Consider the following 54,470-nt stretch of genomic DNA (forward strand, 5'->3'; position numbering starts at 1 on the left):
TTTTCAGGACGTTATCGCAATCGCAGGCAGAGATTTGGTTTGCGCTTAAACCTAATTGCTGGCTTGCTGAACTACGAACTGGCACATGCCTCCTGATTCATGCAGGAGGTCTATTGGTTTGACAAATGCAAGATGTAATCCTAATTTCCCTTGATGATGCTACACATTTGATCCGCTCAACTGGGAAGGAAGACGAAGCAGTAAGTCTAGCAGCACAAAAGTGAAATGGTATAAGTAGCAACAGCAAAAGCTAACCCAACCTCAGGATTTGGTGGGTTGGGACAGAAAACATAACCGACCCTAATGTGAGACTTTTATTCCTAGCTAACTTTAGGATATTTGTTAATCAACGAACCATCTGGAGTATAGAGTTCAAGAGGAATACGGGCGTTATCGCTAATCGCTTCCAGTGCATCTCCTAGCGTTCGCAAATGAGCGGCTATACCAGCTTGAGCATTAGAATCTCCCCTCAATTGTGCGGCGTTTACGGTTTGCGTCACCATCTGCATATAAGCGGGTGTCAACTGAACTCTGATTAGCTGACTGGTGACAGTATATTCGCAGACTTTCGGCGTTCCAGCGCAGGTTTTAATAAGATCGGTACTCGCTTTTTGGAGCAGGCTGGCATACCCTAGTTGGATTTCTGCTTGCCTGAGTTCGGCTTTATAAGAACTCATTAGGGAATCGCCTTGATTGTAGAAAAAAGTACCTCTGGGAATTTTTTGAATGTTAACGATTGCATTGCGCCAGTTCAGCACCGCTAATGTCCATTGGTTGCGCTGTTCGTAATTTTTGGCATTACGTGCGAGGGTTTGAGCAAAATTGTAGGCGTTAGCGGCAATTTGTTCTTTGTTTTTGCGATCGCGTGCTGCTGACAATTTGGGCAGATTCGTCGCCAGCAGTTGCTGCGCCTCCGGACGGGAAGTCGTGCCGACAGGAATCGCCTTGAGCCGATTGATTGCCATCTCCCAGTTCATTTCAGCCAGTCGCCAAGTGGCGATCGAATTAGCCACTCCTTCACGGGCTTCTGCTACCTGAAGCCCTTCTTTTGCAGCGTCGAGGTTTTTAAGCGCCTGTCGTTCGGCATTCACTCGCCCGTTAATCGCGGCTAAATTTATTCGATAGTCCTTAATTTTCTGCTGAGCCAGTTGATAGACCGTGCTATTTTTGGGCACGGGTTCCAAAAGCGCGATCGCTTCTCGCCATAGCTTCTGAATTTCTAACCATTCTGTCGCTGAATGGGGAGGATTTTGGCTCTGTCTAGCCGCCGCCGAACCTTTACTCAAAGCCATTACCAGCTGATCGAGCAATTCCGCTTGCTGCGAATTGTCGTTCAATTGCTTCTGAGCTTCGGAATAAGAACCAGACCAGAATGGAATCAGCTTCAAAAGGCGGATTGCCTCTTGTTGTTTCTCTCTTGCTTCTAGTATTTCTTGCCCAGATTTTGGTCGCTGAAGGGTTGCAAATGCCTCCTGGCTCAACTCTTGTGCCGTGAGTAGTGGCGTACAGGTTCCGATGACGCAGGGACGTGTCAAGGCGTAGAGAGTGAGCAGAAACGTCAATAAACTTACCCCCGCGCTTGCCAACAGTACCGGCAATGGCAATCGCTGGAGTTTACCAGCCAGTGAAGTCGGTGGTGCCTCGCTTTTAACCTCCCCCGGCGAATCATCCGGCGGCGACTCATCCGGCTCTAAACTGAGTTCATCGGCGGGAAGGGAGGAAGATTCATCAATTGTCGGTGCTGAGCCGATTTCTGCCGAATCGGTATCCACTCCAATGCTGTCATCTGCCGCTGCTGGTGTCTCGCTGGGGAGATTTTCCGGAATTGTCTCCTTGCGCCTCAATTTTTTGGGCGGATTTTTGACTTCTGTCGAATTTGGGATTGTCTCCTCGATAACAGATGTCTCATCAGCGAGAGCAGTCGTTAACGTTGACACAGTTGACGTTGACACAACAGGCGGATCGACACTGAAGGCATGGAAAGCATAGGGTTGCTTTTGCCCGACTACTCTTAGATACAGCTGGACTTGACGGGCAAATTCCGGTTGCAGACTTTTGAGAGTTTGCTCTAACGTTCTAAAGGTTCGTTGCGGGTCAGGCAGAAAATCCGCTGGGTGTTGCGTCAAAATAATTAACGCTTCCTGCGGTAAGGCACACCGAACTTGAAAGGGAACCTTCTCCGGTAATGCCGAGTAAAGGCGATTTTGTAGAATTCGCCCCAGTACCTCTAATTCGCTTTCGCGGGCTACTGTTTCCATCCAGCAACACCCTCCGTTTCACTTTCTTCCATTTTGAGGCAGGACCGCTAAAAAGCTTGCTCAATTTTCTACTTTCAAGCAGAGGAATCGCATCAGTAGTGCTTGCAATAATTAAAAAATCTAATCAAAAATCTAAAAATTTGTCTTGGCTACAGCGAATTGGCTATTGCTTGCAATGCTAGGGCTTACCATTAACAACTGTACGGGCACGCGGCTAAGGTGTTAGCCTACTGAACTCAAGTTATGAAGATCGATACTCCACCGCTATCTGAACAAGTCATCCTAATTACAGGAGCTTCTACTGGGATTGGCGCTGCTCTGGCGCAAGTTTTAGCGACTCAGTCGTTGGGAATCCGGCTCGTTTTAGCAGCTCGAAACCAGGAAAAATTGGAGGAAGTCGCAACTTTCTGCCGCAAAGCGGGTGCTGATGTGCTGGTTGTTCCCACCGATATCTCTCAAGTTGAGCAGGCTAAAGCTTTGGCAACTAAAACGATCGACCATTTTGGGCGCGTGGATGCCTTGGTCAATAATGCCGGATATGGACAGATGGGACCAGTAGAGTTGATTCCATTTGAGGCGGTGCAGCGGCAGTTTCAGGTCAATTTACTCGGCCCGCTTGCCTTAATTCAAGCTTTAATTCCAGGAATGCGGGACCAAGGGGGTGGACGGATCGTTAATATTAGTTCTCTAGGCGGACGGCTTGCGTTTCCCTTTGGAGGGTTATATAGTTCCTCTAAATTTGCTTTGGAAGGAATTAGCGATGCACTTCGGATGGAACTGGCTCCATTCAATATCAAAGTCAGCGTGATTGAACCAGGGCCAGTCAGTACGGAGTTTTTCGCGGTAGCAGCGCAACGGGTTGAGCAAGCGATATCAACTCCACAAGATACACCTTACCGGGCTGCTTTTGAGCGGCTAGAAGGGCTAGAGGAACGAACCAGTAGTCGAGCTTGGACTTCCGAACGGGTTGCTAAAGTGGTTGTGCGATCGCTCACCGACCGTCACCCTCGTCCCCGCTACGTGGCTGCTACTGGGGGAGATATTCTACTGTTTTTAATGAACAAAGTGTTGCCTACCAGGGCGGTTGATGCCTTTTGGCAGCGTTTCTATGGAATTGATAAAGTCGCCAAAGACTGGCAAAGTCGTCAGAAACAGGGGTAATCGGGATTGGGTACTTGTCACTCGTCATTATCGTTAGCCATTCGTCTTTGGTTTGCTGCGACTGCCGAATAACGAATCCCTTTTTTCTCAATTACCATTCCCCATTCCCCATCCCTCATCCTTAAATTTCCATTCATGGATTTACTAGAATATCAAGCTAAAGAATTATTTCGGGAGATGGGCATCCCCGTTTTGCCTTCTCAACGAATTGATAATTCCAGAGACCTCAAAGGTTTGCAAATTCCCTACCCGGTTGTCCTAAAATCGCAGGTGCGTGCTGGTGGACGGGGTAGAGCGGGTGGAATTCGATTTGCAGAAAATACGATCGATGCGATCGCGGCAGCACGGACGATTTTTAATTTGCCGATTCTGGGTGAATATCCCCAAGTGCTTCTAGCAGAAGCAAAATACGATGCTACTCGTGAATTTTATCTAGCCGTCACCCTAGACTACGACCTTCGTCGCCCGGTGCTGCTAGGTTCCTCACAAGGAGGCATGAACTTGGAAGCGGTGATGGAGCTTCTTCAGCAAGTAGTTGTTGACCAAGAATTTTCCTCTTTTTATGCCCGCCATCTGACTCTGAAAATGGGACTCCAAGGTTCCTTGATCCAGTCAGTTAGCACCGTTATCGAAAAGATGTACCATCTGTTTGTCCAAAACGATTTAGATGGAGTAGAAATCAATCCCCTAGGTGTAAGTCCTACAGGCGAATTGATGGCTTTAGATGGCAAAATTACAGTCAATGATGCTGCTCTTAGACGTCATCCCGCTTTGGCTTCTCTAGCGGCAAAAATGCCTCAGTCCGATATCGCGAAGGAAACGCCTACAGACATCGATCCCGGTAAGTTTCTACCCATTCAGAACTGGCTGAATCGAGATGGTAATATTGGGATTCTCTGTAACGGCACCAGCTTGGCGATGGCAATGGTAGATTTGGTTTACAGCGCTGGCGGTAAGCCGAGACTTTGCCTAATTGTGGGTGAGGAGGCGAGTGGAAATTTGACACCCGCATCTTGGAGAGAACAGCTCGAACAAGCGCTGGAGCGTCTCACTCAAAATAAAAATATTAAAGTATTGCTGGTTAATATTTTGGGCAATACCGCAGCGAGTCAGGAAGTCGTTGCAGTGATTGATTCATATCTGCAACGAAAAGTTAATGAAATGACAGAGCATCCGCAGCGAATGACTCGACGGGTTAGTACACCCAGCCCCAAGGACTCTCGCACCCGGATCGGCGATCGCAGACCAGAATTTCTCACCCTGCTTCCCCAATTTGTTGTCCGCTTAGCAGGTGGCGAACTCGACAAAAGCCAAGAGCCTCTAGCCACGATGCCCGTACACTGGAGCGATAATCTGGATGACGCTGTTGAGCAAGCGATTTCCCTAGCCAAAGCAGCAGCTAAAAGTAGATCCGGGACTCCCAGCACCAAATCGTGAGGCAAGGTTGTTTTAGCGGTCGAGCTTTCATGCTGCTTTGCTTGGCATTAAAGTTACATTCAAGACGTTGGCTTGCTCCTGTCAACCTGACTCGCTCATCTCAACCTGATATAGATGTATGGGAGATGTTAGATACCGACATTTGTTATTAGACCTCATGTGCTGTTCGCGCACGAACGTTGCATGGAAAATAGACTTTGGTAAAGGATCATGAAGTTAACGCCAGACAGTAAAATCCTGATACAAGGCATCGCAGAACCACTTGCGTCAACCTACACTGCCCGAATGATAGCTTACGGCACGAAGGTAGTAGCTGGGGTCAGTGCCGGTCAGGGAGGGCAAACGCTGGATGGCATTCCGGTGTTCGACCTGGTAGAGCAGGCGATACAGTCGGTCGGAGCGGTTGACATTAGCATTATCTTTGTACGACCTTACGCGGCGCTTGATGCTGCGCTAGAAGCAATCGCAGCAGGTATCCGACAAATTATTCTGATTACGGGTGGGATACCTCCCCTGGATATGGTTCGGCTGCTCAGAAAGGCAGAGGCGACTCAAACTCTCATCGTCGGTCCCAGCAGTGCTGGGATTATTGTTCCAGGCAAGGTTTTACTAGGCACTCATGAACCTGAATTTTATAGTCCTGGATCGGTGGGGCTGCTCAGCCGCAGCGGCAATCTCACCTACGAAGTAGCCGGAGAAATGACACGAGCCGGTTATGGTCAGTCGATTGCCGTCAGTATTGGCAGCGAGCCGTTTGTCGGATCTTCTGTCGTACAATGGCTGGAAATTTTGGCAGCAGATAAAAACACGAAGGTCATTGTTTTAGTCAGCCATATCAGCCATACCAGTTCTAGTGATGAACAGGCGGCAGCAGAATACATCGTTGCTACACTTGATAAGCCAGTAATTGTATATTTTGTCGGTCGCTTGCTTCCACAAGAAAAACTTTTAGGCCCAGGGAATGCACTTGGTTTTTGGCGTCAGGAAGCGATGCTCGCTTCTCCACAGGCTGAACTTGCGGCCGAACAGACACCTGAAAACCGAAAAATTGCCGCTTTCAAGCAAGCGAAAATTCCAATAGCAGAGCGCCCTTCCCAAATTCCAGATTTGGTGAAAAAGGCGCTCAAAAAGTCGGGTTGAAAATTGAGTTAGAGCGGGAAGAGAGGGAGAAGCAGTCGCGATATTTCTCCCTCTCTGAAGTGTTCTAGCGGGCGGGCGCTGATGGACGATTGGCAAAGATTGCTTTGGAGGAAGATGCGCCTGCTAATCGCATCTGCCGCGTCAATTGTAAGCTTAACAATGTCGTAACGCTCCACTGTCCCAAGATTGTCAGAAAAATGGGAATTGCGGAGGCTTCTTTTACCCCTATCCACGGAAAGGCGGTAAGCAGCCACACACCAGAGCTTTGATAAAATGGCATCGACAGCACGCTGAAAAAGATTGGGGGAAATGCAATCAAGGCTATTACAGTTATGCCAGCCCAGAGCGATCGCTTTGCTGTTTTCATAAATAGCAGCGTCTGAGCGATACCCGCCAATATCAGGAGCCAGTTTAGACTCAAGATCAAACCTAAAATAGCTGAAATCTTGGCACTGTTTTGAGGCCAAAACAGAATCCAAGCACCCCAAATTACGGTTTTAATGCCCAAATTTACTGCTACTGCCACCAGTGATGGGCTTTTTTCACCCCACAGCAAATCCTGCATTAAGCCGCTTTTCCAAAAACTTTTACGGTTAGAAACCTTTTCGCGGCGGTAACGCGCCCAATCCTGTAATGCCTGACGGTGAGGGGATAAAGCAGCAATTAAACCCAAGAACCATAGCAGATTTACGGTTTCCATAAAGACCAACAATCCCCACAGAAATCCAGATTCAGCAAATTGTGCCGGATTTAAGTGGTTCTTTTGTAGACAAAAACCTAGAAGCAGGAATTCAAAATAAGCGACCATCCAGTAACTTTGTTTTTTGCTGATAAGCGTGGCGTTGGCATTAGCAAAACGCCGATTTAAGGCTTGCCAAATCCAGTAAGTCCACAAACTAAAAGTTAGAATTGCAAAGGTCTCAGCTAACAAAAAGTTACTACCGAGCGGTATATAAAACCATTGCCAATAGTATAGTACTGAATCGCTCCAATCATAATTGGTCTGTGTAACCAGGGACACAGACCAATTAATTACATTTAGCCAAGGCAAAGCAAATACAAAGGTTAAAAAACTGGCTGACGAAGCTTGAAATTCGCTCAAAAATCCATAAAGTAAGGCAGCGCTATAGAAGAAATAGTAACTAGCACCTGAGAGCAAATAAAAACTCACCAGAAAGTAAAAAGGTACACCGGCACTAATCGCAGACCAGCAATGCAATGGTAGTGCTAGGGCCACACCCAGATAAAGTAAAATAGGCACTCCCAGGATTTTCCCCGTCAAAATGCTTTGACTTGATTGGGGACTCAATCGAATGAAATTCAGGGTGCCTCGACGCTCTTCTTTACCAAGGTCGCTGAGAATCATATAGACCCCAGCGAGTAATAAGATAAGAGGCAAAGTCCAATTCAAAATGCTGAATAGGGTTTGCCACCACTGCTGCCAGTCAATGACAATCTCACCGGCAGCATCCAACCGGCAGTTGTAGTTACTGGTTCTTACACAAAAGCTGCTGTAGGTTCCATCAAGATTTAGTTGTTCGTAAAAATATAAGACCAGTAAAAACTGACTAATCAAAGAGACACCGATAGCGATCGCTAACTTGCGAGTTTTCAGTTGTCCTTTGAGTTCGCGCAGAAACTGAGGGTTCCAATCGCCCAATCGCTCCATCCAAAGTAGGTTCATCTCTGTTTTCCTTGATCGCAAGTTTTGAGAAGAAACCCGTTTTCGAGGCAGAAAACGGGTTTTTCTAGATTTAGTTTTTCTGTGTCTGCATCGATTCGAGCGATCGCTTCTCTACAAGCCGTTAGCAGGCAAAGAGGGACGATTGGACATCAGCGATTTCGACGCGGACTCGCCCGCTTGTCGCAACTGTCGTGCTGTCTGAATACTCAACAAGCTGAACATTAGCCACTGACCCAGCACTGCCAGACCTAGGCTAGTCGCAGCAGCATCTTTGACAGCACCCCAGGCGAAGACGGAAAACAGCCATACACCAGGGATTTTAGCGGGAGAGATTGATAGTAAGCCGAACACAATCGGCGGCAATATAATCAATCCAGCCACTGTACTTGCTGCCCAGAGCGATCGCTTCGGCGTCTTCATGAACAGCATTAGCTGAGCAACACCTGCGTAAATCAAGATTAAATTGACACTCAGCAGGATGGTCGCCAGCGCTGATGCTTTATACGCACTTGCAGGCCAAAGGAGTATCCAAGGCACCATGATAGTTGAAGCAATCAGTAAATTCAGTGCCACTGCTCCCACTGAAGGGCTTTTTTCCCCCCAAACCAAATCCTGCACCAAGTTTTTCACGCGAGAAGATGTTTTCTCCCGTCGGTAACGCGCCCAATCCTGCAAAACTTGGCGGTGAGGCGACAACGCCGCCATCAGACACAAGAACAGCGGCAAATTTAACAACAGCAAACCACCAAAATTATCAAACAGTCCGCCTGGTATAGATTCTGGATTATCTGCGCGCCATTTGGGTAGGGTTAGGGCAAATCCCAGAACAGCCACTTCAAAGCAAGCCGTCATTATATAACTCTGCCGTTTGCTGAGGAGAGTCGTACTGGGATTGTGAAAGCAACGCTTCATCCCTTGCCAAAACCATAAAGTTCCCACCGCATAGTTCAGCACGCTAAAGCCGATGACATTCCAGATGCTGGTACCTAGAGGTAAGTAAAACCATTTCCAGGCTTCCAGTTGCGCCATTCCCATTGACGTTGAATAGGCACTTCCTTGAGAACTGGCATTAATGAGGTATGCCAGCACAATTGAAGGAGAAAATAGATGCAGCCAATCTAGGGGGGAATTATGGATGATTGTGCTGCTGTTAAGGCTCAAGCCAGTCATGAGGGTCAGAAACATCAGCACGATGCCACTGCCAATCCAAGACTGAAATCCACCGAGTCCACCAGCGACCAATCCATAAAGTAAGGCGGCGCTGTAGATGCAAGCGGCGCTGGCAACCACGACACCATAAAAGCCCAGAATGAGGACTAAAGGAATTTCAGCCGACAGACCCGCAAACAAATGCAAAGGAATCGCCAGACCGGCTAGGAGATAAAGTAAAATCGGCACTCCCAGCAGCTTGCCGCTGAAAATACTGGTTGTTGACTGGGGGCTGAGGCGAATGAAATTCAGCGTGCCGCGATTTTCTTCCCGCGATAGGTCGCTAATTAGCATATAGGTGCCAGCCACCAAGACGGTCAGGAAGCCAATAACACTCAGCCAGACGAACACATCTAGCCACCACAATTGCCAGTTAATAACAATATTGCCAAGGGGGTCTAGAAGGCATTTCTGCCCATAACCAGGGCGATAGTCTAGGCAATATCTACTGTAGATATCGCCCGTACCCGTATCAACCGGCAGTTGAGTCGCGAAACTCATCAGCAGTAGCATTTGACCCATCAGCGCGATCGCTACTGCAATTAATACATTTCGGGGTTTAAGACGCCCTTTAATTTCTCGTAACAGCTGGGGATTCCAATCTCCCAGCCGGTCGCTCCAATTAATTTTCATCACTAAAAAATCTCCAGAATTAAATTCAGTGCTGAGTGAAGAGTAAGCATTGTTAATAACTCAGTCCAAAGCCTTCAGTCCTCAGCCCTCAGTCCTCAATCTTGTCTTATGATGCTTGCTGGTGTCCCAGCTTCAGGAAAATGGTTTCCAAGTCTTCCTGAGTGCAATGAAATTCGGTCAGAGGGATGTCAGATTCAACAAGCGATCGCAACAACTTAGCACAATCTTCCTGACCCCCAGAAAAGTAAAGGCGCACTCGCTCTTGTCCCGCCATCACCTCCAATTCTTCGACTAAAGGATGGTTTCTCAGCTTTGATACAAGTGACTCTAGCTTACCCAACGTAGACAAGAAAATTTGCTGGCGGCTGAGGCGGCGGCGAAGTTCCTTGAGTGGCGAACTTTCTACGAGAAAGCCGAGTTCCATGATGCCTACTGAGGTGCAAAGTTCCTCTAAGTCGCTAAGGACGTGTGACGAAATGACAATCGTCATCCCGGCTTCCTGCAATACTTTGATGATTTCCCGAAACTGCATCCTGGCAAGAGGATCTAATCCGGAAACGGGTTCATCCAACAGCAGCAAAATCGGTTCGTGAATAATTGTCCGCGCCAGACTTAGGCGCTGTTTCATCCCCCGCGAGAGAGTGGCAATCATGCTATTGCGCTTACCCGTTAGCTGCACCAGTTCTAAAACTTCCCGCAGGCGCTGGCTGCGGTGTGGTTCTCGCAAGCGGTAGAGACGCCCAAAATAGTCTAGGTAGTCCCAGACTGTCAAATCGTCGTACAGGGGGAAGTCATCAGGTAGATAGCCGAGTCGCCGCTTCAGGGTAGGGTTGCTGTGATCGCGTTGCAGGCGATCGCCATTAATATAAATTTCACCTGTCGTTGGCTCTTCAGCCGCCGCCAACATCCGCAGCAAAGTTGTTTTACCGGCTCCATTCGGTCCAATTAGTCCATAGACTTCACCAGCTTTTACCTGTAAATCAATATCATTAACTGCAATATGTCGATCGAATTGCTTGGTGAGTCCACAAGTTTGAATTGCCAGTTCTTTTGCCATAGCTGCTGAGGGTTGACTGTAAGATGGCTTGCTTGAGTGCTAGCGTAGCCTTTACCTACAGCATTTGCCACGAGCGTTTCTGAAATTTAAACAAGATTGCAGAACCGATTAGCCTTGTAATTCCTTAATTTGTCCCAATTAGGATACTTTCAGGGGGATCAGACATTTTACTATTTGGTTCAGCTAGCACCTTCAAGCATAGAAGGCTCTTACAAGAGCGATCGCACTTTTGGCTCTGTGTCAATGCCGTTCGTTAATATTCGGATGCTCTGTTCTTCCAATCCTCAAATAGCACGCCTGTAATCTTTAATAATTCTCTGCAAGCATTTTAATTAATTTTATTTAATAAAGTTTACTGTTTTTTTGGACATTCACAACTCCAATACATTACATCATTTATTGAAAAAATATTTAATAAATTTGCTTGCGAATCAGCCTTAGATATTTTATTCTTTCATCTTGAACTTTCTTACTTGCAACTATTTAATAAATTTAAAAGAGGTTCAAAAGCCAGTTAGTAAAAGACACGAGTCCTAAATCAACTTCGACAATGGCACATAAATTATCCGATATCGAGCTGATAAAATGCTGAAAAATAGTATTGACATTTTATAGAGACGAAGGATTCGAGCGGCAATTTCTCCTTGTTAGCAGCATTGACTGAATGCTTTGCCCATTACATTATGAATGGTGTTATAACCAACTTCTCAGACATTCCGCTCCTGGCTGCCCTCACCGCCTTCTTTTTTGGCAGAAAGTTAGCAATCAGAGGAATTGCTGGTATTCCCACACCTATTTAGGTCTAGCTGGGCTTTAGCTCTAGCTGGGCAGATTGTAACTGAATCTGAACGTTTTTCAGGTACATTTCCCCTGTATGATTAATAACTCGCAAGAGTTTTGAACAACCTATGACACAGCAGAACTACCGTATTACCCTACTTCCCGGCGATGGCATTGGCCCTGAAATTATGGCAGTAGCGGTAGACGTGTTGAAACTTGTCGGGAAACAATTTGAGATTCAGTTTGAATTTCAAGAAGCCCTTGTGGGGGGTGCGGCGATTGACGCTACGGGAGAACCGCTACCCGCCCAAACGTTGGAAACATGCCGCAATAGCGATGCTGTTTTACTCGCTGCTATTGGCGGTTATAAGTGGGATAATCTCCCTCGCCATCAACGCCCGGAAACGGGTTTACTAGGACTCAGGGCTGGTCTTGGCTTATTCGCCAATTTGCGTCCCGCCAAAATATTACCCCAGTTAGTGGATGCTTCGTCCTTGAAACGGGAAGTGGTCGAGGGCGTTGATATCATGGTAGTGCGCGAATTGACTGGTGGTATCTACTTTGGGGAACCGAGAGGAGTTTTTGCTACGGAAACAGGCGAGAAGCGCGGCGTCAATACAATGGCTTATACGGAATCAGAGATTGACCGGATTGGGCGAGTAGCCTTTGAGACAGCGCAAAAACGCAGTGGGAAGCTATGTTCGGTGGATAAATCAAATGTGCTGGAAGTGTCGCAGTTGTGGCGCGATCGCATAACTGCGCTCTCTAAAGAATATCCAGATGTGGAATTGTCTCACCTCTATGTAGACGCCGCTGCTATGCAACTTCTTCGCTGGCCTAAACAATTCGACACAATTGTGACAGGTAATCTATTTGGTGATATCCTGTCTGATGCTGCCGCTATGCTTACCGGCAGTATTGGAATGTTACCTTCTGCCAGTTTAGGTGCATCTGGTCCTGGTGTCTTTGAACCCGTCCACGGTTCTGCCCCCGATATCGCTGGGCAGGATAAAGCAAATCCGCTGGCGCAGGTTCTGAGTGCAGCGATGATGCTGCGCTACGCCTTAGACCAGCCTGCTGCTGCCGACAGAATCGAGCAAGCGGTGATGCAAGTTCTGGATGAGGGCGATCGCACGGGTGACATTATGTCTGAGGGGATGAATCTTTTAGGGTGCAGTGCAATGGGCAATGCATTAATCCAAGCACTAGAAAAGCCTTAAGAAAATTTCATCCTCAACTGCAACAAAAATTGGTATACCTATTGCAGTTTGCAGGAATTGCACGGGTAGATTATAGACTAGCTCAAATAACAGGGGTAGACGAGTGGTTTACGCTTCACAGCAACGGTTAGAAAATCGGACGGAAAGGATAGATATCCCCGTGTTGCTAGACCCCAGCATCGTCAGAGCAGCTCGACAAATCTATCGGACTTACTCGGAAGTCCATCCAGACCGTATGCAGCGCCCTCTAGGGGTGGCAATCGATCGGTATACCTATCGGGGCAAGCTGATTTTTGCAGGCAAACCGATTCTGTTGCCGCAAGAATGTTTTGTGCCTTTTAGTCAAATTGAGTCGGAAATATATTAGTGATTAGTCTAAATTGTCCTTAGTCATGAGTCATGACCCACTACTAATGACCCATGACTCATGACCCGTGACTGATAACTAATTGCTATGGATGATTTGATGGCGTTGCCTGCTGCTGCGATTGTTTTTGCATTGGGTGCCTCAATTGGCAGTTTTCTCAATGTGGTAGTTTATCGATTGCCAGCAGGTTTATCGATTCTTTGGCCCCCTTCTCGTTGCCCGCAATGTCTGCATCGACTAGGTAAAGGTGAAAATGTCCCAATTGTCGGTTGGCTGCGGTTACGAGGGCGCTGTCGCCACTGTAAAAGCAAGATTTCCGGGCGCTATCCACTGGTAGAAGCGGCAACAGGGATGTTGTTTTTGCTAGTTTTCTTGACGTTTGGCATTTCGGTGCAAACGCTAGGATATTGGGCTTTTTTTAGCTGGCTGTTAACACTATCGCTGATCGATTTAGACACAATGACATTGCCCAATCCACTTACTCAAACCGGCTTAATTTTGGGTTTAGTGTTTCAGGCGATCGCAGGTTTTCTGCCAGCAGCAAGTTGGGCGGAAAGTGCAAATCATTTGATGTCAGGCATTGTGGGTGGTGTAGTCGGAATTTGGTTGTTTGACATCATTGCTTTTGCGGGAGCGATCGCTTTTGGACGAGCGGCAATGGGTGGAGGAGATGCTAAACTGGCGGCAATGATGGGAGCCTGGTTGGGCTGGAAGAATTTGCTACTGGCTGGGTTTTTGGCTTGTGTAGTGGGAGCCTTTGCCGGTGGGGGAGCGATCGCGCTTGGCTGGCTTGACCGGCACCGCCCCATGCCGTTTGGTCCCTTCCTAGCACTGGGAGCGCTTTTGGCAGCTTTTTGGGGTGAGGCGATTTGGTCTGCTTACCTGCAACTCTTTTTCCCCCTCAATTAACGCATTCCCCCTGCCCTGATTTACCGCAATACTGCCGTATTGTAAGATATTCCAGTGTCTTGGATTACCCTAAAAACAAATTGCGCTCGCTGGGAAGCTGAATTAATGCAGCAAATGCTAGCGGCTCATCAAATTCCTAGTCGGATTCTCGACCTCGGTGTGGCACCTTATTTTGGTGCGGGGAGTCCTACTGCCTTACAGGTGCGATCGCAGGATCGGTGGGCCGCTCTGCTATTATTGAGTCCGATTCAGGAAGAGCAAGCTTAAAGCGTAGGAAAATCATTTTAATAAGAGGAATTAACCGTTTTCATGTCTCTATTTGATTGGTTTGCAAATCGACGAAAATCAGAGCCAATTAGTGAACAGCGGCAAGAGCGTGAGATTGCGGATGGGCTGTGGACAAAGTGCGAGGCATGTAGTGTCCTTGCTTATACCAAAGACCTCCGCTCAAACAATATGGTTTGCCTGGAGTGCAACCATCACAACCGGGTGTTCAGCGATGAACGCATCCGCCAGCTGATCGATGCCAATACCTGGATGCCGTTGGATGAACAGGTGTTTCCCACCGATCCGTTGAAGTTCCGCGATCGCAAACAATATTGCGATCGCTTGCGAGAAACTCAAGACAAAACTGGCTTGGTGGACGCCGTGCAGACAGGAATGGGGCAATTGGAAAACTTGCCTGTCGCCCTCGGTGTCATGGACTTCCGCTTCATGGGCGGTAGCATGGGTTCTGTCGTCGGAGAAAAAATTACCCGCCTGATTGAACGAGCTACCTGGGAAAGAAAGCCGGTCGTGGTTGTCTGTGCCTCCGGCGGTGCCAGGATGCAGGAGGGAATGTTAAGTCTGATGCAAATGGCGAAAATCTCCGGAGCCTTGGAGCGTCATCAAGAAGCCAGACTGCTGTATATCCCGGTTCTCACTCACCCTACAACGGGAGGCGTCACGGCTTCTTTTGCCATGTTGGGAGACATCATTCTCGCAGAGCCAAAAGCCACAATTGGCTTTGCAGGGCGTCGCGTGATCGAACAAACCTTGCGAGAAAAGCTCCCCGATGATTTTCAAACTTCTGAGTATTTGCTCCAGCACGGTTTTGTAGATGCTATTGTGCCCCGCACTCAGTTAAAGAAAACTCTAGCCCAACTCATTCGGCTACACCAATTTCTCCCCCCTGCACCGCCCCCCGTTCCCCTGTCAGAAACGATCGACTCCGAGCGTCCAGTTTCTAGATTGATCCCAAGCAACTAGACAGGGAAGGGAAAGCGACCGCAAGAGTGGGATGATATTGATATTAGAGCGGTTCAATCTCTCTCAATCATCATGGGTTTTGCAGACCTGTCCATTGCCGAAATCGCAGCAGACTATAACCTCCCAGTAGAGGAGGTTTTCAAGCTGTGCGAACAATTGGGAATCGCCTATAAAACCCAACAGAGCCGTCTGGCTCTGGAGGATGCCAAGGCCATCATTTCTAAGATTCTGTCTCAAAAGCAGGGATCGGGCACGGACGGAGGGTAAAATTAATCCCGACCAACTATCCTGAGTCCCAACAGTCGATTTTCCTTTTTGGCAATCGGCTTGCTTCTTTTTGTCCAGATGATTGGTTGAGAAGCCTGCAACTTAGGGGTCGGCTTACTAAGATTGAGTCCAGCTGTGTTGTGGATCAAAAACTCGCACCAAATTTCTTAAGGAGAACCATGCTTAAGCGATACATAAGTCTGGCTTTAGCCACTGTAATTTTCACCTTCGGATTGCTTGTCACTCAGGTAATGGCAGTCGAACTAACTGACGAAGTTCGCACTGTAAAATTAAACGATCGAGGACAGCAGGTGACATTAAACCTAAAACAAGTCGCCGAAGGCAAACGCCTATTTAACTATGCCTGCGCTTCGTGCCATGCTGGGGGCGTTACCAAGACTGATTTCAACGTCGGTCTAGGTCCGGACGATTTGGCTGGGGCAACCCCACCGCGCGACAACATTGCCGCTCTGGTGGATTATATGCATCATCCCACGACCTACGATGGGGAAACTGCAATCTCTGAAGTACACCCCAGCATAGAGAGTTCCGATATTTATACGGTGATGAGAAATCTCACAGATGATGACCTGTTTAAGATCGGCGGTCATATCCTTCTACAGCCGAAAATCCTCGGCGAACAGTGGGGAGGCGGTAAAGCCGTGCGCTAAGTAAAATTATGAGTTATGAGTTATGAATTTTGAATGCATTCATAACTCATAATTTTTACATTTTGTCAATCTGTAACACGGTCAATGCTGCGTCAATTCTTCTCACTTCGCCGTTTATTTTTGATTTTGGGCATCTGCTGGGGCGTCTGGATGGTCAGTTTACCGGCTCAAGCCGCAGCCTCCTACGTTCGGCAGTACCTGCGAGTTACCGAACCAATTTCCCTAGACTTAGATGGGCAAGGTCAGACTCGCCAGTTTTCTGTGGAAGATTTCTCGGCAGGGAAGCAGTTATTTGAACAACACTGTCTAAATTGTCATGTCGGCGGTGCTACCCTGCCAAATCCAGCCGTGTCTTTGTCCCTGAAGGACTTGAATGGTGCCACTCCACCCCGCGACACCATCAACAGCATCGTGGCTTTCCTTCGACAGCCGATGACCTACGACGGGAGCGAAGAAAGCTTTTGGTGTCGTCAAGTACCGGAAAGTTGGATGCCGCGACAGGAGGTGGAAACGATAGCAGCCTTTGTTGTTAGAGCCGCGCAGGTAGCACCGGGATGGGGTACAAATGATTTCTGATCTTCGTGCCGATTCAGGATGCATCTGCCAATGCCTCCGATTGATAGAAAGCAAAAATGCTTTAATTTTCTACAGAATGTAAGCGTTAAAGCTAAAATACTACTAAACAAAATTAATTGACAATTTTGGGAGGAAACGATGAGATTGAGAATGGCAATTCCACGAAGCTTAGGTTTACTAATTTGCACAATTCTGCTAGTAGTCTCTAGCTTTGTGTTGTCAGCTTCTCCTGCATCAGCAGAAACCTATACGATTAAAATGGGCACAGATGCCGGGATGTTGAAGTTTGAACCGGCTAAACTCACAATCAAGCCGGGTGACACAGTAAAATTTGTCAATAATAAACTAGCTCCCCATAATGCTGTTTTTGATGATAAGGGAGTGCCAAACGGAGATAAAGCGCTGGCTAAAGATCTGTCTCACACCAAGTTGCTAAACTCTCCAGGAGAATCCTACGAAACGACTTTCCCCTCTGACACACCACCAGGCACCTATACGTACTATTGTCAACCTCACAGAGGCGCTGGGATGGTTGGTAAAATCACCGTCGAGGGTTAATAGAACCGTTCCTTTAGACTGGCAATTCAATCATAATCACCCTTGAGGTTTAAGATTTCTTCTCCTCTTTGGTGATAGAAAAAGCCTTGAAGAAGCTTAGAATAGTTCTGCAAGGCTTTTTTTTATGACTGTACCTGTTAAGAAGAGGAGAATCAAGTTGAGGAAACTGTTATCGGTTTTACTGTTGACGATTGCGGTGTTGACAGTTGCCTTGACTCGCCCAGCCAATGCAGCTGATACAGTCAGTGGTGCTAAAATTTTCAGCGCTAACTGCGCTGCTTGCCATGTGGGCGGCGGTAACGTGATTATGGCTAATAAAACTTTAAAGAAGGATGCCCTAGACAAGTATGGGATGTACTCGATGGATGCCATTGTCAACCAGGTAATGAATGGTAAAAATGCTATGCCAGCCTTCAAAGGACGTCTGAATAAACAACAAATTGAGGATGTTGCTGCCTATGTCATGGAAAAGGCTGCACAGGGCTGGTAGTCTGACAATAATTTCTTCATGCACCATGATTAAACCCCTCTAATGTCCCTAGAGGGGTTTATTTATTGCCTCTACCTTCTCACCGAGAGCCTCTCATACTAGATATCTATCCAGAGGTGAAAAGACAGCTAGGAAGAAATTAAGTTATGTTGTTTCCAGCTTTTGCTTGGATAGTTAGGAAAGACGCCTGTGGTTCCTTTACGTGATGATAATCCTACACGCCTCACTCCGTATGTCACTTATGGACTGATTGCTGCGAATATTTTGGCTTTTATATATGAGTTGACTTTGGCTCCACAACAGCTGGAAGGTTTTTTTCGCCTTGCCGCTGTGGTTCCTAGAGAGTTATCTGCTAGCTTTAGTGGCATACCCGTGAATCAGCCGGTACCGGAGTGGCTGACACTGGTGACATCGCAATTCTTGCACGGCGGGTTTTTACACCTTGCCGGTAATATGCTGTTCCTCTGGATTTTTGGCAATAACGTTGAAGACAAGCTGGGTCACGTTAGGTACTTAATTTTTTACCTGACTTGCGGGATTCTAGCGGCTTTAACTCAGTGGTATTTTTCAATGAACTCTGGCATTCCTTCCTTGGGGGCCAGTGGCGCGATCGCGGGTGTTTTAGGAGCCTACATTCTCAGATTCCCTAATATACAAGTGCTAACATTAATTCCTCTGGGTATCTTCTTCACCACGATTCGCGTTCCTGCTGTTTTCTTCCTCGGTTTTTGGTTTGTTCAGCAGGCTTTTTATGGTGTTGCGAGTCTGAATGCGCCTGCGAATATTGGTATGGAGCAAGGTGGAGTTGCCTATTGGGCACACGCTGGTGGCTTTGTTTTCGGGGCAATCTTAGCACCGCTGTTGGGATTGTTTTCTTCCAATTCGGACAATCATCCAGAACAACAAACTTTTTAGCAAGCGGTTCTTGGCGGAACTGCATATTTTGACAATCAGGAAAACAGGAAAAGCAGTCACTTCTTCTCCTGTGCTACAACCAAGAATCTAAACAGGTTTTTTTAGACGCTTTACAGCTTGTTTTTTTTACGAATGGCTAACTGCTCATTACCTTTCTACAATGAGCGGTTAGCCATTTGTCATTAGCGGTTTCTATTTGGGATGGATATCCGAACCAGATTTGCGATGATTAGCGCTTAATGTACTCATTTGGCACTTTTTCGGATCGAGAAGGGGAAGGTTCTAATTCTTCTTCTTCTTCTATGTCGGCTTCAATGTCCTCATTGTTCACACTGGGAACCTGTACTGGCGTGTCTACCGCATTGATGAGCGCTCCTACGAGTGGTAGTTCTGCTTCGGTCAATTGATCGACTGCCTCTACCAAAATACTCTCCTGAGTGAAACCGGGTCGAGTCACCAGCACGATACCATCGGCGTAGGGTTCCAATAGGAGAGCATCGTTGCACCGGCTTAAGGCGGGGGTATCGAGAATCACCAAGTCAAAACGACCTCGCGCATCTTCGATCAGCCGCCTGAGTTCGCTGGATTCTAAAATGGCAGCAGCATTACGTACCGGGCCGGGACTAGGCACCACGTATAGGTTCTCAATATCTGGAACTAAACGGATACACTCACTTAACTGAGTGTAGTACCGTAGGGGTTCTAGACTAGCACCTGGATCGGGAGAGACTTTCAGGAATTTTGACTCAGAAGGCGATCGCAAATCAGTTTCTATCACTAGAGTGCGCTTGCCAGCACAAGCCGATGCGATTCCAAGGTTATAAGCATTGACTGTCTTACCCTCTTGGCTAATTGTGCTGGTCAATAACACAACTTTCAAAGGTTGATCGCTGGCTCGCCGCAGATTGCTGCGGAAGCGTTCGTAATACTCGTGATAAACAGAATCCTGCTGGAGCAGAACTGGCGTTTCGCCCAATTGCGGATCTTGGAGGGCAACGAAAGGCACTTCACCCAGCACCAGCACATCCCGTTGTCGTAGTGCCGCCCGCACTTCCTCGACCGTGTAGAACGTGCCATCCAGCATCGCTAACAGGAAAATCAATCCGCCACCCACTAATACCCCGACCAAAGCTCCCACGGCTACCGTTATCGGTAAGCTTTGGCTCTTTTGCTCGCTAGCGGCAACTTGTGGCGGTTGGGCAATGGTGAGACTGCTGACCGTCTCGGCTTCTGCTGCCTTGGCATCTACTAATGCCACCTGCATCTTATCGTACAGACCTTGTTTGAGCTGAACCTGCTGTTGTAGTCGGGCTTGATCCAGCTGTTTATTGGGGATTTTTACATATTCGGCACGGAGTTGCTGCTCGGTTTTGCGACTAGCCTGTAGTTGCTGTTGCAGCGTTTCGCGCTGGGTTTGTAAAGCTACCAGCGTGTTTGCCATACCTTGGCGCGTGGGGTCAAGGCTGCTGTCTCTGCGAATTTGGCTGGGGGGCAAGGGCGCTGCTACACCGCCTCCACCCATCACCTCCGATGCTCGCGACGATAGCAGTTCGTTGTAGGCTGTTAGCTGTTTTTTCAGCTGAATGATTTGAGGATGCTCCTGCCGCAAATCCCGGCTGAGAATTTGCAGTTGGGTTTCAGTTTGATGAATTTGCGATCGCAAGCTGTTAATAATTGGGTCAGCACTCAAGGCAGAAGACGTGTAAGCTTCAGCCGCCGTCAAACCCAACTTGTTTTGCAGACTGCGAATTTGGGTATCAATTCCCTCCAAAGTCATCTGAAGCTGACGTTGCTGCTCTTGGCTACCAGAAATTGCACCCAGTGTCCTCCCATCCTGAGCGGCAACCAGTGCGGGTCCCTCCTGGCGAATATACTGCTCTAGTCTCTGTTGCGCCTCTCGAAGTTGCATCTCAGCAGGAGATAACCGGGCACTGATGGAGTCAATAATCGCTCGTAGCCGGGAGCTGTTAATCAAACGGCTCTGTTCCACCATTCCCTGCATTAGCGCTTCCAAGGTGGCACCCGCCCGCTTCGGGTCGCTATCGCTGTAAGAAACTTGAATAACCTTCGGTCCGTCCTCCTCCGGCAGCTTTACTTTCGCATTTTTAGCAATTTGTGCTGTGTCTGCTTTCACCCGCGTTGCTGCTGCTTTGACCACATTCTCTGCTAGCAGCGTATCCTCATTCAGCTCTTGACCCTGCTTTTGAATCGCTTGCGTCGTCGTTGAAAATGGTGCAATCGGCCCGTTATAAGCCAGCACCCCTGTGGCCTTGAAAACAGGAGCTGGTGCTGGTTGTATACCCATGACGGCTGACGCACCGACAATGATAGTAAAACCAGCTAATCCAATCCATTTATGTTGATCTAGGGCGATCAGATAACGCTTAACAATAGGAGGAGTCATGGTCGTTTTTGGGCCTAGGGGCTAATGAGGAAATCAGGAGTAGAAACAAGTAGAAATCAAAAGTTCACGCTAAATATTTTTCTTATTTTGCTGCTTTGGCTCGATATTTTCTAACATTTAATTTCTTAGATATTTTTGGTTTCAGGTAGCATTTATTACCAGCTTCTCTAGTCGGAGTTATTGTTACTATCAGTCGTCGGACCAAACAGATCGGTAGCACTTTCTCTTAGCTGGTCAAAAAATAGCAGGAATCCCAAAATATCCCGGAAAGGTTGAGTAAAAGTACTCAAGGCATAAGTGATTTTACCAACCAAGTTACGGCCCACCACAATGACATCGTTGTTCCTTAGGGGGACATTTTGAGCAATGTTTCCCAGTAGCGCTGCTTTCCCATCTATTTTCTGAGTCACTGCTTTGCCGCGTTCGGGATCGAATCGAATCAGGGCAATATTTCGCAGGTTAGAATTATCTGGGCTAGGGCCAATCGCGCTTAAAGCATCAACAAATGTACTACCGTTGGGCAAGCTAATACTACCAATTCCCCCACCAGCGTAGCTCAAAACTCGGATGTTGATCTGCTGCTGAGACACAGTAGAACGAGAAACTAGCGAGCGATCGTAGTTTTGCTCCGTGGCAACTTCTAGCTTCGGGATGACTACTGCATCGCCATCTTGTAAGCGTAAATTGGGGAGTGACTGTCCATTTAGCAGCGGCGTAAACAAATCAACCCGTTGCTCAATTGTCGAGCCATCAATCCGGGCGCGACGCACCAAAACCGATCGCAGATCTCCGAGATTAGTGCTGCCACCAGCGATTAGCAATGCCGCAGAAAGTTGAGCGCCAGGAGCCAGGGTGTAAAAACCAGGTCTAACGACTTCGCCGCTGATAGTAACTTGGGCTGGACGTTGACCTGCCAGCGTTACAGTGACAGCGGGATCGATGACAAAGCGGTTTAATCCCAAGCGAATTTTTTCCTGGGCTTCTTCCAGAGTCAGACCCAGTACAGATATTTTCCCTAATAGGGGTGCCACGATGTTTCCTTCCGCGTCAATGACGCTTTGAAAACTCAAGTCTGGAAAACGCTCAACCAACGCCGAAATCGTATCTCCCGTTCCCAGCAGGTAGCGATTATTAAACTGGGTCGGCTGTCCCTCAAACGGCTGAGGCGGTGGATAACCCAGCGGTGGTGGTGGACTGGTGGGATCGATAGGAGCTGCTGGAATCACCACCGGCGATTGTATGTTCTCGTTGGTATTAGGGGGAGGAGGTGGAGGCGGCAAGGGAGGTGCAACCGAGTTGGGTAATGTGGGTAAAGTTTGACTCATCCCTCTACCAGCAAAAGTCCCTGAGTGCAGCATCCAGAGTAGGACACTACTCGGCAACGTGTAGACAGTCGTGTGGAGAGTGAAGAGAAAGAAGGCGGTGAAGCGGTGCAACCGGCCTCCAGGAGTGCGAGACATAAGTATATTCACTAAGACCTTAGGGAACCGATCATCAAATTTATCAGTTATAACTCACTGTGCAACTTTCTTTGCATTCTCAACAAAGCGATCGCGTCTTGAAGTTCCTCCCCAGAAATTCATCCCGCGATGTTTTAGACTGGCACGATTGCAAATCCTAAAACCCTTATGGAGCTTTAGGTTCCCTTCCAACATCCTTGGATCAAGATGCGATAAACTTCTACCCGTTAGAAAGCCGTTTGGCTTCTAAACTCCACCGGGTTGCATCAAGGGTGACAATTCTCAAAAAGTTGCACAGATTGCACAGAGTGTAGTTATCAGTAAATTCATTCTTCAAATCCAAGCGAGTCAAGCAAATTTCTCCTCCCACTCTCAACTCATAACTCTTTCATCAAAGCAGCTTGAACCGTTTGACCGAGCGATTTAGCCAGTGGTAGAGCTGTGTCAACCTCAGCCAAAGGCTCCATCGGTATCAAGATGCTAACAGCAACCCAAGGCAAGCGGCGACGGTGCAATTGAGCCATTTGATCCGCCCAGAACCAACCACTAGGAGACGGATTGCCTCCTCCAGGCCAAGCGTACCACTGAAGCACGGCGAAGGTCTGCTGCCGAGTCCAACCGCGAAAGAAACGAGCTTTAACATCGGAAGATGTCGGACGTGTAGCAGAAGTTCCAGATTCTGTAGTGTTTTGGGTTCCCGTTTGTGCTTGAGTTTCAACCTTAAACTGCAACCGCTGCTCTTGATCGGTCTGCCACTCTTTAAACCCATTAATATCCATCCACTCAACCTCTGGTTGAGCCTTGCGATCTTCTTGAGGCAAAAGCAGCAAAGTTACCTGGGTTTTTTCATCCTGCTGGAGTTCCTGAATCGACCATTTATGACCGCCAATCGTTACGGTATCCTGTTGTTGAGTCTGCCAGCCGGGAAGCGCTAGACCAGCCTGCCGTATATTTTTGAGTTGTTGGAGGTTGGTCACTCGTGGGGGATTTGCCCAAGACCAGCGTCCTGTCAAGTAACTAGGAACTGCGCCAATTGCCATCAGTCCGACAAGAAAACTCAGTAAGACGACTTTAGAAAATTGAAAGCGCTGCAATTTCTTGGGCAGTTTCATGCTTCATCCTTCTGAGGCTCATCTGAAATATATCGATCGATCGCATTGAGTAGAAGCACAATTAACCCCAACATACAGGCAGAATAAACATCACCGCCCCAGCCTTCGTGCAGCCAATCAAAAGTTTTTTCTTGGCCAGTACCATGAAAGAAAGTTAGCAGCGTATTGCGGACGATATTACCAGTAACGCTAATGACTACTGCACCGACGACTAACAAAATCGTCTTCGTACGAGATGCCCAAGCACCCGTCCAGTAAAGCAACATCAAGGTTACATAAAGACTGGTGAATAACATCTTAAGTCCAGCGCAGAAAGGCGCAACTTCTACAATTCGTCCGCCTACGAATAAGTAAATCTGGTTGACAGTAACATTCATCCCGAACTGAGTCAGGATGAAACCAGCTGTTGCAGCAATGAATCGCTGGAGGGGCAAGGTATAGGGAGCTAGTAAGTAAGGAATTTGGGTCGGCGTTGCCAAAAATACGAGTAACAAGGGAAAGCCTTGAAGTTTGAAGCCAGGAACTCCTTTCAGCCACAGACAAAGTCCAGCTAATACAGCAGGAAAGGATAAATTTATCAGGTCAGTAATGCCGCTGAGATAAAATACTCCGCCCAAGGCTAGCAAGGCTGCGCCTAGTGGATGACTTGTATCTGGTAACTGACGCCATTGTTGTCGATTTGACCAGGTTATATAGGCGGCAAAAGGCAACCCAATTAAACCGTGGCTGTAATATTCATGTTCAATACTGATATTTTTGTTCAACCAGCCATCGTACCAGTGCCATAACAGTGGAGCATACAGAATCACCAGCAAAGCAACAATGGTTCCTTCTAGCAAGTAACGCTCAATAGCAATCGGAATCTTTCGCTCAAAATGCATAGTTTGACCTTAATTTTCTAAGCTTTTTTAATGCTAAGCGCAAAGTTAGAATCATTATTCTTAGCGTTTTTTACATTGAAAATTCATCAGGTTCTCACACACAAGGTTTGCAAAGTATCAATGACCTGATGGACTTGGGTATCGCTTAAGCCTGGATACATCGGTAAGGATAAAATTTCCAGTGCTAGAGCTTCGGCTTGGGGGAAGTCTCCGGCTTGATAGCCGAGATTCTCGAAGGCGGGTTGAAGATGACAGGGAATGGGGTAGTGGATGCCGGTTTGAATACCAACAGCCGCTAGTTTGTCTTGAATCGTCTGCCGGTCGAGGGGACAAGCTTCAGTGACACGAACAACATAAAGGTGATAAATGTGACCGTTGCCACTTTGGTTTTGGATGGGGAAAATTCCAGAGTTTGCCAGCGGCTTCAATAAGGCGTCGTACTGCTGGGCTGCTTGGTTACGTGAGTAGTTCCAGTCGGCAAGATGAGGGAGTTTGATGTTGAGGACAGCGGCTTGCAGGGTATCAAGTCGGCTATTGGTACCGGGTTCAGTGTGGTAATACTTACGGGAACACCCGTAATTGCGGAGCGATCGCATTTTCTTCGCGACTGCTTCATCATTGGTAATGACCATGCCTCCATCTCCTATTGCCCCCAAATTTTTACTGGGATAGAAGCTAAAAGCTGCTGCTTTGCCAATCGAACCAGCACGATAACCTTCTCGCTCTGCCAGGTGAGCCTGAGCCGCGTCTTCAAATACAATCAGGTTGTGGGTGTTGGCGAAGTCCAAAAGTTGACGGGGCGAAACCATTTGCCCATACAGATGCACTGGAACGATCGCTTTGGTTTTGGCTGTGACTGCTTTTTCGGCGGCTGTAAAGTCAATTAGCGCAGTTTGAGGGTCGCAATCGACTAAAATCGGTGTGGCACCAGCATGGACAACGCCGATCAGAGTGGCGATGAAGGTATTGGTGGGTAAAACGACCTCATCCCCGGCACCAATACCACAGGCTTCTAATCCGAGCGCTAGCGCATCTGTTCCCGAAGCGACCCCAATGCCATAAGCCACACCACAGGCACTGGCAAACGCCGCCTCAAAGTCAGCTACAGCCTGACCTAATATAAAATCTCCTCGTTGAATCGTACCCCGCACTGCCTCCTCTATCTGTGTTTGAAGAGGCTGGTGTTGGAGTTGAAGATCCACAAAAGGAACTGCTGTCGTAATATTGTTCATACGGTATGAGAATTCAGTGTGAGAATTAAAGTTACCGAGAGTTTTTAGGGTTTTGGAATCGCCAACAAGAATGCCTTTTGAGGTATCAACAGCACTGATTGGAAGAAAAGCTTAGGCTTTTAGAGCGATCGCTTCCATAAAGTTTTCCCGATTGATCCAGCTAAAGACCAGTTTAAGCCAGACCAATACTCCCTGTATGAAGAGAAAGTAAAGCTTTTATATTGAGAATAGTTACAATATAAACGGTAAATTCTCTACGCAGAATTTAATCAATTTTTATGTCATAAGTACGTAGTCGAGTTTTCCAAATATAAAAAGGGCTAATCAGGCTATTAATAAAAAGCTCCATTTGGCAAGCAGCTACAATATCATCTTTCAACGAAAATTTATACTTGATTAGATGAAATAATATTTTACGTAAATCGTTAACCATATACATAAAAAAAACGGCGGGTCGCTGCCAAGGTTTGAAACTAAGCATCCGAGTCCGATGGCGGCTCAAACCAATCCCTCGACATAATTTGATTAAATAGTCTTTCTCTAAGCGCCAGTGGGGAATTCGATGGTGAATACACATTTCAGGGTTGTACCAAATTTCCCATCCAGCTTGTTGAATATGTAATAGCGCTTCCAAATCTTCTCCTGCCAGCATATTGTCGCCAATTCGCCCGTGAAGAATAAAATTTTTCGGCACGCTTTCCAGCCAGACTTGGCGACGCACAACTAATCCAGCTCCAGGTGGTAGAACCTTTTTGTGGGGTTCGTAGCATAGAGCATTTGTTCCCCTATCTGCAATAGCGAGCAGACAAGCGATTTCTTCAAAATTTTTGGGAGGAGTCCCTTGCAAGTCACCATAAATGCGGCTCCCATAACCGCCAACTTTCGGATGATTTTGCCCGAATGTGTATGCTGCCGAAACCCACGTAGATGTTGGTAAATTATCGTCATCAAGAAATCCAATCAACTTACCTCTGGCTTCTTGGACTGCACGTTGACGGGAAAAGGCAAGTCCTTGTTGGGGTTCAAAACAATATCTTAAAGGATAAGCGAAAGGCCAGTTTGCTTGGTATTCTCGAACAACTTTGGCGGTGTTGTCTGAGCTGTTATTATCAACAACTAAAACTTCCCAGACAAATTGCTCGGTATGAATTTGCGATCGCAGTCGCTCTAAGACATCAGGTAAACGGTCTTCCCCGTTATAAGTCGGAATGGCTACAGTAAAATCAACAGACATCGGTTTCAGAGCAGTTTTTTCAGATACGCGATCGTAATTAAGCATATGTTACATTCCTAAGCTTAATGATGCTCTTCTATACTCTTAGTATGCCCAGAAGTACTGGTTGAAATCGCAACCCCACGAACATAATTAGGACTGCGCGAATTGCCAACATTATCGAGAAGCTCTGCCCTTTGCAAACAAGATCGAAGATGCAGATGCAAATTTAATTTTTCTGGTTTCAGCACTGCCTAATCTGGAAGATCGTCGTCAGCCGCTGATGACGCGGGGAGATGACTCGGCTGTGGGTAGATGCCGGAGAAAAATCGACATTTGACGATTCAAAGCCAGATTGACGCTCCACGAGGCGCCAGGGACGCTAGGTTTTCTCGTGGCACCCTGAACGTTGGGGTTATGAGATGGGCACGACAAAGTAAGAGTCGCCTCTTATAAAGTTTAACTGCATTGGCGGCAGTGAAGTTTCAGACAGCGATCGCCAACATTGTACGGATATCGCTAGTACCATTCACCACAATCAAAAGGTAGAAATTTAGGGTAAGGTTTATTTTCCTTGAGAGCATGATTTCTGGATGAGGGGATTAGCTGGGATGACAAAAAATTACGCTTGCTAAATTTTCCAGGAATCCTTGGTATGCCTTATCTAGCGCCCTTCCGGAATATGCGGAACTAATGAGGTGGTGCCGCTCGTACCGAGAATTGGCATCTGTGTAGCAATGTTCTAGCAGTGAATCCCATTCGGGTTGGATGCGATCGCTTACCAAAAATCAGCTTTCACCATACCTCATTCAAATCCAACTCAAATCCAGGTAGCACATCCTCGCCAGATAGAGTTAAAGGAAACTCCAACACCTCTACATCTTGCCCTAAACGGTAAATTTCTACCTGCTTCGTCTTTGGATCAATCAGCCATCCTAAGCCAACGCCGTTGGTGATGGCGTTCATAGGCTGCACGGGTGATGCCTGAGTCGGTGAACTCAATTATGAAGATTGCTCAACTTGGCTTTCAGATGGCTGATTGGTGTATGGATGCGATCGCTCTTCACCCTGTTTTTCCAGTCAAAGTGCGATCGCTGTTGAATTTTTGAACCGCGTTGGCGAAGCCTGCGCGAAGCGCTTAGACGCGAAGGACGCAAAGTAAGAAAAGAGAGGCGCTTAAGCGTTTTTAATGACCGAGTAATTTGTCTCGTAGATGCTTAATGCGATCGCGGTATTTTGCAGCCTCTTCAAACTGCAAATTCTTTGCTGCTTCCTTCATTTGCGCTTCCAGTTGGGTAATCAACTCTGGAATATTCTCTAAAGGCAAATCGTCCGCCTGTTCGTAAATTTCTTCCAACTGTTGAGAATTCAGCCGCCGCGAAACATCTAGGTAAGCCAAAATTGAGTTATTGACTTTTTTGATAATCGGCTGGGGTGTAATGTTGTGCATTTTGTTATATGCCATCTGAATCCCCCGCCGCCGGTCGGTTTCGTCGATCGCTTTGATCATGCTATCGGTGAGATTATCAGCATAGAGGATCGCTTGACCCCGGATGTGACGAGCGGCGCGACCAATGGTTTGAATGAGCGATCGCTCTGCGCGTAAGAAACCCTCTTTATCTGCATCTAAAATCGCCACCAGAGAAACTTCCGGCAAATCCAACCCTTCTCGCAGCAAGTTAACCCCAATTAGCACATCGAAATTGCCCTCACGCAACTCTTGCAAGATTTCAATTCGCTCAATCGAGTTAATCTCTGAGTGCAGATAGCGGACTCGAATTCCTCGTTCTTGTAAATATTCTGTCAAATCCTCCGCCATGCGCTTAGTTAAGGTAGTAACTAGCACCCGTTCTCGCTTGTCAATCCTGTCTTTAATCTCACCTAACAAGTCGTCAATTTGTCCTTCCGTGGGACGTACAAAAATTTCTGGATCGAGTACGCCAGTCGGACGGATCACCTGTTGTACAATTCGATCCTCTGACTGTTCTATCTCCCAGTTACCGGGAGTTGCAGAAACAAAAATACACTGATTTACCTTCTCCCAGAACTCCTCTGACTTCAGAGGACGGTTATCAGCCGCACTGGGGAGGCGAAAACCATGTTCAATCAGCACTTTTTTTCGTGCTTGGTCGCCATTGTACATCCCCCGAATTTGCGGGACGCTGACGTGAGATTCATCCACCACTAACAGCCAATCTTTAGGAAAATAATCAATCAAGGACTCTGGCGGTTCTCCCGCACGCCGTCCTGCTAGATGTCGGGAGTAGTTCTCAACGCCGTTGCAATATCCGACTTCCCGCAACATTTCCAAATCGTAGCGAGTGCGCTGATCGAGTCGTTGCGCCTCTAGTAATTTCCCAGCTTTTTCTAATTCTTCCAGCCGATCTTTGAGTTCCTGTTCAATGTCATTACAAGCGGCTTCTAGCCGATCTTCTGGGGTGACAAAGTGACGCGCTGGGTACACATTTACGGCGTCCATACTCTGAAGGATTTCGCCGGTTACGGGGTCAACGTAGCGAATGGCGTCAATTTCATCTCCAAAGAATTCTACGCGAATAATCCGATCTTCGTAAGCCGGGCCAATTTCCAGCACATCGCCCCGAACTCGGAACTTTCCTCGCCCCATTTCTACATCGTTGCGGCTATACTGCACGGAAGCTAAATCTCGCAGCAACTCGCGTTGATTCACTTCTCGCCCCATCTTTAAGGGAATCGCGGCTTTGAGATATTCCGAGGGAATTCCCAAACCATAAATACAGCTAATAGAAGCCACAACAATGACATCGCGCCGCTCAAAAAGCGATCGCGTGGCTGAGTGTCGCAACATATCAATTTCGTCGTTAATTGCGGCACTTTTCTCGATATAAGTGTCGGTGACGGGAATATACGCTTCTGGCTGATAGTAGTCGTAGTAACTGACGAAATACTCCACCGCGTTTGGGGGAAAGAACTCCCGCAATTCGTTACACAATTGAGCGGCGAGCGTTTTGTTGTGCGCCAGCACCAGCGTGGGTCTGCCGACATTTTCAATAACCGCTGCTACTGAGAATGTCTTGCCCGTTCCCGTCGCTCCCAGTAGGGTTTGAAAGCGATCGCCTTTTTGGACTCCTTTTGTGAGTTGCGCGATCGCATTCGGCTGATCGCCCGTCGGTTGAAAGGGAGCTTGCAGACAAAATTGCGTCATACAGTTTTAAGAAGCTTTAAGAAAATTGTTTTTCGTGCCTGGAGCTTGATCGGCACATTACCAGATATCTAGCCTCTCTCATCCTAGCCATTTGCCCTCTTCTATGCCTTGCTCATCTAAGCGATCGCCAGAAATAAATCCTAACTTGTCACTGTTATGCACGTTTATCGCCAACAGCATAATTGTTTTAACAAATATTGACAATTCTTATCTTTTGTATTCGAGCGGTAAAGCGATCGCTGATTCGTTTATTGGCTTCAACATTGCTTGCAAATGAAATTGTGTCATGCAAGTTTTTTGCAACCTCACTTTAGTCGCACTTTGGACTAAATTACTTCTCCCCCTTTACTTGATTAGCACTCCCTCTACAACTTTGAAAAGCCGCTTGTTTCTAGCGGTGCAGGGGTGCTTCCATTGCAAAGGTTCGAGAAAGCTGTTGAAGGGAACTTATGAATGGGATAATGATCCCACGTTTTTAGCCGAGACAAGATTTCCTATTGTAAAAATTAAGAATTTTTTTAAATTATCATCTACCTTTAGCCGTAGGAAATACTCATTCTTTGAGCATAGGTAAAGAGTAATAATAGCGATCCCCATTTTTTCTGTCTGGGGGCAGAAGGCTGTGTAAACAAAACTAGATACATTGAATACATAGAAGCAAAAGAAGACTGCGGCAATAACGCAAATTTAACGCATCTTCTAAATTAAAAACTGTTTGAAAGATTAGGAGAAAAAAATGAGCGTTGAAGATAGAGCTAAAGCAACCGGCAAAAATATCGAAGGCAAAGCCCAAGAAGCGCTCGGCAATATAACTGGCGATCCAGAAGATAAAGCTGAAGGAAAAGCCAAGCAAGCTGAAGCCCAAGTAAGTCACACCAAAGAAGATGTGAAAGATAAGGCAAAAGATTTGGTTGATAACGCCTAATACTTGACTTTGGAGGTCTAGTTACTGAAAAGATTCATCTAGACCTTCTCCCTTATTTAATGCAGCCAATACCACAGACAGGTAACACCCTGATTCTGTCTTGTAAAGACAAGTTTAATAGGAGACTGAGGTGAATTTTCTTCAGCAATTTCGGAAAATTTTTACGGCTTTAGTCTTGGTTCTGTTCCTCTCTACAGCTACAGCTTGTAGTGGAGCCAGCCAAGCAACTCAACCGAAAGCTCTACCGGGTGCGAGTAGCGGTGCTAACAGCATTGTCGCATATCAACAGTTGGAACGCGGTAGCACTGCCGCCGGTCAAGAATTTGGTAACTGGGTAGTCCAGACAGCGAAAGGATTAGTCAAGGATGCCTACGTCCGTGATAACAACAAATTAGGAGTTGTGATTACGCCCCAAGTCCGTCCTAACGAAGTTAAAAGTTTAGCAAGCTCTTTAGCTCAAGGATTCCACAAGAATTTTCCCAACCAAGATTTAACCATTTTGATGTATGCGCCAGATAAAAAACTGATTTTGACAGCCAAATATGATGAGCAGTCAAAACAAATTCAGTATCAAGGTGCTTAGTTTAACTAAGGGGAAATCGGTGAAAGCTGGGGCAATTCATCTAGCTTTAACTACTTTAGAAGGTGCATTTGTAGAGATGGGGTGAATCCCCTCTCTACCCAGAATTTACGATTTTTTCTTTTAGCTTTTGAATCAGGAGATAAGAAAATGACCAGCAGCGAACAATATAAGCGTCAAATCATGAATGATTTGGCTGGTGGTGACTCCGAAATGATGCAGGACGCTCCAAGCGATCCTAGCAGTGATTATCAAAATTTTGATGACTTTGCTCAACGTTCCTCTAGAGACGAACGCCGTCAACTGTTTGGGAAGTCTCTACATCCAGACAGTATTCCCGTCAGCCAGATGGAGCCAGAACTCCAAAAAGCGATCGCGCAGATTCAACCCAGCGAACGGGATGACGTGGCGCGGGAATTCTTTAAGCGGTTAAAGGAAAGAGGACTCAATGACCGCCAGTTAGAGCAACAATTAAGTCTCTCCACCCATCACCCCAGCCGCATGAGTGCAGATGATGTCAGCAAACTGGCTACCTTTACCTATCACACTCATCCTGACATCTTTCAAGATGTATTAGCTGATAAACCAGCGATCATGAAGTTTCTGAGCAATCCAGTGGTTGCCGCTGTATTTGGCATCATGGCAGCTAAGTGGCTCGGCGGTCGCAGGCACTAAAACCCTTTGCGGTTAGACAGCAATAGGTAGTTGAAGAAAAGGCGCTCTAGCCAACTTGGAGCGCCTTTTTCAGTTTGACAACTTAGCAATTGAAGAAATTCAATGTTGCGAGTAGATGTTAGCTGGGCAGTCAATTTTTAGACTTTTATAGTGCCAATTTAATCTCAGAAGATTCTCCTAAAGCTTCATTTACTACAATCAGCTTTCCCTGGTTATCGGCTCCAAATTGTTGATTTGCATTAAATAGTTAAATTCCATAAATAGTTCCATCAGGCGCTATATTTACATTCATTTCATCGCTGAATTGGATGGTTTCTACCTGCACTGTTTTTTCTTGTAAGTAGATATAAGGGACGTTGTATCTAGGATCGTAAGTTAGTTTCATAAAATAACGCAAGTTGCTAGTTCTAAATATAGATAGTTTTATCCCTCATAACCCCCTGAAAAAGTGATGCTGGAACTCGGAGGGAACCTCCTTTGTTAGGAAGCATCAAGACGGTGGGGAGATTCAAAATCCCCCTTTTTAAGGGTAGGGCTGTTTTATTCTGCCCTCACCAGCCAGCGATTTCAATCGCTGGCGAATTTTCTGGGAATGAAACAGTCCTACCTTTTTAAGGGGGATGCCAGGAGAATCGAAAAGGGATGAGCGCATCAGTAGCAACTTAGGTTAGATTATTATGCCTTACACGCTTCATCCATAATCTCAACCCCAACTCAAAACAAACTCTTTTCTCTTTCTTTTGCCTTTCTCAAACCCGCTGCCAAATCTTGATAGTATCGTCCCCGCTGCCACTAGCGAGTAGCTGCCCATCCGGGCTAAAAGCAACGGAAAAAACACAGTTACAATGACCTGTGAGAGTGTCAATTTGGTTGCCCGTACTCGGATGCCACAGTTTGATAGTTTTGTCATGACTGCCGGTAGCCAGTAGCTGCCCATCCGGACTAAAAGCAACGGAACTAACCCAGTCGGAATGGCCTGTGAAAGTGCGGATTTGGTTGCCCGTACTTGGATGCCACAGTTTAATAGTCTTGTCATGACTGCCACTAGCCAGTAGCTGCCCATCCGGGCTAAAAGCGACGGAACGAACCCAGTCGGAATGACCTGTGAAAATGCGGATTTGGTTGCCCGTACTCGGATGCCACAGTTTAATAGTCTTGTCATGACTGCCACTAGCCAGTAGCTGCCCATCCGGGCTAAAAGCGACGGAACGAACCCAGCCAGAATGACCTGTGAGAGTGCGGATTTGGTTGCCCGTATTCGGATGCCACAGTTTAATAGTCTTGTCCCGACTGCCGGTAGCTAGTAGCTGCCCATCCGGGCTAAAGGCGACGGAATAGACCCAGTCGGAATGGCTAGAAAACCACCCACTTAAAGTGCGGATTTGGTTGCCCGTATTCGGTTGCCACAGTTTGATAGTCTTGTCATCACTGCCGGTAGCCAGTAGCTGCTCATCCGGGCTAAAAGCGGCGGAACGAACCCAGTCGGAATGACCTGTGAGAGTGCAGATTTCTTTGTCCGTACCCAGTTGCCACAGTTTGATAGTCTTGTCCCGACTGCCACTAGCCAGTAGCTGCCCATCCGGACTAAAAGCGACAGACCAAACCGCGTGGGAGTGACCACTAAGAGTCTGTACGCATCGCCAAGTTTGAGGAACTGCTACAGGAGGTGTTGCAGATTTTGGATTGTGTATTTGCTGTTTGGGACTTGATGATATCTGAGGAACTACTATAACGGGTGTTTTGAACTTTGGCTGGGGTGTTGTTGGTGGTGTAGCGGATTGTTGTCCTAAACCCGCCCCTACATCACATCCCAATAAATCTAACCACTCCTGCACCGACTGAGGGCGATACTTTTGATTAAGCGCCATTCCCCGCATAATTGCCTCATTTACTCGGTCGCTAATCTTGGAATTTGACTGCTGCGGTGGTTCTAGGGGAATGTTTTGCAATCTTGCAGGCGCAGGCATTGGCACCTCTGCGGTCAGCAAAGTATACAACGTGGCGGCTAGAGCATAGACATCTATATATTCTCCCCGTTCTGCATTGGGGATATATTGTTCGGGTGGCGCGTAGCCAGGAGTAAGATTTTCTGTATGCGTCTGGATAGCATTGGGGATAAATTCTCTGGCAATGCCAAAATCAATCAGCACAGCTTCCGATTTGCCAGCGCGTAACATAATATTATTGGGCTTGAGATCCCGATGCAGCAAGCCGCGTTCGTGAATCTCCGTCAAAGCATCGCCGATTTGCCCGATGTATTGCAGCGCTTCTGATTCCGATAGTACGCCGATTCGGAAGACACGACGATCCAAGTCTTCGCCTTCGATGTATTCCATCGCTATGCAAGGCAGATTCCCTTCATCAAAGACATTTTCTATCTGCACCACATGAGAGTGACGACACAAAGCCAGCCGCAGCGCTTCATCGCGGAAATCTTGCCGTAGTTTTGCTTGGCGCGGTATCCAAGCGGGATGATTGAGAATTTGTTCTCTCAGGGTTTTAATTACCCGCAGTTCGCCGCGTTTATTTCTGGCGAGATAGGTAATGCCGATACCGCCTTCGCCTAGCCGCTTTTCGATAAAATAGCGATCGCCAAACAACGTTTGCCCATTCGTCCAAACCATCTTTCACGATTGCCAAATGCTGGTACTTATTCTGGCACGCCCTCTCTATCTAACAACAAAAAAAGCCTGCGATCGCAGGCTTTTTTCATCTAGTAGGAATGCGATTCATCGCGTCTCTACAGGCAAATTATTAAATTCTTTCTACACAGTCGCTAATTCTGGTGAAGGACGCTTACTATTGCGAATCCCTTCAATTGCCTGTGCATAATCCTTCGCCTTAAACACAGCAGAACCAGCAACAATTGCATTCGCTCCTGCTTCCAAAACCTGCCAGGTATTATCTACTTTTAATCCGCCATCCACTTCAATCCAAGGGTCAAGACCGCGTTCATCGCACATTTGACGCAACTTCCGGATTTTCGGCACCATCTCTGGGATAAAACTTTGACCGCCGAAACCGGGGTTAACGCTCATAATTAATACCAGATCGCAAATCTCCAGCACATACTCAATCAAATCCAAAGGAGTAGAAGGATTGAGAACAACACCCGCCTTTTTACCCAGTTCCTTGATTTGTCCTAGAGTCCGGTGCAGATGCGGTGAAGCGTTGTGTTCCGCATGAACGTAGATATGATCTGCCCCCGCCTTCGCAAAATCTGCGACATATTTTTCTGGTTCCACAATCATCAAGTGGACATCCAGTGGCTTTTGGGTAACAGGACGAATCGCTTCTACAATCAGCGGACCAATTGTAATATTCGGAACAAAGCGACCATCCATCACATCAACGTGAATCCAATCTGCACCGGCGGCATCCACCGCCTGAATTTCCTCTCCCAATCGACTGAAGTCAGCTGATAGGATTGATGGAGCGATAACAATCGGCTTCTGGGATGGCGTTTGGGTCATGGTTATTTATACTCTCTTGCGTCCTCGTCTGGTATTCAGTTTAACAAAAGACGTGGCAAGCCTTAAAAAAGTATGAAGTATGAACGATGAAGTGTGAATTTAACCTTCAATCTCTAACCTTCAACCTTGAAACTAAGATTTTCAACCTTCAACCTTCAACCTTCAAAACTTCAGTGGAGAAGCTTGCGTGGCTCACCAGCAGATTTTTAAAAAACTAACATGGCTTGTTTGGGGGCTGGGAATTACCGCGTTAACCGCTCCTTCCTCTCTGGCTAACGAAACCTCATCACTAGGAGAAGCGGGCATTGATGCCCAAAGGCTACACGCTGCTCCTTATAACTTATTGGGTCGTAAGATTGCTATCGGTCAAGTGGAGATTGGAAGACCGGGACAATTTGGTTTGGATAAAGCGGTTTCCCGGAATCGAGCCTTCTCCTTGATCCGAGTCTTTTATCGAGATGCCCCAGCCAAAGCTGATAGTAATGTTGATGGGCACGCAGCAATGGTAGCAAGCGTGATGATTAGCTCGGATAAAGGTTTCCCCGGAGTGGCACCGCAGGCACGACTGTATGCTTCAGCGGTTGGCGCACCGCAAAAAACAGGTCAACCGGAAGAGTGCTTATCCACGCAGTATGTAGCAATGCAAAATGGGGGCGATGTTCGGGCAATTAACTTTAGTTTTGGAGAGTCTCTGGAGCGAGATTCTCGACCGAACCCGATTCTGGATGGCAACGCTCTACTAACCCAGTGTATTGACTGGTCGGCTCGCGTCCACGACTCGCTTTATGTAGTAGCGGGGAATCAAGGGACTGGGGGGATTCCGATTCCCACCGATAACTATAATGGCGTCAATGTTGCTTATACAACGCGCCGCGAGGGAATTTTTACGAAAGTAGATTTTGCCAACTTGAGCGCTGCGCCTATCGGCATTGCGAAGCGTCTGCTTGACCGGGAAATTAATGTTGGCCCCCGTCGCTCGATTAGTTTAGTAGCACCCGGTAGCCAGATCGAGGTATTAGATATTAAGGGTAAGGAAAGTCGGGTTACGGGAACGAGTTTTGCGGCTCCCCATGTCACCGCATCTGTCGCGTTGTTACAAGAATATAGCGATCGCCAACTGCGAACACAACAGCCCAACTGGACTCCAGACGCCCGTCGTCATGAAGTCATGAAAGCTGTGCTGCTGAACTCCGCAGAAAAAATCAAAGACACTGGTGATGGACTGCGCCAAGCGATGAGTCGCACAATTTTGACCAAAGATAACCGCGACTGGTTAGCCTCCGATGCTTACAAAGACCGAAAAATCCCATTAGACTTCCAAATGGGTACCGGACAGATGAATACTTTTCGGGCTTACCAGCAATTTAGTCCCGGTCAGTGGAATTCTGAAAAGCCGGTGCCGTTGGTCGGTTGGGATTACCGCACAGTGAAGGAGTCTGCATTTCAGGATTATGTCTTGAACCAACCATTGCAGCAAGGGAGTTTTGCCTCGATTACGCTCGCCTGGGATAGGCGCGTGGAGTTACAAGATCAAAATAACAACAAGCAGTTTGATGTTGGGGAAAGTTTTAGCGATCGCGGCTTAAACAATCTCGATATCTACCTGATGCGAGCCGAAGATAATGATATCAGCAAGAGTATCTGGTCTTCGGAAAGCGATGTTGATAGTGTAGAACACATTTTTCAGGAAATTCCTGCCACGGGTCGCTACAAAATTCGCGTCCATTATCGTCAGAAATTCAATGAAAATACTCAAGCCTATGCCTTAGCTTGGTGGACAGTACCCGCGAAAGAGCTACTCAAACAGAAAAATTAAACAGAGAATCGCTATTTGAGATTGAAGAATAGGGGCCTGTACTGAACAAGATATCGCCCCTTCTATAGACACGCCCCTTAAACCTTCTTCGCTCCGGTTCATACCATTTCACTTTATGTCTGCCACAAATACGTCTATTGCCCCCCTTTTGAAGGGGAGTTGGGGCGATCGCAAATGTGACATCAAAATAGTAAATTGGTATCAGTTGCCAAAACCGTAACCAGTGGAACGTCCCTGGCTGTTAGCCGTCATTCTAGAAAAGAAATGTTACGGCAATATAAACAGCTATATGAAGCGACCAATGTTCAGTTTAATGGTAGCGATCGCATCAGTCACTATCATCCTATTCGGTTTACTGGGATGGTCGATGGTCAAAAATCCGCAGGCTGCAATGGGCGAACCCAGGCAACCTGGAACCTCTCCTACCATCAGTCAGCGCCAGAAGAAAACCGTGGATTCGAGACTGGTTGCGGCGAATACAAAATTTGGGTTCAAACTCTTCAAGGAAATTTTAAAAGAGGACAGCGGCAAGAATATTTTTGTGTCGCCTTCTAGTGTAGCGATCGCACTCTCGATGACCTACAACGGTGCTAGCGGCGATACTCAACAAGCAATGGCAAAAACCTTGGAATTGCAAGGATTAAGCCTACAAGAAGTCAATCAATCCAATGACGCCTTGAAAGCGCTCTTAGAAAATCCAGACCCCCAAGTGCAGCTCACCATTGCCAACTCTCTTTGGGCAAAGAAAGGCGTCTCTTTTAACCCAGATTTTCTTCAAAAAAATCGCCAATTTTATCAGGCGCAAATTGCAGAACTAGACTTTAGAAAAACCAGCGCTATATCTGACATTAATAACTGGGTAAAACAAAATACTCGCGGTAAAATCAATTCAATCGTCAACGAAATTCCACCCGATCAAGTGTTATTTTTGATCAACGCTCTTTACTTCAAAGGGACTTGGACAAAGAAATTTGACCAGAAGCAAACAACAACTGAACCGTTCTACCTTTCCGATGGAACTCAGAAACAACACCCAATGATGTCTCAAAGGGATAAATATAAATACTACGAAAACGACCAGTTTCAAGCCATTAGTCTACCCTACGGAAAAGGAAAACTTAGCTTATATGTTTTTCTGCCAAAAGAAAATTTTAAACTTACAAATTTTTACCAGCAGCTAAATACTGAAAACTGGGAGGAATGGATGACTCAATTCAAAACGAAACCGGGATTCATCCAGATGCCTCGCTTCAAAATGGACTACGACATAGAACTCAACGACGCTCTCAAAGCGCTGGGTATGGAAGTAGCTTTCGACTCAAATGCTAATTTTACTCAGATGAGTTCTATCCCACTCCAGCTCAATCAAGTCAAGCACAAAACCTTTGTGGAAGTGAACGAAGCAGGAACCGAAGCAGCCGCAGTCACTGCCGTCGGAGTAATGACAACATCTGCACCGATGCCAGAGGAACCCTTCGAGATGATTGTTAACCGCCCGTTTTTCGCTTGTATTCGAGATAATCAAACTGGAACCGTTCTATTTATGGGGTCTATTGTGGAACCAAAATGAAAGACATTGACCCGTTTGAAAATCAAGACATCAAGAGGGACAGGTTGGAAACCCCACTTTACCAACTGTTTATCTATTTGATTCCTGTAGTTGGCTTTTTCCCGGCCCTCTGGACGTTATACCGACGTGATAGCAACCGGCAACAACAAACCGTGAGTAGGCTGTCAGTGACGCTGGCTCTCGGTTGGCTGTTGGCATACGGTTTATTGGGGGCTGGAGTTGCACAAGCTTCAGAAACTTTAACCCTGCGTTTGTTATTTATCAATGGTCTATTGACATCGGGTTATTTTTTGGTCAGCTTATGGTTGATGGTGCGTCTGTGGCAACGGAAGTCTGTACGTATTCCGGGTGTTAGCGGGCTTGCGGAGGGAGCCGTTCGCAAACACTTGTCCTAAACGAGCGTGTATTGGTTCGCCTCAGCTTGGGACGAGGCAAGAGAGGTTGTAGGCGCACAGTATTTTTTTAAAGAAAGCAACCGGAGTTACCAGTGCAACCCATTTGTATCCGGATGCTTTCCTGGAACAAAAGTAAGGAATGGGGAAGGTCGAATGAAGATTTGGCCTATGCACTTGATAGCTGGTTCTCCCTCTAGCCTACGCATCTCTACCGAAATGAGGTTAAACTCTTGCCAGTGTTTGCCTGATTTTGCAGTAAATCGGTAGAAAAACTGCTATGAGTGTTCTAGTGCAATCCTTCTTAAGGACGGATTTTGTTAGAAATAAACGTCCCAGCTCCAGATTGCCAGATTCCGCGCCCCTACCTTGAACACAAATTCGTGTTATCTTTTTTGCGTGTGTGAGGAAGCCAGTGTCAGCCCGAAAAATTCCTGAAAAACGCCCGTGGGGGCAAACATCCAATCAACCCATCAAGAAAAGGCCTGTTCAAAAACGAAACCAGGTGAACTGGCTTTGGCTTGGGTTGGGCTTGACTGGGGTGGCAATGCTGTCAGCAACTGCGGGAGCTTTGTTAGCCGTGTCTTTTTCCAGTACGCCTTTGCTGCAAAGCCAGCTAAGTCCGGAAGAAGCTGCGGTGTTTGATGGCGATCGCATTTCCCGCACCAGTATGCGATTGCCAGAACTGACCCGCCCGGTAAATATCTTAGTCATGGGAATCAAGGTCATCTCCTCCGACCTGGATAACCCTCCTCCTGAAACGAAAAATCTGGGATACCACGCCCTGGTAAACTCCTTCGAGGGTCTATCAGATACCATGCTCTTGCTGCGGTTTGACCCGGAGGCGCAAAAAATCGCGGCTTTATCAATCCCACGGGATACCCGCACCTTTGTGGAGGGCGTCGGCGTTACTAAGATTAATGCAGCTAATCTTGAGGGGGGACCAGCCCTCAGTGCTAAGGCAACCAGCGAACTCCTCAGCGGCGTGGGAATCGATCGCTACATCCGAATAAACGTTCAGGGGGTAGAAAAGCTGGTGGACGCCTTGGGTGGCGTTACCGTCTATGTCCCCAGGGATATGAAATATCGAGATGATAGCCAGCACCTGTACATCAACCTGAAAGCAGGAAAACAACATCTCAATGGTAATCAAGTGCTGCAATTGCTGCGCTTCCGCTATGACAAGTATGGCGACATCGGTCGGATTCAGCGGCAGCAAATGGTAATGCGGGCACTGATGGAGCAAGCACTGAATCCAACCACTTTAGCGAGAATGCCGAAGATTCTTTCGGTTATTCAGTCGCATATTGACACCAACTTGACGGTTGAGGAGTTATTGGCCCTGGTTGGCTATGGTGTCAAGACCGACCGTTCCCAAGTGCAAATGTTAATGGTACCGGGTGACTTTAGTGGCAGTGGGCATCATGAGGTGAGTTACTGGGTGCCAAATCGCCGCCGCATCCAGACGATGATGGCGCAGCATTTTGACCAGGGATTGGACGGTGGTGAAGCAACTGACCCAGCGTATATCCGGGTAGCGATTCAAGATAGTACAGGTGATATGAAGGCTGTCCAATCTTTAATCAACACGCTAAGGAATGCTGGCTACCGGAATGTCTACGTTGACGACCCGTGGCCCGAACCGTTGCGGGTAACGCACGTAGTGGCTCAACAGGGAGATGGAAATAGTGCCAAAGCCATCTACCGTTCGCTAGGATTCGGGGAAGTGCGGGTTGAAAGCACTGGCAACCTGGTTTCGGATGTGACGATTCAGCTGGGTCAGGACTGGCTTAAGCGGAGTGCTAGTCGGGACTCTTTTTAAATGGGTGATTGGTAATGAGAGTTTTGAGTTTTGAGTTGAAGAGAGTTCTTTAATTTAAAATTCAAAACTTAAAACTTTTTCTCAGCTACCAATTCCCAAACAGGGGATTTTTGTAGTATTTAGTGGCTGCTTAGAAGTGCCGAGGGCGATCGCTTAGATGTCTGTTGACTTCCTGAGATTGATTCCAACGGCTCCACAGCTTGTACCCAATACCGCAGCGCAACAAATGACCTTGCAATTGCTCAAGTCTTTTGTCCCGCAAGCAGATCGGGTGTATCTCAGAGTCACAGATGACGTGGAATTTGTTGACCCAGGCAGCAACTTGGAACAAATCTTATGTCCTGTCTGTTTATCCCACCTGGAAACTCTCTGGTGGCAACAAGCTATGGACACCGCATACGGCACAAGATTCAACGATCTGATGGTTATCGTGCCTTGTTGCGGTATTGTCTGTTCGTTAAATGACTTGCGGTATGAGTGTCCCGCTGGTTTCGCTCGTTTTATCTTAGAAGCACGCCACCCTAACACTGACCTTGACAAGAGCCAGCTTCACTTGCTAGAGCAAACACTGGGATGTCCATTGCGAAAAATATGGGCGCACTATTAAGTTGATAAAGGTGCAGCACTGATGCCACAATTCCAGCACTTCTAAGTATTTTCAGATGATTCTAGAGTCTGCGGGTCGGTAAATTTTTCAGCCCCTTTTTACAAGGCTACTTTTAGAGTTTTGTGCCATCCTCGACTTGTGTCGTTCCAGGTAGTTTTCTGATGAATCAGCTTTCAGGAACCTTATTGAGTCTTCTGTTGATGGCATCTTCAGCGCCTCGACCTGCCCAGCTGTTGCAGGTGTTTCCCCCCGAAGAGTCAACACAGACTTATGTACAGTATGTCGCCGCTGCATTGAGCTTTAAATTAGGGGAACAGGCCGATCCTAGATCGGTGCAGTTGTTTGTTGATGGGGTAGATGTTACAAGCCAGTCTCGGATTGGCAACACCCGCGACTGGCCTATTAGCCACCTCGAAATAGGTTACACTCCCAATTTCTCTGAGTCAGGGACTCATCACGCTGAAGTTCGTTTTCGGACTCTAGATGGCAAAACGAAATCATATCGCTGGTCTTTCTCTGTCAAGTCTCCTTAAGAGAAGTCAATTCTGTGGCTAATGTGGCTGAATGCTGCAATATCCAATCCTGCAAAATTGGGTTAACTAACTCAGGCGCTTCATCCTGGGGACAATGCCCGACACCTTCGATGGGAATAAACTTCTCAATTTTGGGGTAATTGGCAAACTCTCGCCCCAGTTCTATCGGTTCCCAAGGATCTTCCGTTCCCCAGAGAATGATGGTCGGGCAGGGCAAAAGGGGCAGCAGGTCTTCCGGCAGCGGCCCTTGAGAATAGCGTGTAAAGGCTACAAAAACGTCCACAGCCCCCTCATCAAACGCGGGTGCCATGAGCATATCCACCAGTTCGTCTGTCACCGCTTCCGGATGCTTGTAGGCTTGCAGGAGAACCTTCCTTACCACCTTCGGCTTGGCAAGTTGGCTAAAGAAGAATTTGCCAATCCACTTAACTGCCAGCAGTCGTTGAACGATAGGTGCCCCAAAGCTGCGATACCAGGGCAACTGGGCGCGTTTGCGGTCGTGCAGCAGCCGCAGAGAGCAGTTAATGAGGGCAGTTCCCAAGACAATATCTGGGTGATCGACTGCTGCTTGCATTGCCACAATACAGCCAATGGAATTTCCGACTAAAAAAACGGGGCTTCCTACCACCTCGCGGCAAAAATCAGCGAGTTGCTGTCCCCAAGTTTCAAAGGTGTAGGAAATCTTGCCCACTGGGGTGGGTTTCGCGGAACCACCAAAGCCAATTAAGTCAATGGCATAGACGCGGCAATTTTGAGCCAACACCGGGATGTTTTTGCGCCAGTGCCCCCAAGATGCCCCAAATCCATGTACCAGCACAACCGCTGGCCCTTGAGTTCCCTGAGTCTGGTAGCAGATGGGAAAACCTTGCCAAGTCCAAGTTTTCGTGACGATATGGGCAGCCGTAGGTGCAGTTGGAGTGGTGGAGGAAGATGGAGTCATGGGATAGATAGCGATCGCATCTCTTTGATTTCTATCCCGTCGCACCTTGAATGCGCTCTCAACGCCACGGGTAGACTTAGCTTTCCTAATTTTACAATTCTTCAACTCTGGAAAACACTAATTCCAATAATTTTGAGCAACTGAATCGAAAATCCCGTAAAAACTCTGATGCCAAGTGTAGATAAGCCTGGTACACAGGTGAAGACTCTCACAAGAAGCGGAAAGTGACACGGAGAATTCCAATTTTCAAGTTCCAATTTCAAAACCTTAGTTTTTCATCTGTGCGTAGCACTCAAAGCGGGGAGTATGTCAGTATCTAGATTGGTGACTCCCTCATGAAATTTAGTTGGTGATGACTACGGTGCAAACTCCTACTTCTGTTCTGCCATTCCTTGGTCCTGATTTAGCTTCTACCTACGATGCCGCGCGAGTGGTGATTTTGCCGATTCCTTATGAGGCGACGACAACGTATCGAAATGGCTGCGAAAATGGGCCAGATGCGATTCTAGAAGCCTCTGGGCAGGTGGAATATTATGATGAGGAGCTAGATTGGGAAACTGGCAAAGACATTGGAATTTATACGGCTGAATCGATTGCAGACACCCGCAACGGTCGTTCAGTTTCATCCGAGGAAATGCTGCAAGTTACCCGCGAAACGGTATCTCAGATGATAGCTGACGGCAAGTTTGTTATTGGTCTGGGTGGCGAACACAGCATTACAACTGGTCTTGTAGAGGCATACCAAAAAGCTTACCCCGATGAACCCTTTACGGTCGTGCAAATAGATGCTCACGGCGATTTGCGCTATGAGTACGAAGGCTCGATTCACAACCATGCTTGCGTGATGCGGCGGATTGTGGAAATGGGATTGCCAACTGTACAAATCGGCATCCGCGCCATTTGCAAAGAAGAAGCTGACTTGATCAAAGAGAAAAATTTGACGGTGTTCCGGGCGAGAGAAATTGCGACGCAACCGGATTGGATGGAAAGGGCGATCGCAAGTATCTCCACCAGACGCGTTTTCCTCACCATTGACCTCGACGGGATTGACCCCACCCTGATACCTGGTGTCGGCACCCCAGAACCCGGTGGATTAAATTGGTACTCCCTACTCTCTTTTTTGCGGCAAGTGTTTCAAAATCACGAAGTGATTGGTTGTGATGTCATGGAATTAGCACCGATTGTAGATTCCGTAGTATCAGAATTTACTGCTGCAAAATTAGTCTACAAACTAATCGGTTATCAGGCGTTCTCCCAAGGCAAATAGAGACCGTAATTGCTTTGTTCTTTACGACTGTAGCCCCCTCGTACTTTGTTGTAATTACCCAGGGATAAGTAAATGAGTGTAATGGAAAAGACCGGCACTCCTATTGGTAGTTATGCTCCAGATTTTGAATTACCGGGAATCGATAATCAAGTCCACCACCTGGCTCGGTATTTAGAAAAGTATCGAGCTGTGGGCGTTGTTTTTATGTGCAATCATTGCCCATACGTGCAGTCCTATATGGGTCGGCTAATCCAGATTCAAAGCGAGTTCCAAAGCCAGGGATTTACCCTGATTGGCATCAACGCCAATGATGCGGTTCAGTCGCCTGAAGACAGCTTCGAGAATATGCAAAATTTGGTAGCAACTCACGGTCTAAATTTTCCTTATCTGAGAGATACCACACAGGATGTCGCTCGTTGCTTTGGGGGACAGACAACGCCAGAGGTTTTCTTATTAGATAATTCTGGGATACTCCGCTACAGGGGACGGATTGATGATAATTCCCAAGATCCAGCAGCTGTGAAGGTGCATTATTTACGGGATGCGATCGCTTCTTTACTGCAAGGAAAAACGGCGATTACAACCGCCTCAACTGAGGCGGTAGGCACCCCGATAAACTGGCGTCCTTAACACGTAGTCTCAAGGCTTTCCACACTTTAGTAACTGAATTTGCGGATAATATCACAAAACTTACTCCTCTACTGTTATCTTATGGTGGAGGTATTTTGAGTGAGACAATAGTCTGGGCATGGGGATAACTTATCGGCGGGTTTTACTAAAGCTGAGCGGTGAAGCTTTAATGGGCAACCTGGGCTATGGAATCGATCCAATGGTGGTTCAGGAAATCGCGCAGGAAGTCGCAGATGTCGTGGCAAGTGGCATTCAGATGGCAATTGTCGTCGGTGGCGGCAATATCTTTCGCGGTGTCAAGGCAGCTTCGGCTGGCATGGATCGGGCGACAGCCGACTACATCGGGATGATTGCAACGGTGATGAATGCGATGACCTTGCAAGACTCCTTGGAGCAAATCGGAGTACCGACACGAGTCCAAACAGCGATCGCCATGCAGGAAGTAGCGGAGCCTTACATCCGGCGTCGCGCCATTCGCCACTTAGAAAAAGGACGGGTCGTAATTTTTGGGGCTGGATCGGGAAACCCCTTCTTCACCACTGATACGACCGCTGCCTTGCGAGCGGCGGAAATTGATGCGAATGTAATTTTTAAAGCAACCAAAGTAGACGGGATCTATGATTCAGATCCCCATCTCAACCCAGGGGCGCGTCGCTATCAGAGCCTGACCTACGGACACGTCCTCACTCACGATCTGCGGGTGATGGATAGTACCGCGATCGCCCTGTGCAAAGACAACAACATCCCCATCGTTGTGTTCGACCTCTCGGTGCGGGGCAATATCCACCGCGCCGTTACGGGAGAAGCGGTGGGAACAATTGTAGGAGGATCTTGTGAAATTAGCTGATGTTGAAAATCATATGCAAAAGACAATTGAGGCAACTCAACGGTCTTTTAATACGATTCGGACGGGACGGGCAAACGCCTCTCTCCTCGACCGGGTGTCGGTGGAATACTATGGTTCCCCAACCCCTCTAAAATCTCTGGCAAGTATTAATACACCAGATTCTAGTACGATTACCATTCAGCCGTTTGACCGCGGCAGCATGAATCTGATCGAAAAAGCGATTTCTTTATCAGATGTCGGTTTAACTCCGAGCAATGATGGCTCAGTCATTCGATTGAATATTCCACCCCTAACGACCGAGCGTCGTAAAGAACTGGCAAAAATCGCTGCCAAGTATGCTGAAGAAGGAAGAGTTTCTGTTCGCAATATCCGCCGCGACGCCGTAGACTCAATTCGCAAGCAAGAAAAAAATAGTGAAATCTCTGAGGATGAAGCGCGAGACTTGCAGGAAAAAATTCAAAAGCTAACTGACAAGTACGTTGCCAAGGTTGATGAGCTGTTAGCCGAGAAAGAAAAAGATATCACGACCGTTTAAAGTCATTAGTCACTCGTCATGGGTCGCTCGTCAAAAGCGATCGCGCTAGAGCTAAGGACTCAGGACAAAAGGCTAGAAACGGATACTAGGCAGGTTGAAGCGCTTGTCCATCTAAAGCAGGGCGAACCAGGAAAGCAACGTGCATAGGATAGCCCTGGGAGTAGATCGCATCGATGTACCGCAGGGCTGTTTCTCGATTTTTGCAGGTGCGTAAAACTTTCTCGTTGCCGTTAGCGTATTGGATGCGTAATTCCCAGAACATCGCTTTTCCCCTTATGAAAATAGTAGAAGCACCAAATAGTCGGTCAGCGACTTTATAAAGCTTTCATGAACCTATCCTATAAGCTTTATATAAACTTTGCACTCAGTAAAATTGATGAATTGAATAAATATCGCGATCGCGCTCTCTAGTTGTCTGGAAGAAAAAGCTGAACGACTACGTACTGGAAAACACGGTTTGTCTTCTAGAAGTCAAGAGAAAATCTAAATCAAGGCGAATAATATTTATCTTAAAAATCCTGAAAGCCTGAAATTGTATACGTTTTACCGAGATAAGCATAATTACGCAAATAGCTAGCTGGTAGGGAAAGCAATTAAGCTTAATTACCAGTGAGTGTCAAGCGTGAGGATGTAAATTCTTCGCTTAACAAGCTTAAGTTGCAAGTGTGTTCAGAAGCAAAAATTAACACGATGTTTGACTGCATTATTGTCGGTGCTGGCCCAGCAGGTGGAACCGCAGCTTATCATCTAGCTAAGGGAGGACGTTCGGTTTTAGTCTTAGAAAAAGATGCAATGCCGCGTTACAAACCGTGTGGGGGTGGAGTATCACCAGCGATACAAGAGTGGTTTGATTTTGATTTTTCTCCAGCGATTTCCTTAAAACTCAAATCACTCCGCTACACCTGGAAAATGGGCGATCCAGTGGAAGTAGGGCTGGAAACAGGACAACCGATTTGGATGGTAAGGCGAGACGTTTTCGACAACTTCCTGATGCAGCAGGCGCAGCAACAAGGCGCAGAACTGCGAGACAACACTGAAGTAACGGGGATTGAGTTTAAGAGCGATCGCTGGCAAGTCAACACTGCCAATGGACCCGTTGAAGGTCGCTATCTGATTGCCGCAGACGGAGCCAAAGGGCCAATGGCTAAGTGGTTAGACTTTAAAGAGCGCAAACGGCGTCTGGCTGGAGCCTTAGAAGCAGAAATACCCGCCCAAAATACCAACCAACAAAAGATTCATTTTGAATTTGGGATGGTCAAAAATGGCTATATTTGGAACTTTCCTAAAGCAGACGGATATTCTATCGGCGTTGGCACGTTCATCGGCGGTGAACCCCAAGACTTTAAGAAAATTTTGGCTGAGTACGCCAAATCTTTCGGCGTAGAGGTCAATCAGAGCAAGCAATATGGTCATCCCCTTTCTCTATGGGATGGCAATCAAAGGCTGCATACGCAAAATGCAGTTTTAGCCGGAGAAGCCGCCTGTGTCGTCGATCCGTTTACTGCTGAGGGAATTCGTCCCTCAATGTTTAGCGGCTTGAAGGCAGCGGAAGCGATTGACAAATCACTCTCCGGGGATGGCAATGCTCTGGAAAGATATACCAGCACGATCGCCGAAGAATGGGGATCGGATATGCAGTGGGCACAACGCTTAGCAGGAGTGTTTTACAGAGTTCCTGGGATTGCTTATCGAGTCGGTGTTAAGCGCCCTAGTGCCACTGAGCGCATGGGCAAGATTCTGTGCGGAGAGAGTCGTTACTCTGAAGTGGCAGAGAGTGCTATCAAGCGCCTCAGTAAGAGCATGATACCGGGAATGGGTGGGTAAAACGATTGAGCATTTAGTTAGTAAGGGTTGACTTCTTTTGGGTGGGCAAAAGCCCACCCAGATAAGATTTGGTAGGTATTCCTCACTCTACAAAATTAAATTTTTGAGAGTGCAACCCCCTTTTAAATCGTCAGTGGTGCAATTTCCTCATGTGTTATATTGGGGCTTTCATCCAGAAACTTGCTAGGTTATGTCTTCTAGGACTGCAAAGTTATCCAGGTTCGGGCTGATGATTTTAGCAGCGGGATGCTTAAGCTTCCTGACGCTAGGTTGTCAAAAATCAGAGGCTGACGCTAAAAAGTATGTTGACTCAGGGAATACTCTAGCTCAACAAGGCAAATTAAACGAAGCGATCGCTGACTACAACAAAGCCGTTGAGATTAATCCCAAGGATGCAGAAAGTTACAATAAGTTAGGAACTATTCTGGTCAACCAAAAGAAATTTCCTGAAGCCAGTGATGCTTTTCAAAAGGCAATTGCAAATAGTCCTAAAAATATAGAGCTATATCATAAATTAGGATTTGTTCAGGTTCAAGAAAAGAAACTGGAAGAAGCATCTGCTACTTTTAAAAAGGCAATTGAAATTGATCCGAAAAATGCCAAATCCTATAATGACTTAGGATTTATTCAGGTCAATCAAGGCAAATTACCTGAAGCGGCTGCCAACTTCAAAAAGTCAATTGAAATTGACCCGAAAAACGCCAGATCTTACAATGATTTGGGAGTTGCTTTAGGTGCCCAAGGTGACAGTAAATTACCCGAAGCGACTGAGGCTTTCAAGAAGGCAATTGAAATTGACCCGAAAAGTGCAGATGCACACTATTTCTTAGGGGTTGCCTTGGTCAAACAAGGAAAGTTAAATGAGGGAGTAGCAGCTCTCAAAAAGACCACCGAAATTGCTCCGAAAGCAGCACCTGCTTACTTTGGTCTAGGGGTAGCTCTAAATCAACAAGGTAAGAAGTCTGAGTCAATCGAAGCGATGAAAAAAGCCAGAGACTTGTTTAAAGAGCAAGGTCAAACTCAGCAAGCTGACCAGATCGATCAGGGATTAAAGGCTTTAGGGAAACAGTAACCAATTTTAACACTCCCGTTCCCTGAAAAGAGGATAGGGTTTTTACTCCCAGGAGTAGGGGCACGATTGTTGATTTAAAAAGTAGGGGCACGGCAATGCTGTGCCCCTATAATGGTTGAGCGATAAGGTTTTCTGAAAGTTCTGTAACCAGGCAACTAGTCCCAGGGAAACACTGAATACGGTTTGGTTAGGGCGAAAAATACCAAAGTTCGCATTTGTTGGATTTCGTTTCTCCATCGAACAAACAATAATTTTCACCGAACCATATTGGGGAGACAGACCCAAAGCTGGGTTGGGATGTTGGCAACAGGTGCTTACCATCCTCAACTTTGATAATGCTGAATACTCGAGCGGCTGAAAGTCGCCTACTCGACTGCATCCCTTGCAGCAACAAGCATGGTAGAACTGGGACAAGCACTTTTATAGTTTCGACATGACGATTTACTTTTATAAATTTGAAGATCCCTACGGATGTTTTTCCAACTTTTCTCCTCATAACATTTATCTGCTGGGTCAAGATTGGATGACGGTGGAGCATTATTATCAAGCGCAAAAATTTGTTGGCACCGAGGATGAAGCGTTAATCCCAGCGATCGCTAGCGCGAAGACGCCAATGGAAGCCGCGACACTGGGACGCGATCGCACCCGCTGCATCCGTCCGGACTGGGAACAAGTGAAAATCCAAATTATGCGCGAAGCCGTGCTAATCAAGTTTCTAACTCACTTAGAGATTCAATCCATTTTGCTTTCGACCGGCGATCGCCCAATCGTGGAGGATTCTCCCACCGATTATTACTGGGGTTGCGGTGTAGAAAAAACTGGACAAAATCATTTGGGAAAAATCCTGATCAGTGTCCGTCAAGAAATTCGGCAACGGTTAGGAAAAAAGTAGCGTTACTCCTTTGTGAATTTATATATTTAGCTAATCTGAATTAGCGATTTTTTTAGGGAAAATATTTTTAGCTTTTCATAGCATGTCTTACATAAACTGTCAATATTTTTGAGTTATTTTTCCTTAAAAATATTAAAGTTAACAATAATTTTAAAACTTTTATAAGATCAATAGTTTTACGAATACCCAGTATGACTTTTCAGTTACAGAATAGAAATATACAAAAACATTCATGCCTGAATTTATAAAAGTGGTGGATAGAGGGAATGAGCTTAAGTGATAATACGCAAACAATGCAGCACGAAATAGACCAAGCAAGCTTATTACACGGAATTACCAATCGGATTCGGCGATCGCTAGAATTGCCAGAAATTTTGACATCGACAGTCGCTGAAATTCGCTCATTGCTTGAAACCGACCGCGTGATGATTTATCGGTTTCATGCCGATGGCAGTGGAGAAGTGATTGCCGAGGCAATTGATAACAATCGCCTGCCATCTTTGATAGGGCTAAATTTTCCGGCTGATGACATTCCTCCCCACGCCCGCGAGATGTTTCTGAAAGCTCGCCAGCGATCAATTGTCGATGTTTCCTCAGGGTTGATTGGTCTGAGTTCCTTGGATTGCGCCCAGACAGGTACTGCTTTGAAGGCGGAAGATGTTCGCTATCGCCCAGTAGATTCCTGCCATATTGAATATCTCACGGCAATGGGAGTCACATCTTCCCTCGTGGTGCCGATTCTATATCATGATGCCCGCACGCAGGAGACCCAGCCGGAACTATGGGGTTTATTAGTCTCTCATCACGCTGAATCGCGTTCGGTTTCGGAACAAGAACTGCAAATCGTCCAGTTAGTGGCAGATCAAGTTTCAATTGCGATCGCTCAATCTACCTTACTCGAACTCGCCTGCGCCCAAGCAACGCGGGAAGCGCGGATTAACCGAGTCGCCACCCTGCTCCATGCACTACCAACGATTCAGCTTTCTGAAGCCCTTACGGAAACGGTTGCAGCCTTTAAAGGTTGTGGGGGCAGAATTTACATAGCGGCAGAAAATCCAAGTCAAGCAATCCTATTTGCCTGCGGCGATCAACCGATGCTAGGAGCCATCGGGAAAGATCGTCCGCTTGAAGAGCATCCCGTTTGGCAGGAATATTTAAAATTACAAGACACTGCCTGCAATCCCATCAAGGCAGTGACGGATCTCTATAAAGAACCTCATCTGCGAGTCATCGCGCCAGCGTTCCGCACGACTCGAATTCGGGGCATCCTGATTGTCCCCCTCCAGTATCGTCAGCAGTTTCTGGGATACTTGTGCATTTTTCGTAATGAAATTGATACGGAAACTTTGTGGGCTGGAAATTTCGACCCGGATCGGAGACAACTGCAACCTCGTAATTCCTTTGAGGCATGGAGGGAACTGAAACGAGGTCAAGCACAAGCGTGGACGCCGGGAGAAATTGAACTCGCTCAAGCCTTGGGTCATCACTTCTCAATGGCGATTGAGCAGTATCTCCTGTACACACAGGTGCAGTCTCTCAATAGCAACCTGGAGCATCAAATTCAAGAGCGAACTGTCCAGCTAGAACAGTCCTTAGAGTTTGCCAAAGTCCTCAAGCAAGTCACAGACCAAATTCGCAGCACTCTGGATTTAGAGAAGATCCTACAAAGCATTGTGCAGGAAGTCAGGAAACTGCTAAGCACAGACCGAGTGGTAATTTACCAGTTCACCAGAAGTTGGCAAGGGGAGGTGGTTGTAGAAGCAGTGACAGGCAGCTGGAACTCAATTCTGGGAGAGATATACGAAGATGAATGCTTTCCTCAGGAGTACGCCTCTGCTTACCAGCAAGGAAGGATTCGAGCAGTTCATAACGTAGCTGAGTCAGATTTGCATCCCTGTCATATAGAGTTTTTACTGAAAATTCAGGTTCAAGCCAACTTAGTTGTCCCGATTAACATGGGGGAACAGCTATGGGGGCTACTAATTGCCCATGAGTGCCAAGCTCCTAGGGAATGGAAGACTGCTGAAATTGATTTGCTGCAACAGCTGGCAAATGAAGCCGCGATCGCAATTCAGCAAGCCGAACTGTACGAACAAAGCCGTACTGCCGCTGCAACTGCTACCGCTCAAGCACAACAGTTAGAACAAGCTGCCGAACAACAGCAAGCATTGTTTGGAGTAATTACGAAGATTCGAGAATCTCTCGATCTAAATACAATCTTCAAAGCAACGACCACTGAAGTCCGACAACTGCTAGGGGCTGACCGAGTGGCAGTATTTCGCTTATATTCCGCCTCTGGCTCGCTGGATGATGAATTTGTCTCAGAAGACGTATTACCAGCTTTAAAGCCGATTTTAGGAACCAAAGTTTACGACCGCCACTTTTCCCAAAACTATGCTGTACTTTATCAACAGGGTCGGATTCAAGTAGTTGATGACATCTACAACGCAGGCTTAACTGATTGCCATATCGAGCTGCTGGAGCAATTTCAAGTCCAAGCTCAACTCGTGGTGCCACTGCTAAAAGGGGATATCCTTTGGGGATTGCTCTGTATCCATCAATGCTCGCAAAAGAGACATTGGGATGTCTCGGAAATTGAGTTCGTCACCCAGACTGCTGTTCAGCTGGGAGTTGCAATACAGCAAGCAGAATTACTCGCTCAAACCCAGCATCAAGCAGAACAACTCGCTTGTGCCCTCCAAGAATTACAACAAACCCAAACCCAGCTGATTCAGACAGAAAAAATGTCGAGTTTGGGACAGCTAGTCGCAGGTGTAGCTCACGAAGTCAACAATCCGGTTAATTTTATTTACGGCAATCTCATTCACGTTGGCGAGTACGTAAAAGATTTGATCGATCTGTTGCATTTATACCAAGAGCGTTATCCCCATCCCGATCGAGAGGTTGTCAAACACGCAGAAGCAATCGATTTGGAATTCATTGCTGATGATCTGCCTAAAATGCTGTCGTCAATGAAGGTGGGAGCCGACAGAATCCGTCAACTGGTGCTGTCTCTGCGGAATTTCTCTCGCCTTGACCAAGCCGAGATGAAACGGGTGGATATCCATGAGGGTTTAGACAGCACGCTGTTAATCTTGCAACATCGACTCAAAGGGAAGGGTAATACTCCTACGATTGAAGTTGTAAAGGCTTATGGCGAGCTGCCCTTAGTTGAGTGTTATGCCGGTCAGCTCAATCAAGTGTTTATGAATGTCCTTAGCAATGCGATTGACGCGCTGGAGCAGCAAAACAACTGGGATCGATCGAACCACCCGATGGAAAGGGGAGAAGCTGCTGGTTATTTGCACCACGCAAGTGACACAGATACTGCCCTAACATCATCAGACGTTAAAACTTCACCCGCTCAGATTACTATCCGCACCTTTTTGAAGGAGGAAGCAGAAAGAATAAAAGGTGAAAAAATACAGGAGCAAGAAGGAAGGATAAAGCATGAAACCGATTCACTTATTCATCCTTTCATCCCTCATCCTGGTAACGTGGTGATTCAAATTATTGATAATGGCTCTGGTATGCCAGAGGCGGTGCAGGCGCAAATCTTCGATCCTTTTTTCACGACAAAGCCGGTTGGTAAAGGCACGGGTTTGGGACTGTCGATCAGCTATCAAATTGTGGTGGAAAAACACGGCGGCGTTTTTAAGTGTTCTTCTCAACCAGACAAGGGCACTGAGTTCTGGATTGAAATTCCCGTTCGCCCACAAAATTGAAAGAAGCAATTGATGCTGGGCCAAAAAACGAACTCTCTACACACTCGGAACCTCACCGCTAACCCCTCTCCGTTGACGGAGAGGGAATATTAGACCTCCTGCATGAATGGTCAAGTAGTGTGCCAGTTCATAATCGAGATTGCACAATAAGGGAGTAGATCAGCATCAAGACACTGGGGAGTTGGTATGCCGTATACGGAGCTACAATCGCTTTCAGAAGGTGAGTTCAAGCGCTTATGCGGCGTTAGTCGTGAAACCTTTGCTGAAATAGTTGAAGTA

Annotated in this window: 47 protein-coding genes and 2 pseudogenes; 32 read left to right on the forward strand and 17 right to left on the reverse strand. The window is 46.9% G+C overall.

Going from position 1 to position 54,470, the window contains the following annotated elements:
* Window positions 1–96 (forward strand): annotated as a pseudogene (locus H6F52_RS25480) (IS5/IS1182 family transposase); the annotation flags it as partial.
* 224 nt (window positions 97–320) lie between these two features.
* Here H6F52_RS25480 and H6F52_RS14445 read toward each other — a convergent pair.
* Window positions 321–2,258, reverse strand: a complete 1,938-nt coding sequence (locus H6F52_RS14445; RefSeq protein ID WP_190535719.1) for a hypothetical protein — start codon at window positions 2,256–2,258, stop codon at window positions 321–323.
* A 243-nt stretch (window positions 2,259–2,501) separates the two neighbouring features.
* On the opposite strand from H6F52_RS14445, the gene H6F52_RS14450 reads away from it, so the two are divergent.
* From H6F52_RS14450 to H6F52_RS14460, 3 genes are all read left to right on the forward strand, one after another.
* On the forward strand, window positions 2,502–3,419 hold the full coding sequence (locus H6F52_RS14450; RefSeq protein WP_190427258.1) for an SDR family oxidoreductase: 918 nt from the start codon (window positions 2,502–2,504) through the stop codon (window positions 3,417–3,419).
* Between the two features lie 135 nt (window positions 3,420–3,554).
* Entirely contained in the window at window positions 3,555–4,856 is a 1,302-nt protein-coding gene (locus H6F52_RS14455; RefSeq protein WP_190427262.1) for an ATP-grasp domain-containing protein, read from the forward strand.
* Between the two features lie 210 nt (window positions 4,857–5,066).
* Window positions 5,067–5,996, forward strand: coding sequence for a CoA-binding protein (locus H6F52_RS14460; protein ID WP_190535721.1), 930 nt, complete (start codon window positions 5,067–5,069; stop codon window positions 5,994–5,996).
* A 64-nt stretch (window positions 5,997–6,060) separates the two neighbouring features.
* On the opposite strand, the gene H6F52_RS14465 is transcribed toward H6F52_RS14460, so the two are convergent.
* The 3 genes from H6F52_RS14465 to H6F52_RS14475 form a co-directional block, all read right to left on the reverse strand.
* Window positions 6,061–7,680: a hypothetical protein gene (locus H6F52_RS14465; RefSeq protein ID WP_190535723.1), complete on the reverse strand. Its 1,620-nt coding sequence runs from the start codon at window positions 7,678–7,680 to the stop codon at window positions 6,061–6,063.
* Between the two features lie 111 nt (window positions 7,681–7,791).
* Window positions 7,792–9,522, reverse strand: a complete 1,731-nt coding sequence (locus H6F52_RS14470) for an ABC transporter permease (RefSeq protein WP_190535724.1) — start codon at window positions 9,520–9,522, stop codon at window positions 7,792–7,794.
* 106 nt (window positions 9,523–9,628) lie between these two features.
* Window positions 9,629–10,579 (reverse strand): ABC transporter ATP-binding protein, encoded by a 951-nt coding sequence (locus H6F52_RS14475; RefSeq protein ID WP_190414301.1) that lies wholly within the window; start codon window positions 10,577–10,579, stop codon window positions 9,629–9,631.
* A gap of 908 nt (window positions 10,580–11,487) precedes the next feature.
* Between H6F52_RS14475 and leuB the strand changes: the two genes are divergently transcribed.
* The 11 genes from leuB to H6F52_RS14530 all read left to right on the forward strand — a co-directional run bounded on the left by leuB (window position 11,488) and on the right by H6F52_RS14530 (window position 18,580).
* A complete protein-coding gene (gene leuB, locus H6F52_RS14480; protein ID WP_190535727.1) occupies window positions 11,488–12,579 on the forward strand; it encodes a 3-isopropylmalate dehydrogenase in 1,092 nt (363 codons plus the stop codon).
* 103 nt (window positions 12,580–12,682) lie between these two features.
* Window positions 12,683–12,946, forward strand: coding sequence for a hypothetical protein (locus H6F52_RS14485; protein WP_190414298.1), 264 nt, complete (start codon window positions 12,683–12,685; stop codon window positions 12,944–12,946).
* An 87-nt stretch (window positions 12,947–13,033) separates the two neighbouring features.
* Window positions 13,034–13,855 carry an A24 family peptidase gene (locus H6F52_RS14490; protein ID WP_190535729.1) on the forward strand — a complete coding sequence of 274 codons (822 nt, stop codon included), beginning with the start codon at window positions 13,034–13,036 and terminating at the stop codon, window positions 13,853–13,855.
* Window positions 13,856–13,909: 54 nt separating this feature from the next.
* Window positions 13,910–14,122 carry a hypothetical protein gene (locus H6F52_RS14495; RefSeq protein WP_190414294.1) on the forward strand — a complete coding sequence of 71 codons (213 nt, stop codon included), beginning with the start codon at window positions 13,910–13,912 and terminating at the stop codon, window positions 14,120–14,122.
* A 42-nt stretch (window positions 14,123–14,164) separates the two neighbouring features.
* Window positions 14,165–15,103, forward strand: coding sequence for an acetyl-CoA carboxylase, carboxyltransferase subunit beta (accD, locus tag H6F52_RS14500; protein ID WP_190414293.1), 939 nt, complete (start codon window positions 14,165–14,167; stop codon window positions 15,101–15,103).
* A gap of 72 nt (window positions 15,104–15,175) precedes the next feature.
* Window positions 15,176–15,370, forward strand: coding sequence for a translation initiation factor IF-2 N-terminal domain-containing protein (locus tag H6F52_RS14505; protein ID WP_190414291.1), 195 nt, complete (start codon window positions 15,176–15,178; stop codon window positions 15,368–15,370).
* A 179-nt stretch (window positions 15,371–15,549) separates the two neighbouring features.
* Window positions 15,550–16,041 (forward strand): photosystem II cytochrome c-550, encoded by a 492-nt coding sequence (gene psbV, locus H6F52_RS14510; protein WP_190414289.1) that lies wholly within the window; start codon window positions 15,550–15,552, stop codon window positions 16,039–16,041.
* Between the two features lie 84 nt (window positions 16,042–16,125).
* Window positions 16,126–16,617 carry a photosystem II cytochrome PsbV2 gene (psbV2, locus tag H6F52_RS14515; protein WP_190535731.1) on the forward strand — a complete coding sequence of 164 codons (492 nt, stop codon included), beginning with the start codon at window positions 16,126–16,128 and terminating at the stop codon, window positions 16,615–16,617.
* A gap of 138 nt (window positions 16,618–16,755) precedes the next feature.
* Window positions 16,756–17,175: a plastocyanin gene (gene petE, locus H6F52_RS14520; protein WP_190535733.1), complete on the forward strand. Its 420-nt coding sequence runs from the start codon at window positions 16,756–16,758 to the stop codon at window positions 17,173–17,175.
* Window positions 17,176–17,332: 157 nt separating this feature from the next.
* A complete protein-coding gene (petJ, locus tag H6F52_RS14525) occupies window positions 17,333–17,665 on the forward strand; it encodes a cytochrome c6 PetJ (protein WP_190435860.1) in 333 nt (110 codons plus the stop codon).
* A gap of 189 nt (window positions 17,666–17,854) precedes the next feature.
* Window positions 17,855–18,580 carry a rhomboid family intramembrane serine protease gene (locus tag H6F52_RS14530; protein WP_190414281.1) on the forward strand — a complete coding sequence of 242 codons (726 nt, stop codon included), beginning with the start codon at window positions 17,855–17,857 and terminating at the stop codon, window positions 18,578–18,580.
* 229 nt (window positions 18,581–18,809) lie between these two features.
* Here H6F52_RS14530 and H6F52_RS14535 read toward each other — a convergent pair whose 3' ends face one another.
* From H6F52_RS14535 to uvrB, 8 genes and pseudogenes are all read right to left on the reverse strand, one after another.
* Window positions 18,810–20,984, reverse strand: coding sequence for a tyrosine-protein kinase domain-containing protein (locus H6F52_RS14535; protein WP_190535735.1), 2,175 nt, complete (start codon window positions 20,982–20,984; stop codon window positions 18,810–18,812).
* 167 nt (window positions 20,985–21,151) lie between these two features.
* Window positions 21,152–22,444: a polysaccharide biosynthesis/export family protein gene (locus tag H6F52_RS14540; RefSeq protein ID WP_199300561.1), complete on the reverse strand. Its 1,293-nt coding sequence runs from the start codon at window positions 22,442–22,444 to the stop codon at window positions 21,152–21,154.
* A gap of 377 nt (window positions 22,445–22,821) precedes the next feature.
* Window positions 22,822–23,556 carry a cyanoexosortase B system-associated protein gene (locus tag H6F52_RS14545; protein ID WP_190535737.1) on the reverse strand — a complete coding sequence of 245 codons (735 nt, stop codon included), beginning with the start codon at window positions 23,554–23,556 and terminating at the stop codon, window positions 22,822–22,824.
* Window positions 23,553–24,437, reverse strand: a complete 885-nt coding sequence (crtB, locus tag H6F52_RS14550) for a cyanoexosortase B (RefSeq protein ID WP_190414275.1) — start codon at window positions 24,435–24,437, stop codon at window positions 23,553–23,555. Before crtB ends, H6F52_RS14545 begins: the two co-directional genes overlap by 4 nt.
* A gap of 86 nt (window positions 24,438–24,523) precedes the next feature.
* Complete coding sequence (locus H6F52_RS14555) at window positions 24,524–25,669, reverse strand: DegT/DnrJ/EryC1/StrS family aminotransferase (RefSeq protein WP_190535739.1); 1,146 nt, start codon at window positions 25,667–25,669, stop codon at window positions 24,524–24,526.
* A gap of 265 nt (window positions 25,670–25,934) precedes the next feature.
* A complete protein-coding gene (hpsE, locus tag H6F52_RS14560) occupies window positions 25,935–26,948 on the reverse strand; it encodes a hormogonium polysaccharide biosynthesis glycosyltransferase HpsE (RefSeq protein WP_242033950.1) in 1,014 nt (337 codons plus the stop codon).
* A 729-nt stretch (window positions 26,949–27,677) separates the two neighbouring features.
* A pseudogene (locus H6F52_RS14565) lies at window positions 27,678–27,839 on the reverse strand (Uma2 family endonuclease); the annotation flags it as partial.
* Window positions 27,840–28,068: 229 nt separating this feature from the next.
* Window positions 28,069–30,066 (reverse strand): excinuclease ABC subunit UvrB, encoded by a 1,998-nt coding sequence (uvrB, locus tag H6F52_RS14570; RefSeq protein ID WP_190535740.1) that lies wholly within the window; start codon window positions 30,064–30,066, stop codon window positions 28,069–28,071.
* A gap of 736 nt (window positions 30,067–30,802) precedes the next feature.
* Between uvrB and H6F52_RS14575 the strand changes: the two genes are divergently transcribed.
* From H6F52_RS14575 to H6F52_RS14585, 3 genes are all read left to right on the forward strand, one after another.
* Window positions 30,803–30,991 carry a CsbD family protein gene (locus H6F52_RS14575; RefSeq protein ID WP_190414269.1) on the forward strand — a complete coding sequence of 63 codons (189 nt, stop codon included), beginning with the start codon at window positions 30,803–30,805 and terminating at the stop codon, window positions 30,989–30,991.
* Window positions 30,992–31,121: 130 nt separating this feature from the next.
* A complete protein-coding gene (locus H6F52_RS14580; RefSeq protein WP_190414267.1) occupies window positions 31,122–31,574 on the forward strand; it encodes a hypothetical protein in 453 nt (150 codons plus the stop codon).
* A gap of 147 nt (window positions 31,575–31,721) precedes the next feature.
* The gene (locus tag H6F52_RS14585) at window positions 31,722–32,246 is read left to right on the forward strand and encodes a hypothetical protein (RefSeq protein ID WP_190414265.1); all 525 of its coding nucleotides are present in this window, start codon (window positions 31,722–31,724) and stop codon (window positions 32,244–32,246) included.
* Between the two features lie 247 nt (window positions 32,247–32,493).
* Here the strand turns inward: H6F52_RS14585 and H6F52_RS25770 are convergent, their stop codons facing one another.
* The 3 genes from H6F52_RS25770 to rpe form a co-directional block, all read right to left on the reverse strand.
* Window positions 32,494–32,631 carry a DUF2283 domain-containing protein gene (locus H6F52_RS25770; RefSeq protein ID WP_242033951.1) on the reverse strand — a complete coding sequence of 46 codons (138 nt, stop codon included), beginning with the start codon at window positions 32,629–32,631 and terminating at the stop codon, window positions 32,494–32,496.
* A gap of 364 nt (window positions 32,632–32,995) precedes the next feature.
* A complete protein-coding gene (locus H6F52_RS14595; protein WP_190535742.1) occupies window positions 32,996–34,870 on the reverse strand; it encodes a serine/threonine-protein kinase in 1,875 nt (624 codons plus the stop codon).
* A gap of 141 nt (window positions 34,871–35,011) precedes the next feature.
* Window positions 35,012–35,719, reverse strand: a complete 708-nt coding sequence (gene rpe, locus H6F52_RS14600; RefSeq protein WP_190414261.1) for a ribulose-phosphate 3-epimerase — start codon at window positions 35,717–35,719, stop codon at window positions 35,012–35,014.
* A gap of 187 nt (window positions 35,720–35,906) precedes the next feature.
* Between rpe and H6F52_RS14605 the strand changes: the two genes are divergently transcribed.
* The 6 genes from H6F52_RS14605 (at window position 35,907) to H6F52_RS14630 (ending at window position 42,459) form a co-directional block, all read left to right on the forward strand.
* On the forward strand, window positions 35,907–37,535 hold the full coding sequence (locus H6F52_RS14605; protein WP_347276217.1) for a S8 family serine peptidase: 1,629 nt from the start codon (window positions 35,907–35,909) through the stop codon (window positions 37,533–37,535).
* Between the two features lie 289 nt (window positions 37,536–37,824).
* Complete coding sequence (locus H6F52_RS14610; protein ID WP_190535760.1) at window positions 37,825–39,105, forward strand: serpin family protein; 1,281 nt, start codon at window positions 37,825–37,827, stop codon at window positions 39,103–39,105.
* Window positions 39,102–39,500 carry a hypothetical protein gene (locus H6F52_RS14615; RefSeq protein WP_190429411.1) on the forward strand — a complete coding sequence of 133 codons (399 nt, stop codon included), beginning with the start codon at window positions 39,102–39,104 and terminating at the stop codon, window positions 39,498–39,500. The genes H6F52_RS14610 and H6F52_RS14615 overlap by 4 nt, the downstream gene beginning before the upstream one ends.
* Window positions 39,501–39,912: 412 nt before the next feature.
* Window positions 39,913–41,319 carry an LCP family protein gene (locus H6F52_RS14620; protein ID WP_190429410.1) on the forward strand — a complete coding sequence of 469 codons (1,407 nt, stop codon included), beginning with the start codon at window positions 39,913–39,915 and terminating at the stop codon, window positions 41,317–41,319.
* A gap of 157 nt (window positions 41,320–41,476) precedes the next feature.
* Complete coding sequence (locus tag H6F52_RS14625) at window positions 41,477–41,926, forward strand: hypothetical protein (RefSeq protein WP_190429409.1); 450 nt, start codon at window positions 41,477–41,479, stop codon at window positions 41,924–41,926.
* A 161-nt stretch (window positions 41,927–42,087) separates the two neighbouring features.
* Complete coding sequence (locus tag H6F52_RS14630) at window positions 42,088–42,459, forward strand: hypothetical protein (protein ID WP_190435886.1); 372 nt, start codon at window positions 42,088–42,090, stop codon at window positions 42,457–42,459.
* Here the strand turns inward: H6F52_RS14630 and H6F52_RS14635 are convergent.
* Window positions 42,446–43,399, reverse strand: coding sequence for an alpha/beta fold hydrolase (locus H6F52_RS14635; RefSeq protein ID WP_190535762.1), 954 nt, complete (start codon window positions 43,397–43,399; stop codon window positions 42,446–42,448). The two genes, H6F52_RS14630 and H6F52_RS14635, sit on opposite strands and share 14 nt — an antisense overlap.
* 352 nt (window positions 43,400–43,751) lie before the next feature.
* Here H6F52_RS14635 and speB point away from each other — a divergent pair, with 352 nt between their 5' ends.
* The 4 genes from speB (at window position 43,752) to frr (ending at window position 46,678) form a co-directional block, all read left to right on the forward strand.
* Window positions 43,752–44,666 (forward strand): agmatinase, encoded by a 915-nt coding sequence (gene speB, locus H6F52_RS14640; RefSeq protein WP_190535744.1) that lies wholly within the window; start codon window positions 43,752–43,754, stop codon window positions 44,664–44,666.
* Between the two features lie 72 nt (window positions 44,667–44,738).
* On the forward strand, window positions 44,739–45,296 hold the full coding sequence (locus H6F52_RS14645; protein WP_190411995.1) for a thioredoxin family protein: 558 nt from the start codon (window positions 44,739–44,741) through the stop codon (window positions 45,294–45,296).
* 118 nt (window positions 45,297–45,414) lie between these two features.
* On the forward strand, window positions 45,415–46,143 hold the full coding sequence (pyrH, locus tag H6F52_RS14650; protein ID WP_190411994.1) for a UMP kinase: 729 nt from the start codon (window positions 45,415–45,417) through the stop codon (window positions 46,141–46,143).
* Complete coding sequence (frr, locus tag H6F52_RS14655; protein ID WP_190411993.1) at window positions 46,130–46,678, forward strand: ribosome recycling factor; 549 nt, start codon at window positions 46,130–46,132, stop codon at window positions 46,676–46,678. The genes pyrH and frr overlap by 14 nt, the downstream gene beginning before the upstream one ends.
* A gap of 85 nt (window positions 46,679–46,763) precedes the next feature.
* Here the strand turns inward: frr and H6F52_RS14660 are convergent, their stop codons facing one another.
* Entirely contained in the window at window positions 46,764–46,940 is a 177-nt protein-coding gene (locus H6F52_RS14660; RefSeq protein WP_190411992.1) for a family 2 glycosyl transferase, read from the reverse strand.
* A 428-nt stretch (window positions 46,941–47,368) separates the two neighbouring features.
* On the opposite strand from H6F52_RS14660, the gene H6F52_RS14665 reads away from it, so the two are divergent.
* The 4 genes from H6F52_RS14665 to H6F52_RS14680 all read left to right on the forward strand — a co-directional run bounded on the left by H6F52_RS14665 (window position 47,369) and on the right by H6F52_RS14680 (window position 54,191).
* Entirely contained in the window at window positions 47,369–48,502 is a 1,134-nt protein-coding gene (locus H6F52_RS14665; protein ID WP_190535746.1) for a geranylgeranyl reductase family protein, read from the forward strand.
* 190 nt (window positions 48,503–48,692) lie between these two features.
* Window positions 48,693–49,574: a tetratricopeptide repeat protein gene (locus H6F52_RS14670; RefSeq protein ID WP_190529175.1), complete on the forward strand. Its 882-nt coding sequence runs from the start codon at window positions 48,693–48,695 to the stop codon at window positions 49,572–49,574.
* Window positions 49,575–50,007: 433 nt separating this feature from the next.
* Window positions 50,008–50,466 (forward strand): NADAR domain-containing protein, encoded by a 459-nt coding sequence (locus H6F52_RS14675; protein WP_190535748.1) that lies wholly within the window; start codon window positions 50,008–50,010, stop codon window positions 50,464–50,466.
* A 266-nt stretch (window positions 50,467–50,732) separates the two neighbouring features.
* Window positions 50,733–54,191, forward strand: a complete 3,459-nt coding sequence (locus tag H6F52_RS14680) for a GAF domain-containing protein (RefSeq protein WP_190535750.1) — start codon at window positions 50,733–50,735, stop codon at window positions 54,189–54,191.
* Window positions 54,192–54,470 lie beyond the last annotated feature (279 nt).

Origin of the sequence: Coleofasciculus sp. FACHB-542 (assembly GCF_014695825.1) — a bacterium.
In the GTDB taxonomy this organism is placed as follows: domain Bacteria; phylum Cyanobacteriota; class Cyanobacteriia; order Cyanobacteriales; family FACHB-T130; genus FACHB-T130.

Excerpts from the sequence above, each read along its gene's own strand:
- H6F52_RS14445 (WP_190535719.1), bottom strand. The coding sequence starts at position 2,258 with ATGGAAACAGTAGCCCGCGAAAGCGAATTAGAGGTACTGGGGCGAATT.
- H6F52_RS14450 (WP_190427258.1), top strand. The coding sequence starts at position 2,502 with ATGAAGATCGATACTCCACCGCTATCTGAACAAGTCATCCTAATTACA.
- H6F52_RS14455 (WP_190427262.1), top strand. The coding sequence starts at position 3,555 with ATGGATTTACTAGAATATCAAGCTAAAGAATTATTTCGGGAGATGGGC.
- H6F52_RS14460 (WP_190535721.1), top strand. The coding sequence starts at position 5,067 with ATGAAGTTAACGCCAGACAGTAAAATCCTGATACAAGGCATCGCAGAA.
- H6F52_RS14465 (WP_190535723.1), bottom strand. The coding sequence starts at position 7,680 with ATGAACCTACTTTGGATGGAGCGATTGGGCGATTGGAACCCTCAGTTT.
- H6F52_RS14470 (WP_190535724.1), bottom strand. The coding sequence starts at position 9,522 with ATGAAAATTAATTGGAGCGACCGGCTGGGAGATTGGAATCCCCAGCTG.
- H6F52_RS14475 (WP_190414301.1), bottom strand. The coding sequence starts at position 10,579 with ATGGCAAAAGAACTGGCAATTCAAACTTGTGGACTCACCAAGCAATTC.
- leuB (WP_190535727.1), top strand. The coding sequence starts at position 11,488 with ATGACACAGCAGAACTACCGTATTACCCTACTTCCCGGCGATGGCATT.
- H6F52_RS14490 (WP_190535729.1), top strand. The coding sequence starts at position 13,034 with ATGGATGATTTGATGGCGTTGCCTGCTGCTGCGATTGTTTTTGCATTG.
- accD (WP_190414293.1), top strand. The coding sequence starts at position 14,165 with ATGTCTCTATTTGATTGGTTTGCAAATCGACGAAAATCAGAGCCAATT.
- H6F52_RS14505 (WP_190414291.1), top strand. The coding sequence starts at position 15,176 with ATGGGTTTTGCAGACCTGTCCATTGCCGAAATCGCAGCAGACTATAAC.
- psbV (WP_190414289.1), top strand. The coding sequence starts at position 15,550 with ATGCTTAAGCGATACATAAGTCTGGCTTTAGCCACTGTAATTTTCACC.
- psbV2 (WP_190535731.1), top strand. The coding sequence starts at position 16,126 with ATGCTGCGTCAATTCTTCTCACTTCGCCGTTTATTTTTGATTTTGGGC.
- petE (WP_190535733.1), top strand. The coding sequence starts at position 16,756 with ATGAGATTGAGAATGGCAATTCCACGAAGCTTAGGTTTACTAATTTGC.
- H6F52_RS14535 (WP_190535735.1), bottom strand. The coding sequence starts at position 20,984 with ATGACTCCTCCTATTGTTAAGCGTTATCTGATCGCCCTAGATCAACAT.
- H6F52_RS14540 (WP_199300561.1), bottom strand. The coding sequence starts at position 22,444 with ATGTCTCGCACTCCTGGAGGCCGGTTGCACCGCTTCACCGCCTTCTTT.
- H6F52_RS14545 (WP_190535737.1), bottom strand. The coding sequence starts at position 23,556 with ATGAAACTGCCCAAGAAATTGCAGCGCTTTCAATTTTCTAAAGTCGTC.
- crtB (WP_190414275.1), bottom strand. The coding sequence starts at position 24,437 with ATGCATTTTGAGCGAAAGATTCCGATTGCTATTGAGCGTTACTTGCTA.
- H6F52_RS14555 (WP_190535739.1), bottom strand. The coding sequence starts at position 25,669 with ATGAACAATATTACGACAGCAGTTCCTTTTGTGGATCTTCAACTCCAA.
- hpsE (WP_242033950.1), bottom strand. The coding sequence starts at position 26,948 with ATGCTTAATTACGATCGCGTATCTGAAAAAACTGCTCTGAAACCGATG.
- uvrB (WP_190535740.1), bottom strand. The coding sequence starts at position 30,066 with ATGACGCAATTTTGTCTGCAAGCTCCCTTTCAACCGACGGGCGATCAG.
- H6F52_RS14575 (WP_190414269.1), top strand. The coding sequence starts at position 30,803 with ATGAGCGTTGAAGATAGAGCTAAAGCAACCGGCAAAAATATCGAAGGC.
- H6F52_RS14585 (WP_190414265.1), top strand. The coding sequence starts at position 31,722 with ATGACCAGCAGCGAACAATATAAGCGTCAAATCATGAATGATTTGGCT.
- H6F52_RS25770 (WP_242033951.1), bottom strand. The coding sequence starts at position 32,631 with ATGAAACTAACTTACGATCCTAGATACAACGTCCCTTATATCTACTTA.
- H6F52_RS14595 (WP_190535742.1), bottom strand. The coding sequence starts at position 34,870 with ATGGTTTGGACGAATGGGCAAACGTTGTTTGGCGATCGCTATTTTATC.
- rpe (WP_190414261.1), bottom strand. The coding sequence starts at position 35,719 with ATGACCCAAACGCCATCCCAGAAGCCGATTGTTATCGCTCCATCAATC.
- H6F52_RS14610 (WP_190535760.1), top strand. The coding sequence starts at position 37,825 with ATGAAGCGACCAATGTTCAGTTTAATGGTAGCGATCGCATCAGTCACT.
- H6F52_RS14615 (WP_190429411.1), top strand. The coding sequence starts at position 39,102 with ATGAAAGACATTGACCCGTTTGAAAATCAAGACATCAAGAGGGACAGG.
- H6F52_RS14625 (WP_190429409.1), top strand. The coding sequence starts at position 41,477 with ATGTCTGTTGACTTCCTGAGATTGATTCCAACGGCTCCACAGCTTGTA.
- H6F52_RS14630 (WP_190435886.1), top strand. The coding sequence starts at position 42,088 with ATGAATCAGCTTTCAGGAACCTTATTGAGTCTTCTGTTGATGGCATCT.
- H6F52_RS14635 (WP_190535762.1), bottom strand. The coding sequence starts at position 43,399 with ATGACTCCATCTTCCTCCACCACTCCAACTGCACCTACGGCTGCCCAT.
- speB (WP_190535744.1), top strand. The coding sequence starts at position 43,752 with ATGACTACGGTGCAAACTCCTACTTCTGTTCTGCCATTCCTTGGTCCT.
- H6F52_RS14645 (WP_190411995.1), top strand. The coding sequence starts at position 44,739 with ATGAGTGTAATGGAAAAGACCGGCACTCCTATTGGTAGTTATGCTCCA.
- pyrH (WP_190411994.1), top strand. The coding sequence starts at position 45,415 with ATGGGGATAACTTATCGGCGGGTTTTACTAAAGCTGAGCGGTGAAGCT.
- H6F52_RS14660 (WP_190411992.1), bottom strand. The coding sequence starts at position 46,940 with ATGTTCTGGGAATTACGCATCCAATACGCTAACGGCAACGAGAAAGTT.
- H6F52_RS14665 (WP_190535746.1), top strand. The coding sequence starts at position 47,369 with ATGTTTGACTGCATTATTGTCGGTGCTGGCCCAGCAGGTGGAACCGCA.
- H6F52_RS14670 (WP_190529175.1), top strand. The coding sequence starts at position 48,693 with ATGTCTTCTAGGACTGCAAAGTTATCCAGGTTCGGGCTGATGATTTTA.
- H6F52_RS14675 (WP_190535748.1), top strand. The coding sequence starts at position 50,008 with ATGACGATTTACTTTTATAAATTTGAAGATCCCTACGGATGTTTTTCC.
- H6F52_RS14680 (WP_190535750.1), top strand. The coding sequence starts at position 50,733 with ATGAGCTTAAGTGATAATACGCAAACAATGCAGCACGAAATAGACCAA.